At 71.0% G+C, this 56,753-nt stretch carries 54 protein-coding genes, 1 tRNA gene, 1 pseudogene and 1 riboswitch (2 of these 57 running past the window's edge); of the genes and pseudogenes, 21 read left to right on the top strand and 35 right to left on the bottom strand.

Going from position 1 to position 56,753, the window contains the following annotated elements; all coding sequences use genetic code 11:
* The 11 genes from JOD51_RS02240 to JOD51_RS02190 form a co-directional block, all read right to left on the bottom strand.
* Positions 1–2,233: the 5' portion of a hypothetical protein gene (locus JOD51_RS02240; RefSeq protein ID WP_204606853.1), read on the bottom strand. Its footprint begins 566 nt before the window's first position; 2,233 of the gene's 2,799 nt are visible here — the first part of the coding sequence; its start codon is at positions 2,231–2,233; its stop codon lies off the left edge, out of view.
* Positions 2,234–2,409: 176 nt separating this feature from the next.
* On the bottom strand, positions 2,410–2,766 hold the full coding sequence (locus JOD51_RS02235; protein WP_204606852.1) for a hypothetical protein: 357 nt from the start codon (positions 2,764–2,766) through the stop codon (positions 2,410–2,412).
* 123 nt (positions 2,767–2,889) lie between these two features.
* A complete protein-coding gene (locus tag JOD51_RS02230; RefSeq protein WP_204606851.1) occupies positions 2,890–3,291 on the bottom strand; it encodes a hypothetical protein in 402 nt (133 codons plus the stop codon).
* Positions 3,292–3,317: 26 nt separating this feature from the next.
* On the bottom strand, positions 3,318–3,686 hold the full coding sequence (locus JOD51_RS02225) for a hypothetical protein (protein WP_204606850.1): 369 nt from the start codon (positions 3,684–3,686) through the stop codon (positions 3,318–3,320).
* Positions 3,670–4,167 (bottom strand): hypothetical protein, encoded by a 498-nt coding sequence (locus tag JOD51_RS02220; protein ID WP_204606849.1) that lies wholly within the window; start codon positions 4,165–4,167, stop codon positions 3,670–3,672. The genes JOD51_RS02225 and JOD51_RS02220 overlap by 17 nt, the downstream gene beginning before the upstream one ends.
* Positions 4,168–4,226: 59 nt before the next feature.
* Complete coding sequence (locus JOD51_RS02215) at positions 4,227–4,646, bottom strand: hypothetical protein (protein WP_204606848.1); 420 nt, start codon at positions 4,644–4,646, stop codon at positions 4,227–4,229.
* Between the two features lie 66 nt (positions 4,647–4,712).
* Positions 4,713–5,162 (bottom strand): hypothetical protein, encoded by a 450-nt coding sequence (locus JOD51_RS02210; protein ID WP_204606847.1) that lies wholly within the window; start codon positions 5,160–5,162, stop codon positions 4,713–4,715.
* 224 nt (positions 5,163–5,386) lie between these two features.
* Entirely contained in the window at positions 5,387–6,142 is a 756-nt protein-coding gene (locus JOD51_RS02205; RefSeq protein WP_204606846.1) for a hypothetical protein, read from the bottom strand.
* Between the two features lie 31 nt (positions 6,143–6,173).
* On the bottom strand, positions 6,174–6,644 hold the full coding sequence (locus JOD51_RS02200; RefSeq protein WP_204606845.1) for a hypothetical protein: 471 nt from the start codon (positions 6,642–6,644) through the stop codon (positions 6,174–6,176).
* A gap of 241 nt (positions 6,645–6,885) precedes the next feature.
* The gene (locus JOD51_RS02195; protein ID WP_204606844.1) at positions 6,886–7,323 is read right to left on the bottom strand and encodes a hypothetical protein; all 438 of its coding nucleotides are present in this window, start codon (positions 7,321–7,323) and stop codon (positions 6,886–6,888) included.
* A gap of 3 nt (positions 7,324–7,326) precedes the next feature.
* Complete coding sequence (locus JOD51_RS02190; RefSeq protein WP_204606843.1) at positions 7,327–12,699, bottom strand: DUF6531 domain-containing protein; 5,373 nt, start codon at positions 12,697–12,699, stop codon at positions 7,327–7,329.
* Positions 12,700–12,929: 230 nt separating this feature from the next.
* Between JOD51_RS02190 and JOD51_RS02185 the strand changes: the two genes are divergently transcribed.
* The 6 genes from JOD51_RS02185 to pstB all read left to right on the top strand — a co-directional run bounded on the left by JOD51_RS02185 (position 12,930) and on the right by pstB (position 20,514).
* Positions 12,930–15,095, top strand: coding sequence for an RNA degradosome polyphosphate kinase (locus tag JOD51_RS02185; protein WP_204606842.1), 2,166 nt, complete (start codon positions 12,930–12,932; stop codon positions 15,093–15,095).
* A complete protein-coding gene (locus JOD51_RS17275) occupies positions 15,092–16,039 on the top strand; it encodes an NUDIX hydrolase (RefSeq protein ID WP_204606841.1) in 948 nt (315 codons plus the stop codon). Before JOD51_RS02185 ends, JOD51_RS17275 begins: the two co-directional genes overlap by 4 nt.
* A 252-nt stretch (positions 16,040–16,291) precedes the next feature.
* Positions 16,292–17,407, top strand: coding sequence for a phosphate ABC transporter substrate-binding protein PstS (locus JOD51_RS02175; protein ID WP_204606840.1), 1,116 nt, complete (start codon positions 16,292–16,294; stop codon positions 17,405–17,407).
* Positions 17,408–17,594: 187 nt separating this feature from the next.
* Positions 17,595–18,545: a phosphate ABC transporter permease subunit PstC gene (gene pstC / locus JOD51_RS02170; RefSeq protein WP_204606839.1), complete on the top strand. Its 951-nt coding sequence runs from the start codon at positions 17,595–17,597 to the stop codon at positions 18,543–18,545.
* Between the two features lie 18 nt (positions 18,546–18,563).
* Positions 18,564–19,643, top strand: coding sequence for a phosphate ABC transporter permease PstA (pstA, locus tag JOD51_RS02165; protein WP_204606838.1), 1,080 nt, complete (start codon positions 18,564–18,566; stop codon positions 19,641–19,643).
* A gap of 91 nt (positions 19,644–19,734) precedes the next feature.
* The gene (gene pstB / locus JOD51_RS02160) at positions 19,735–20,514 is read left to right on the top strand and encodes a phosphate ABC transporter ATP-binding protein PstB (RefSeq protein WP_204606837.1); all 780 of its coding nucleotides are present in this window, start codon (positions 19,735–19,737) and stop codon (positions 20,512–20,514) included.
* A 195-nt stretch (positions 20,515–20,709) separates the two neighbouring features.
* Here pstB and JOD51_RS02155 read toward each other — a convergent pair whose 3' ends face one another.
* The 3 genes from JOD51_RS02155 to JOD51_RS02145 form a co-directional block, all read right to left on the bottom strand.
* Complete coding sequence (locus JOD51_RS02155; RefSeq protein ID WP_204606836.1) at positions 20,710–21,582, bottom strand: anti-sigma factor; 873 nt, start codon at positions 21,580–21,582, stop codon at positions 20,710–20,712.
* On the bottom strand, positions 21,579–22,178 hold the full coding sequence (gene sigK, locus JOD51_RS02150; protein ID WP_204606835.1) for an ECF RNA polymerase sigma factor SigK: 600 nt from the start codon (positions 22,176–22,178) through the stop codon (positions 21,579–21,581). The genes JOD51_RS02155 and sigK overlap by 4 nt, the downstream gene beginning before the upstream one ends.
* Positions 22,179–22,798: 620 nt before the next feature.
* Positions 22,799–23,428, bottom strand: a complete 630-nt coding sequence (locus JOD51_RS02145) for a DNA-directed RNA polymerase subunit beta (protein ID WP_204606834.1) — start codon at positions 23,426–23,428, stop codon at positions 22,799–22,801.
* A 43-nt stretch (positions 23,429–23,471) separates the two neighbouring features.
* Between JOD51_RS02145 and JOD51_RS02140 the strand changes: the two genes are divergently transcribed.
* The 3 genes from JOD51_RS02140 (at position 23,472) to JOD51_RS02130 (ending at position 24,841) form a co-directional block, all read left to right on the top strand.
* Positions 23,472–23,544, top strand: a tRNA-Lys gene (locus tag JOD51_RS02140).
* A gap of 175 nt (positions 23,545–23,719) precedes the next feature.
* Entirely contained in the window at positions 23,720–24,358 is a 639-nt protein-coding gene (locus JOD51_RS02135; protein WP_204606833.1) for a TetR/AcrR family transcriptional regulator, read from the top strand.
* Between the two features lie 162 nt (positions 24,359–24,520).
* Positions 24,521–24,841, top strand: coding sequence for a hypothetical protein (locus JOD51_RS02130; protein ID WP_204606832.1), 321 nt, complete (start codon positions 24,521–24,523; stop codon positions 24,839–24,841).
* Positions 24,842–24,878: 37 nt separating this feature from the next.
* On the opposite strand, the gene JOD51_RS02125 is transcribed toward JOD51_RS02130, so the two are convergent.
* A complete protein-coding gene (locus JOD51_RS02125) occupies positions 24,879–25,826 on the bottom strand; it encodes an aldose 1-epimerase family protein (protein WP_204606831.1) in 948 nt (315 codons plus the stop codon).
* Positions 25,823–26,668: a DeoR/GlpR family DNA-binding transcription regulator gene (locus tag JOD51_RS02120; RefSeq protein ID WP_259559397.1), complete on the bottom strand. Its 846-nt coding sequence runs from the start codon at positions 26,666–26,668 to the stop codon at positions 25,823–25,825. The genes JOD51_RS02125 and JOD51_RS02120 overlap by 4 nt, the downstream gene beginning before the upstream one ends.
* Before the next feature lie 63 nt (positions 26,669–26,731).
* Here JOD51_RS02120 and galT point away from each other — a divergent pair, with 63 nt between their 5' ends.
* Complete coding sequence (gene galT / locus JOD51_RS02115; protein ID WP_204606830.1) at positions 26,732–27,829, top strand: galactose-1-phosphate uridylyltransferase; 1,098 nt, start codon at positions 26,732–26,734, stop codon at positions 27,827–27,829.
* Positions 27,826–28,968: a galactokinase gene (galK, locus tag JOD51_RS02110; RefSeq protein ID WP_204606829.1), complete on the top strand. Its 1,143-nt coding sequence runs from the start codon at positions 27,826–27,828 to the stop codon at positions 28,966–28,968. The genes galT and galK overlap by 4 nt, the downstream gene beginning before the upstream one ends.
* A gap of 358 nt (positions 28,969–29,326) precedes the next feature.
* Here galK and JOD51_RS02105 read toward each other — a convergent pair whose 3' ends face one another.
* Positions 29,327–30,256, bottom strand: coding sequence for a bifunctional 5,10-methylenetetrahydrofolate dehydrogenase/5,10-methenyltetrahydrofolate cyclohydrolase (locus tag JOD51_RS02105; RefSeq protein ID WP_204606828.1), 930 nt, complete (start codon positions 30,254–30,256; stop codon positions 29,327–29,329).
* On the bottom strand, positions 30,253–31,542 hold the full coding sequence (gene glyA / locus JOD51_RS02100; protein ID WP_372377515.1) for a serine hydroxymethyltransferase: 1,290 nt from the start codon (positions 31,540–31,542) through the stop codon (positions 30,253–30,255). Before glyA ends, JOD51_RS02105 begins: the two co-directional genes overlap by 4 nt.
* A 69-nt stretch (positions 31,543–31,611) precedes the next feature.
* A riboswitch (ZMP/ZTP riboswitch) is annotated at positions 31,612–31,697 on the bottom strand.
* 38 nt (positions 31,698–31,735) lie between these two features.
* On the opposite strand from glyA, the gene clpS reads away from it, so the two are divergent.
* A complete protein-coding gene (gene clpS, locus JOD51_RS02095; protein ID WP_111052343.1) occupies positions 31,736–32,023 on the top strand; it encodes an ATP-dependent Clp protease adapter ClpS in 288 nt (95 codons plus the stop codon).
* On the top strand, positions 32,020–32,496 hold the full coding sequence (locus tag JOD51_RS02090) for a DUF2017 family protein (RefSeq protein ID WP_204606827.1): 477 nt from the start codon (positions 32,020–32,022) through the stop codon (positions 32,494–32,496). Before clpS ends, JOD51_RS02090 begins: the two co-directional genes overlap by 4 nt.
* Before the next feature lie 96 nt (positions 32,497–32,592).
* On the opposite strand, the gene JOD51_RS02085 is transcribed toward JOD51_RS02090, so the two are convergent.
* A complete protein-coding gene (locus tag JOD51_RS02085; RefSeq protein WP_204606826.1) occupies positions 32,593–33,468 on the bottom strand; it encodes an NmrA family NAD(P)-binding protein in 876 nt (291 codons plus the stop codon).
* 109 nt (positions 33,469–33,577) lie between these two features.
* On the opposite strand from JOD51_RS02085, the gene JOD51_RS02080 reads away from it, so the two are divergent.
* The 4 genes from JOD51_RS02080 to nagA are packed head-to-tail and all read left to right on the top strand — an operon-like array spanning position 33,578 to position 36,528.
* The gene (locus tag JOD51_RS02080) at positions 33,578–34,039 is read left to right on the top strand and encodes a MarR family winged helix-turn-helix transcriptional regulator (RefSeq protein ID WP_204606825.1); all 462 of its coding nucleotides are present in this window, start codon (positions 33,578–33,580) and stop codon (positions 34,037–34,039) included.
* Positions 34,023–34,913: a formyltetrahydrofolate deformylase gene (gene purU / locus JOD51_RS02075; protein ID WP_204606824.1), complete on the top strand. Its 891-nt coding sequence runs from the start codon at positions 34,023–34,025 to the stop codon at positions 34,911–34,913. Before JOD51_RS02080 ends, purU begins: the two co-directional genes overlap by 17 nt.
* An 8-nt stretch (positions 34,914–34,921) precedes the next feature.
* On the top strand, positions 34,922–35,329 hold the full coding sequence (locus JOD51_RS02070; RefSeq protein ID WP_204606823.1) for a YrdB family protein: 408 nt from the start codon (positions 34,922–34,924) through the stop codon (positions 35,327–35,329).
* Entirely contained in the window at positions 35,326–36,528 is a 1,203-nt protein-coding gene (gene nagA / locus JOD51_RS02065) for an N-acetylglucosamine-6-phosphate deacetylase (protein ID WP_204606822.1), read from the top strand. The genes JOD51_RS02070 and nagA overlap by 4 nt, the downstream gene beginning before the upstream one ends.
* Here nagA and JOD51_RS02060 read toward each other — a convergent pair.
* From JOD51_RS02060 to JOD51_RS17475, 6 genes and pseudogenes are all read right to left on the bottom strand, one after another.
* Positions 36,522–37,334, bottom strand: a complete 813-nt coding sequence (locus JOD51_RS02060) for an L-threonylcarbamoyladenylate synthase (RefSeq protein ID WP_204606821.1) — start codon at positions 37,332–37,334, stop codon at positions 36,522–36,524. The two genes, nagA and JOD51_RS02060, sit on opposite strands and share 7 nt — an antisense overlap.
* A 155-nt stretch (positions 37,335–37,489) precedes the next feature.
* Positions 37,490–37,720, bottom strand: a complete 231-nt coding sequence (locus tag JOD51_RS02055; RefSeq protein WP_204606820.1) for a hypothetical protein — start codon at positions 37,718–37,720, stop codon at positions 37,490–37,492.
* A 47-nt stretch (positions 37,721–37,767) separates the two neighbouring features.
* Positions 37,768–38,169 carry an SRPBCC family protein gene (locus JOD51_RS02050; RefSeq protein WP_204606819.1) on the bottom strand — a complete coding sequence of 134 codons (402 nt, stop codon included), beginning with the start codon at positions 38,167–38,169 and terminating at the stop codon, positions 37,768–37,770.
* A gap of 223 nt (positions 38,170–38,392) precedes the next feature.
* Entirely contained in the window at positions 38,393–38,623 is a 231-nt protein-coding gene (locus tag JOD51_RS02045; RefSeq protein ID WP_204606818.1) for a DUF3761 domain-containing protein, read from the bottom strand.
* 60 nt (positions 38,624–38,683) lie between these two features.
* Positions 38,684–39,112 carry an MmyB family transcriptional regulator gene (locus tag JOD51_RS16835; protein ID WP_239539747.1) on the bottom strand — a complete coding sequence of 143 codons (429 nt, stop codon included), beginning with the start codon at positions 39,110–39,112 and terminating at the stop codon, positions 38,684–38,686.
* A gap of 79 nt (positions 39,113–39,191) precedes the next feature.
* Positions 39,192–39,443, bottom strand: a pseudogene (locus JOD51_RS17475) (helix-turn-helix domain-containing protein); the annotation flags it as partial.
* A 101-nt stretch (positions 39,444–39,544) separates the two neighbouring features.
* Between JOD51_RS17475 and JOD51_RS02035 the strand changes: the two are divergent.
* On the top strand, positions 39,545–40,513 hold the full coding sequence (locus tag JOD51_RS02035) for an SDR family NAD(P)-dependent oxidoreductase (RefSeq protein ID WP_204606817.1): 969 nt from the start codon (positions 39,545–39,547) through the stop codon (positions 40,511–40,513).
* 9 nt (positions 40,514–40,522) lie between these two features.
* On the opposite strand, the gene JOD51_RS02030 is transcribed toward JOD51_RS02035, so the two are convergent.
* Complete coding sequence (locus tag JOD51_RS02030) at positions 40,523–43,003, bottom strand: GH92 family glycosyl hydrolase (RefSeq protein ID WP_259559383.1); 2,481 nt, start codon at positions 43,001–43,003, stop codon at positions 40,523–40,525.
* A gap of 159 nt (positions 43,004–43,162) precedes the next feature.
* On the opposite strand from JOD51_RS02030, the gene JOD51_RS02025 reads away from it, so the two are divergent.
* A complete protein-coding gene (locus JOD51_RS02025; RefSeq protein ID WP_204606816.1) occupies positions 43,163–44,332 on the top strand; it encodes a MalY/PatB family protein in 1,170 nt (389 codons plus the stop codon).
* Positions 44,333–44,413: 81 nt separating this feature from the next.
* On the opposite strand, the gene nagB is transcribed toward JOD51_RS02025, so the two are convergent.
* Entirely contained in the window at positions 44,414–45,199 is a 786-nt protein-coding gene (gene nagB / locus JOD51_RS02020) for a glucosamine-6-phosphate deaminase (protein WP_204606815.1), read from the bottom strand.
* 73 nt (positions 45,200–45,272) lie between these two features.
* On the opposite strand from nagB, the gene JOD51_RS02015 reads away from it, so the two are divergent.
* Positions 45,273–45,752 carry an NUDIX hydrolase gene (locus tag JOD51_RS02015; RefSeq protein WP_204606814.1) on the top strand — a complete coding sequence of 160 codons (480 nt, stop codon included), beginning with the start codon at positions 45,273–45,275 and terminating at the stop codon, positions 45,750–45,752.
* 117 nt (positions 45,753–45,869) lie between these two features.
* On the opposite strand, the gene JOD51_RS02010 is transcribed toward JOD51_RS02015, so the two are convergent.
* The 4 genes from JOD51_RS02010 to JOD51_RS01995 are packed head-to-tail and all read right to left on the bottom strand — an operon-like array spanning position 45,870 to position 49,973.
* Positions 45,870–46,940: an ABC transporter ATP-binding protein gene (locus tag JOD51_RS02010; RefSeq protein WP_204606813.1), complete on the bottom strand. Its 1,071-nt coding sequence runs from the start codon at positions 46,938–46,940 to the stop codon at positions 45,870–45,872.
* The gene (locus tag JOD51_RS02005; RefSeq protein WP_204606812.1) at positions 46,937–47,848 is read right to left on the bottom strand and encodes an ABC transporter permease subunit; all 912 of its coding nucleotides are present in this window, start codon (positions 47,846–47,848) and stop codon (positions 46,937–46,939) included. The genes JOD51_RS02010 and JOD51_RS02005 overlap by 4 nt, the downstream gene beginning before the upstream one ends.
* Complete coding sequence (locus JOD51_RS02000) at positions 47,845–48,825, bottom strand: ABC transporter permease (protein WP_204606811.1); 981 nt, start codon at positions 48,823–48,825, stop codon at positions 47,845–47,847. The genes JOD51_RS02005 and JOD51_RS02000 overlap by 4 nt, the downstream gene beginning before the upstream one ends.
* A gap of 5 nt (positions 48,826–48,830) precedes the next feature.
* Complete coding sequence (locus tag JOD51_RS01995) at positions 48,831–49,973, bottom strand: ABC transporter substrate-binding protein (protein WP_204606810.1); 1,143 nt, start codon at positions 49,971–49,973, stop codon at positions 48,831–48,833.
* 207 nt (positions 49,974–50,180) lie between these two features.
* On the opposite strand from JOD51_RS01995, the gene JOD51_RS01990 reads away from it, so the two are divergent.
* Complete coding sequence (locus JOD51_RS01990; RefSeq protein WP_204606809.1) at positions 50,181–50,618, top strand: YdeI/OmpD-associated family protein; 438 nt, start codon at positions 50,181–50,183, stop codon at positions 50,616–50,618.
* Between the two features lie 12 nt (positions 50,619–50,630).
* On the opposite strand, the gene JOD51_RS01985 is transcribed toward JOD51_RS01990, so the two are convergent.
* From JOD51_RS01985 to JOD51_RS01970, 4 genes are all read right to left on the bottom strand, one after another.
* Entirely contained in the window at positions 50,631–51,494 is an 864-nt protein-coding gene (locus JOD51_RS01985) for an NAD(P)H-hydrate dehydratase (protein WP_204606808.1), read from the bottom strand.
* Positions 51,487–52,233, bottom strand: coding sequence for a histidine phosphatase family protein (locus tag JOD51_RS01980; protein WP_204606807.1), 747 nt, complete (start codon positions 52,231–52,233; stop codon positions 51,487–51,489). The genes JOD51_RS01985 and JOD51_RS01980 overlap by 8 nt, the downstream gene beginning before the upstream one ends.
* A 170-nt stretch (positions 52,234–52,403) precedes the next feature.
* Positions 52,404–53,687 (bottom strand): ice-binding family protein, encoded by a 1,284-nt coding sequence (locus tag JOD51_RS01975; RefSeq protein ID WP_204606806.1) that lies wholly within the window; start codon positions 53,685–53,687, stop codon positions 52,404–52,406.
* A gap of 289 nt (positions 53,688–53,976) precedes the next feature.
* Positions 53,977–56,753: the 3' portion of an alpha-mannosidase gene (locus JOD51_RS01970; RefSeq protein ID WP_204606805.1), read on the bottom strand. 277 nt of this gene lie beyond the right edge of the window; 2,777 of the gene's 3,054 nt are visible here — the last part of the coding sequence; its start codon lies off the right edge, out of view — the gene reads right to left on this strand; its stop codon occupies positions 53,977–53,979.

Raw genomic sequence — 56,753 nt, 5'->3', positions numbered from 1 at the left:
CGCGGACCTGCTGGTCGATGAGGGCGTCGATCTTCTTGGCGGTCTCGTTGTTGGCGTTCGCGAAGGCGTCCTTGACCTTCTGTGCGAGGGCGTCCTGCTCGGTCTTGAGCATGTCGAGCTTGGCCTTGATGTCGTCGCCAGCCGTGTTCGCTGCGGCCGATGCAGCACGCAGTTCGTCGAGGGTCCCGCTCGTGCTCTTGTCGTTGTCGTCGATCTTGCCGACGGCGTCCACGCGAGCGCTCTCTGCACGGTTGAGGGCGTCCTGCAGGTTGGCGATGACCGAGCTGATGCCGTTCTCCGGCTTCTTGAGATCAGTGCTGTCGATCACGGCGTCCCAGTCACTCGCCTGCGCATCGAGGCGCTCGTCCATCGGGGCCGAGTACCCCAGCGGCGGGTTCAAGGTCTTCCCGTCGCCGTCATCGACGCACGGCTTCCGCGTCAGGTAGGACCGGAGTTCGTCGGCCTGCTGTTCGGTGAGCCCGGGCAGCTTGGGCAGCAAGCCGGTCGGATCGGTGGGCGCGATCATCTGGCAGATGCGCTGGGCAAGAGCGGCGTTCTGCCCCTGCAGTGACCGGTCGCCTGCGGAGGCATCGAGCTCGCCGATGACGCCCCGAGCGCCGACTGCACGGTCATGGACTGCGCCGACTGCCTGGACGAGTGGATCGACGGTCTTGAGGGCATCCTGGATGCGCTCACGGAGTGCGGTCAGGGCCACCTCGCGGTCGTCGACCCCGCCCGATGATTCGGACGCGAGATCGGCGAGGACCTGGTCGATCCCGGCGAGCTTCGAGTCGAGCGTGCCGTAGCTGTCGATCGCCTGCTGCGCGAGCTCCGGCTGCAGGCTGGCGGCCAGGTCGTCCCCAGTCGAGACGAGCTTGGTGAGCGCGGACGTGATGGTCGTCGACGAGGCGAAGAGCGCGCACGTGAGGGACGACTTCGCGTCATCGGCGGCGCACTTCTCCGCTGTCGGCTCAGTCGGTCCGACCGATGCTGCGAGCTGCGTGCTGACCTGCTGCTTGCAGGCTTCGCTGGCTTCGGCGTACCCGGCGAGCTGTGCGGACACGCGGAGCAGGTTGCCGTAGACGCTGGCCCCGCCCGCAGCCGGCTGCGGCTCCGCGGCGCATCCCTGACCGTCGAGGGCCGGGGCCGGAGCAGTCGCGGAGGTGTCACCGAGCAACGCATCGAGGCTGGTCGTCGTCTCCTGCAGCTGCTGGAGGACCGTGGACTGGGTCCCGCTCACCGTCGACCCGAGGTCGCCCTTGAGGGAGCTGAGCTGACCCGAGAGCGACTGCATCGTGCTGGCGAGCGACGAACTGCTCTCCTTGAGCCGCTCGGCCGTCCGGACACCGAGGGTGGCGGAGGTCGTCTCGAGGTTCGACCGGACCTCGGTGATCGTGCTGCCGGCGCGCGCCAGGACCTCGTTGACCTGGGAGATGAGGTCGATCGTACGGCGCTGCAGTGCCAGCTCGGAGTCGGTGTCGGACCCGAAGGCCGCGTTCACCACACCGGTCGAGGACAGGTCCGTCGAGATGCCGGGCTGAGCGGCCATGTCGAACGACGGTGCCGCGAAGTCGTCGACGTTCGCGACGAGGTGCAGGGTGGTGCTGGCGCCCGAGGTCGGCGGGGCGAGCAGTCGTCCCCACTGCACGACCGCGTCACCGTCGCCGTTGGCGCTGACGACACCGTCCGTCGCGGTGGCGTCGTCGGACGTGTCGGTGACGATCTTGCTCGGCTTCGTCCCGGGCAGGACGGTCGACGCCGCGATGCTGAAGGGAGCGCCGACGAGGGCAGGGGTCGTCCGGGAGGCGCCCGCCACGTCGTACGTGAGGTTGCGGGACCGCACGGTCAGGTTCTCGACGGTCAGGTCGATCTCGACCCGGCCGGAGTAGCCCGCGAGGTCTGCGAGGTCGGTACCGCTCTTCTTGGCGGTCGTGTACTGGGTCGTCACGCGCAGCGGTAGGTCGGTGGCGGCCTTCGCGGCGTCGTGCTCGGTGACCGACGAGGACGAGCCGTCCTTGCCGACCGAGATCGCGGTGTCGGAGATCGCGGTGATCGACCCGTCCGCCGCCAGCTTCGTGTCGACCGTCTGCAGCACGCGCGACGGCTTCTCGACCGTCTGGTCCGACGAGGTGCACCCCGAGAGCACCAGAGCAGCAGCACCCGCCATCGCGACCACGGCGAGCGCGCGGCCGCTCTTCGTTCGTACCCCTGGATGCAGCATGCGCAACGACATTGACGACCGTCCCCCTCAAGAACCGACAAGCGATTCGATCTTAGCCGGGTAGCGCACCTCCCGGGTTCCGTTCTCCACAGGCTCGGGACTCCCCCGTTCGGGCCACGTGGGGCGCTAGCCACGCTCCGGGGTCCCTCAGCGTTGCCTGCGGCGTCCCAGATGGGAGGCACCCTGGTTCACCGCTGCTGCCTGAACCCGAAGACGACCACTCGCTCACGCACGCTGACGAGGAGTTCGCGGAAACGGAACGAAGCCGCGCCGATCTCGAAACGGGTCCGGCCTCCTGCTTCGAGCCGACCAGCGATCGCTTCCTTGTTCTCAGCCGTGACCCCCCGCCGGAGCACGAGAGGTCCGCACTCCCTCGTCGAGATCTCGACCTGCTCGAACGACGATCCGATCCCCTTGCCCGAGGAGCTCGATCCGACGTCTCCCTCAGCGGCTGTGACGGTGCACGTGACGGAGATCACGTGGGACCGGTCGTAGGCATGCAACGCGTACGACCCGCCGAGGACCAGCACCGTGATGAGAGCCATCGCGATCAGTATCAAGACGACGAGGACGCCGCCTCGCCGTCGCCCGGGCTCCGCGTCAGATCCGGCTGCGGTACTCATGAGGCGCTCAGCCATTCCACACCTTCCGTGATGACCATCGACAGCTCATGCGGGCCGGTACCCGAGCAGCTCCGGAGATGCGCCGAACACTCGCAGCAGAGTCCGCGTCGTCAAGGATCCGTCGCCGACCTCGAGTTCGTACGTGGTTCCGCTCTTGAAACTCGATGCGACGTCACGGCTGTTGTCCGTCGTGACTCCCTCACGTAAGACGAACTTGCCACACTCGCGTGACTCGATGACGACCTGCGGTGTCGATGCGCCGACGCCCTTCGCCGAGCGCGAAGATCCGGTGCTGGCTTCCGCGGAAGAGACCACGCACACCAATTGCACGCGGTGTGCGTCGTCGTAGGACCGGAGCACCGTGGGCCCGGCGAGGAAGAACGAACTCACGAAGACGATGACGAAGGCACACAGCACGAACAACACCCGCGCCGTGGTCTTCGACATCTTGCGCTTCGCAACAGGCATCATGATCACCGACCTCGCGCAGCTCGCAAGCGGAGGAAACGCAAGTGACCGCCGAGCACCGCACTTCCGAAGGCGCTCGCGATGAAACTCGGGATGAGGATGAGCCATGTCCCACCGATCTGACGACTGGTGAAGATCACGGCGAGCATCAGTATCACGAGCACCGGCGACCCGACGCTCGCCGGGCAGAAATAGAAGACTCCGCCGATGAGCAACAGCCCACCAGCGGTGCCGATGAGAGCGATGGGCAGAACCCCCGCAACTCGGTCTCCGACAGAGACGACGGGGAAGACGACTCCCATGATCACCCCTGCGACGGCGACCACCAGGGCGATCGGTTGCTGATCCGTACCTCGATCAGTTGTCGACTTCATCGACCACCTCCTGTTTCGGACTGGCATCGGGCTTCGATGGCTCCACGGTCCTCACCCTCGTCCTCAGATGGAAGAACTCGAGCAGGCCACGAATAGCGATGGAACCCTTGCCCACTGAGAAGGTCTGAACAGACCCACTCGGGAAGCAATCCGCGACCTGGTCACCATTCGCGAGAGTGACCCCGTCAACGTAGACGAATCTTCCACAGCTGGTGTCGAGCAGCACTTCAGCGCCGGATGCACCAATCCCACCCGCGGATCGGGACGATGTCTTGTTCATCTCCGATGATTGAATGGTGCACCGCAACTCGACCACGTGCGCAGCATCGTAGGACTTCAACAGAGCCGGTCCACCCACGAAGAAGCCGACCGGAAGGACGATGAAGGCGAACAGCATGAGCACGGCCACGAAGCGATCGAAGAGTGTTCGACGGCGGCTGCGCAGAGCACCACCGAGCGATTCCGCAACTGGCTTGTTCATGCTTCTCCCCTTGCGATCGTCCGACGCGTCTGCGGCGTTCGTGCGGGTATCAGATCGGTTCAGTTCCCGCCGTCAGCACGTACACCGGTCACATCGGGAGCCACGCCAAAAGCTTGGAACAACCCGCGGAGGCGTGCGGAACCTCCACCTATCCGGAAGTCGTAACGCTCACCTCGGACGATCTCAGCAGCTCTCTTTTCCGCGAGCGCCACAGTGAGCCCTCGGCTCAACACGAGATTGCCGCAATCCGGCGACCGGTACTCCACCTGGGGCAACGATGTACCTCCCCCCTTCAGCGACCGAGTTGAAGCCGAGCCAGCGTAGGCGGCGGTCACCTCGCAACTGATCGTCGTCATGTGCGCCTTGTCGTACCTGGTGAGGATCTCGGGCCCGATCAGGAAGACGAACAGCACGATCGCGAAGAGCGCCAACACCAGCAGCGACGCCACCCACTGCACAGGCCTCGAGTACTTTCGCACGCTGTCACCGTTCTGGTCCAAGGGGTTCACATTTCCTCGTTTCGTCATCCCGCTTCCAACTCGACCTCACGCGCGTCGAGGCTCCCTGACGAAGACCGCCTGCCGAATGGTGTCCAAGAAGGGATGCAGCTTGTACGAGCCTGCCCCGACCTCGAACTTCCACGTCGTGCCGGCAGCGAAGCCGTCAGCGATGGATTCCTTGTTCTCCGACGTCACGCCCCAGCGCAGCGTCAACGTCCCGCAGTCCGACGTCACGATCACGACCTGGTTACTGGACGAACCCACACCGTTGACCGAGCGCGACGTCCCCACACCGGTGTGGGCAGATCGCACCTCGCAGGTCACCTCGGTGCGGTGGGATGCGTCGTACGCCTTCAGCGTGATCGGGCCGACGAAGATCACGAGCACCGGCACCAACACGACCAGGACGAGGATCCCGATCGCGACGAGACGATCACGGCGCTTCGAGCGCCTCCGTCCAGTGATGACTCCGGTCGTGGATGAGGCCACGATCACTCCCTGTCTCTTCGTTCCAGCAACGCCGAACAGATTCCCGCTCTACGTGAGCACTGACACGAGAAAAGTGAAGGACCCGGACGTCCGATCTGCTGTCGGCTCCTCCGCTCGAGAGCAAGACCCCTGAGTCTGATGCTCTTCACACTGCTCATCTGTGGGCTCGGGCTGCCGAGGTGCGACGTTCGGCTAGTCAGCCTCGTGACCAGACCAGGCAGCGATCTGTTTCAGATGAACGAGGGCCGAACTGTCAGCACCTGCGTGCCCTCCCACCAGTCGGGTTCAGGTTGCACCGTCTGGCCGAGCTCGAACGCCATTGCGATGGCGACCGCCGATTCGAGGTCGATCACGAGTCCGCGGTCCACCGGAGCAGTGACGTCTCCGAGTCGGACCTCGACCTCACCGGCCTGGGAAGGTCTCGCTGGCATGCGCCAGGAGTTGTCGTCCCGGACGTCCGCCGCTTCGAAGACGACAAACTGACTTTTCGTTCCGTTGCACACATCCAGACGAGCATGATCGCGAACGATGGAGACCATGGCCCTTTGCTGGCCATCGAGAGCTCGGACCTTCGCTTCAACCTGCGCGGCAGTCGGAGACCACTCGCGGAATGTTTTGCCCTTGAGGTCCCAGTCGAGGTAGTGCCGGGACTCTCCGGCCCTCGCTCGCCGTTCGCCCCGTCGCCGTCCGATCATCGCGCCCGTGAACCAACCGGCGAAGATGGAGAAGAACCATGCCACCCGCGCAAGCGGCACTCCCGTCAAACCGGCCAACTGCAGCAGAGGGACCCCGACCGCCAGGACCATCAAGACGCCCAAGAGCCATTCCCGCGCGAACGAGGCGAGTACGAATCCAACGACGAACGGCAGCAGAACGCTCGCAAGCACGAGAACCACCGGCTGGGAACCTTGGATCGCGGAAGTCAAGGCAATCGTGAGCAGCACGACGACGATCCCTGAGTTCCAGATGATCGTCGCGCGGGTCATCGGCCGGGGCGCACGCCTCCGTGGCACAGAATCAGCCATGGAACATCTGCCATAGCGCGTCGCCGGTACCGCCGACAGCAGCATCTGAGGCGGCCGAACCCCACAGAGCGACACTGTTCGGCTGGTTGCTGAACAGTCCGCTTCCGGTCTGCGGCTGCGTGTACGGCATCTTCCTCAGGGCCTCCATGTTCGAAGATTCGAACCGGTGATTGACTGCGGGAAGGTGAACAGCGACACCACCGGATACAGAGCTGAACGCCAGGTCCTGCCATGTGAGGTCGTGGCCCCCGATCATGGAGGACATTCCAGATCCGCCTGCGGCGCTCGCCGATCCGATCAAGGTGCTCGCTCCCTTCGCCACCAGCCCCTCAACCGGACGCCCCAACGTCTCCGCGATGGTACCGCCAGCCGGACCGCTGAGCCCTCCGAGTGAGCCGCTGACGAAGCCGCCGACCGAGGATGCCACCAGGCCTCGGCCGGTGATCTGCTCGCCCTTCGCCACGGAGGCCCCCAGGTAGACCGCTCCGGACGTTCCAGATGAGATCGTCCCATAGTTCCTGGTCGTGATATCGATCTGGAGAAGGGCAACTCATCTTTGGGGAATGGCAAGCATCGATCCCCGCGGACCCTTGGTCCCCAAGATAAAATCCACGACGAAGGTGGCTGCAGCGTAGTGAGAGCTTCCTTCTCAGTATACGAGGCGGCTTTGGCTGAACAATCGTAAGATGATGAGCGGGAATGCATCAATCGACAATCTTGTAACTCGACACCTCTGGCACAACTCGAAACAGACCCAGGAAAGCACGCATCTGGAAGGAACCAGCTCCCACCACAAACTGGCAAGTCCGACCATCGATTTTTTCAGCGATCCGGTCCCTGTTCTCGACGGTCACTCCCCGCTGGACGGCGAGAGCACCGCACCCTTTGGTCTTGACCGCTACCCGCGGGATTCTCGTACTGGACAAGTTCGTGGACTGCACATTCACCGACGTTGCTTCCGCCCGCAACACGTCGCATTTGATGACTTGTGGGTGCGCGCGGTCGTAAGCATGGAGCGCCAGCGGGCCGAACACAAAGATCGCGAACACCCCGAGAAGGGCGATCATCGATGCGGAGAAAGACAGCCAGGCTTTGCGACGTGAGATCTTCTTGCCGCCAGGTCGGTCGAGGCTATGAGTCATAGTTCATCCTTGTGGCGCGGCGTGCATCGAAACCCGGGGGCCCCTGGTGCCGGACACGAATCCTCCAACGAAAGTGGTCAGCGGGTGAGCGAATGTTCCTCCGTTATCGTCCGGCTTCAAGCCTTGGTTCGCTACAGCGCGTATCCCGCTCACGGCGTGGTCGGCCAACAAAGAGACGACTGTCCTGGCCCCGGGTAGAGCTTCACCAGAAAGTCTACCCATTGCCGGACTCACGACCGTCGAAACGGAACTCGCCACTGCTCCCGTGGCGAAACCCGCGCCGGTCGCTTGCACCAACCCGCCAAGGTTCTTGTGGCCGTTGTCCGGATCCGTCACGTACCCCAGAGCATTGGAAAACGCGCCCTGCACTCCGGTTGCCACTGCTGCTCTGCCTTGACCGCCAATGGCTCGAACAGCTGCTTTCCTCAGGAGAGGGGAGGCAACGCGCGCTACCTGTGGCCCGATGACGCCTTCGAGCTTCGGAGCGAACTGCTTCAGCACACCCGCCACGCCGCCTCCGACTGCTCCGGTGGCTCCACCAATGAGCGCAGCCAGGCCAACCCTCCCCCAGTCGACCTTCCCGTCGTTCCGCTTCTGCTGCCAAGCGGACACTCCTCCACTCAGGAGGGCACCCCCGGCGATGAGGGCGAGCGGCCCAAGCGGTGTGAACATCGTTGCGACGGTCAACCCCACGCCCAATGCGACTGCAACTCCCGCGATGAGATCGGAGTGGTCATCTGCGATGGACTTGAGCGTCCCGATCGCCCCCTGGTGCGCATCCCGGTACGCCTGCAGGTCCTTGTCCGTCGCCGGCCGCAGCCCCAGCGGGTCGATCGCGTGCAGCGGGTCGTTCCCCGCGTACGAGTACGGGTTCCCCGACCAGCCGGCCCCGACGATCGGCGCCAGCGGGTCGGTCGACAGGAACCCCTTGGCCACCGGGTCGTACACCCGGGCCCCGAGCCACTCCATGCCGCCGATGCTGAGGCTCCCACCGGGGGTCAGCCCGACGCCCGCCGGCAGGTCCGCTCGACCGGCAGCTCCGACCGTCGACTCCAGGAGCGCCCACGGATCAGCCGCGTCGGTGGCCCGTTCTCCGCGCCATCCCGACGCCGTCCAGTCACCGTCGAGGGCGACGACGCCGCCCGGCAACTCCAGGACAGGCGTCGCTCCGACGGAGGTCAGGGACGGCACGCCCGCGGCGGTGTCCCACCAGACCTCGGCCCCGCCCGCCTCGGCGACCTCGCCCAGGGCGTCGGTCCAGACCTCGATCCGGCCGGTCTCGCTGTACGACGCGTCCCGCTCGACGACGCCGGCCAGGAAGCCGAGGTCCGACCACGCGTACTCGGTGGTGGACCCGTCTCGAGCAGTCCTCCGGACGCGCCGCCCCAGCCCGTCGTGGACGTACTCGGTCCGGGAACCGTCGGCGGTGGTGGTGACGAGCAGCTGACCGGCAGCGTCGTACTCGTGCCGCTGCTCGGCGCCGTCGACGGTCTCGGCGACGAGACGCCCGGCCGCGTCGTACTGCCAGGTGCGTCCGGAGCCGCTGCCGTCGAGGGCACTGACGTCGAGGGCACTGACGAGTTGCGCGGCCGCGTCGTGACCGTAGACGACGCGACCGTCCGCACCGGCGATCGCGCTGATGCGGTCGTCCTCGTCGCGCTCGACCCGGGTCGTCGTGCTGCCGACCGGCGTGGTCACGGTGTGCTCGACGAGCGAGCCGCGCTCGTACGACCACGACTGGATGACGTCCCCGGTCGACGCCTGCACGATGCGGCCCAGCGCGTCGGAGGTGAAGACGGCCGGGGTGAGGCCGTCCCGCTCCACGGCGACGATCCGGCCCAGGGCATCCCAGCGCCACGTCGTGCGCCGCCCGTCGGGGTCCGTGCGCGCCGTGCGTAGGCCGTCGGCGTCGTACTCCCACGACGTCGCTCGTCCGCCGCGGCTCCGCCGGACGAGCAGACCGCGCCGGTCGAAGCAGAGTTCGTGCTCGGTGTCCCGGCCGGGGCCACGCGTGTGGTCGGTGACGACGACCGCGCGGCGAGCACTGTCGTACGTGGTGTCCGCGATGACGGTCCCGTCGACCGAGAGCTGCTCTTCACGCCCCGCCGCGTCGTACTCCCACCGGAGCACGCGGCCGTCCGGGTCGGTCTGCTCGGTCCGGCGGCCGGCGGCGTCGTACCGCGCGGTCGTGCTCCGGCCGAGCGGGTCGGTGATCCCGGTCAACCGGCCGGACCGGTCGTACGCGTACCGGGTGACCGCGCCGAGCGGGTCGGTCGCGCCGACCAGGTGCCCGTCGGCGTCGTACGTGTAGGTCGTGACCCCGCCCAGGCCGTTCTCGGCCTCGACGAGCTGACCGGCTGCGTCGTAGCGGAACCGACGTCGGCCGTGACGGGTGTCGTGGACGGAGACGAGCCTCCCGGCCGCGTCCCAGCGCCAGCGGGACGTGCCCTCGCCCGGCGTGGTGCGCGCGACGACGCGCCCGACGACGTCGTACTCGGTGCGCTCGACGTCGCCCGTTGGCAGGGTCCGTGCGATGACGCGCGACTCGGCGTCGTAGGTGACCGTCGTGCGGTTCCCGTGCGCGTCGGTGGCGGCTGACGGACGGCCGCAGGCGTCGTACTCGTAGGTGGTCCGCTGACCGCTCGGTGTGACGATCGCGACGATCCGACCAGCCAGGTCACGCTCGAGGCGGGTGAGCCCGCCCTCGCCGTCGACGAGCTCGACGGGCCGACCGCAGGCGTCGTAGGTGACGAGCTCGGATCCGGTCTCGTCCGAGGTGACCTCGACGGGGCGTCCGAACTCGTCCGAACGGACGGTCGTCGTCGCGAACGCGTCCGCGAGGGTGGCGATGCCCGTCGCCGGGTCGTCGGAGAACTCGCGCCGGACGCCGGTGGGGTCGGTCACCGCGCGCAGGTCGCCGTTGACCCCGTACTCCCGCCGCCAGACGGCGCCGGTCGGGTCGACGACGGACTGGAGGCGCGACAAGGCGTCGTGCGCGAAGGTCCAGGACGCGCCGCTCGGCAGGGTGACCTGCAGCGGGTTGCCCTGGTCGTCGTACGTCCGGCGCGTCGTCCGGCCGAGCGCGTCGGTCGTGGCCGCGAGTTCGCCGTCCGCGCCCCAGGCGAGGGCGGTCCGCGCGCCGGTCGGGTCGGTGACGGCGCTGACGCGCCCGCCGACGGTGTACTCGGCCGTCCAGGTCGCACCGTCCGGGTCCCGGCGGGCGACGACCTGCCCTGCCGCGTCGTGGCGGTACTCGGTGCGGGCGCCGGTCGGACTGATCGAGGCGACGGCGCGGCCGGCGCTGTCCCGCTCGATCCGTGCGGTGTCGCCGACCGCGTTGGTGACCGCGACGAGCTCGCCGGCCGCGTCGTGGTCGAGGTCGAGGGTGACGCCCGTGGGGTCGACGGCCCGGACGAGCAGGCCGTGCTGCCAGTGCAGCTCGGTGCGGCCGCCCATCGGGTCGATGATGACAGCCGGGTCGCGCTCGTCGCCGTCGTACTCGTACGTGACGACGCTGCCGCTCTCGGCGACGACCGTGGTGACCCGGTCGGCGTCGTCGTACCCGTAGGTCAGGTCACCGCCGGTCGGCGTCACCGTCCGGATGCGTCGCCCCCGCCCGTCGTAGGCGTGCACGGTCACCGAACCGTCGCGTTCCGTCGCGGACACGAGGTTGCCGTGCGGGTCGTAGCTCATCGTCTGCCGACGGTCGTCGGAGTCGATGACCCCGACCAGGCGTCCCTTCGGGTCGGCGATCCAGCTGTTCGACCGCGTGCCGTCGTGGTCGGACACCACCGTGACCCGACCGGGCAGGTAGGCGAAGCGGACCCGTCGCCCGTGGGGGCTGATCTGCTCGACGACGCGACGGTGCGCGTCGTAGGTGTTGTCGACCTCGAGCACGCCGTCCGCACTCGTGACCGTCACGACGAGGTCGTCGTCGTCCCAGCCGTACGTCCGCGTCCCGAGCGCCGTCGTCGCCGACAGCAGTCGGCCGCGGTCGTCGTACCCGTACTCGACCCGGCGTCCGTCGGAGGCACGCAGCACGGCCACACGCCCGTCGACGTACTCGACGTCCACGAAGCGTCCGCGTTCGTGCCGCAGCCGGAGGACGGTGTCGTCGCCGTCCCGTTCCACGTGGACGGCGGTACCCGGTCCGGTGCTCTCGCCGAGCCAGAGTCCGGCCGGGGTGAAGTCGATGCGGCCGCCCTCGTTGTCCCGCACGACCAGCAGGTCGTCCTCTGCCGCGAGCCACCGGTTCTCGCCGACGCCGCGGGCCCAGCCGCTGCCGGCGCGGGGGAAGCGGACGAGTCGACCGTCGGCGCCGACGAAGGACGCGCCCTCGTCGTCGAGGAGCAGGCGGGTGTCGAGGACGGACGCCCAACCGGGGCCGAAGAGCCCGACCCGCCGGTCGAGTGAGTTGTACATGCGCGTGAACCGGAGCGACGCGGACGCACCGTCGTGCGCGAGGTCGAGCTCGGGCTCGAGGAAGTTGCCGGTCGTCGTGTTCACCGGGTCCATCGAGTACCCCGTCGTCGGCTGTGCGCCGTACGCCGTGGGCGGATCGATCTGCAGGTCGCTCCGGGTGGCCGACACGCCCGCGGCCTGCAGCGCTGCCCCGAGCGCGGCGTCCGAGAGCGTGGAGACCGAGCCCTCGCCTCCGGCAGCGGCGAAGGCGTCGGCGATGGTCGTCGCCCACGCGACGTCCTGGTCGTTGGCGGCGAGCCACCGTTCGAACCCGGCGACCAGCCCGTCGGCGTTGATCGTGCCCCACGAGCACCGGGATGCGAAGTCGGCCAGCTTGCCGCGGAGCAGCGCGGGCCTGCCCGCCAGCTCGGTGTTCAGCGTCGTCGAACCGCTCGCGAACGACCGGAGGTCCTCGGGCTTGGCCGACGACGTGCCGGCTCCCCCGCCTCCGGCACCCGGCGACGGCGTCTGCCGCGGCTTCGGTTGGACGTCGGCCGGACCGAAGGGAGGCGCGGGCTTGTTCTCGATGTCGGGCGGGTTCCCGGTGCCGAAGGTGTCGTCCCACCACTTCTCGAAGCCGTTGCGGTCGGCCTGCTGTTCCTGCCACTCGCGCGCCTTGCGGCGGCGCTCGCGCTCTTCCGCGGCGGCCGTCTTCATCTCGTCGACCCAGCCCGCAACCGTGCGCATCATGTCCGAGATGGTCGAGCCGTCGCTCTTCGCGATGCTGGCGTTCTCGGTGAACAGGTCGGAGAAGTGTCCGCGGAACTCCTGCGATGCCGTCGACACGTACGACTGACGGCTGCCGACCTGCCCGTCGATCGCACTGGCTGCGCTGCGCATGGCGCTGCCGAGTGCGTCAGCGGTCGCGTCGTCGAACTCGATCGGATCGGTGTTGGCGTGCAGCTGGTCAGCCATGCTGGATCGTCCCCCGGAGAAGTGGTGCTGGTCGTGATGGTCGGTGAGCCCCGCGCGTTGGATCCCCCCGGGGGACTCTGACGCGCATCACGATACCGATTGGTCTACCCACCCGGCGCCCACCTGTGGAGACCCACACCGTCGTCCACAGCACCGCCCGTTCACCCGCTGTCTCCACAGGCGCTACCCGAGCAGCCCCCGGCGCATGGTGCTGGTGGCAGGATGTCGCCATGGACACCGAACCGCAGCTCGACGGCGACTCCGTCGCGAACGACCTCGACGACTTCGACGAGGTCGTGGAGATCGAGCACGAATCGCTGCCCTCCGATCGCTACTTCGACCGCGAGCTGAGCTGGCTCCGCTTCAACCAGCGCGTGCTCGAACTGGGTGAGGACCGGACGCAGCCCCTGCTCGAGCGAGCGAACTTCCTGGCGATCTTCGCCTCGAACCTCGACGAGTTCTTCATGGTGCGTGTCGCCGGCCTGAAGCGCCGCATCGACACCGGCATCGCGGTCCCGACGAACGTCGGCCGTGCGCCCAGCGACGTCCTGCGCGACATCGCGATGAAGGCCCACGAGCTGCAGGAACGCCACGCCAAGGCGTTCATCGGATCGCTGAAGCCCGACCTCGACGCCGCCGGCATCCACGTGGAGCACTGGTCCGACCTCGGAGAGGACGACCGGCTCCGGATGCGCGAGTACTTCTCGGAGCAGATCTTCCCGGTGCTCATGCCCCTGGCGGTCGACCCGGCGCACCCGTTCCCGTACATCTCCGGCCTGTCGCTCAACCTGGCCGTCCGGGTGCGGAACCCGAAGTCCCAGCGCCAGGAGTTCGCGCGCCTCAAGGTGCCGCAGAACTACCCGCGCTTCATCAAGCTGCCGGACGACAACTCCGGGCGCCTGCGGTTCATCCCGCTCGAGGACCTGATCGCGAACCACCTCCCCGACCTGTTCCCGGGGATGGAGGTGCTCGAGCACCACGTGTTCCGCATCACCCGCAACGAAGACGTCGAGATCGAAGAGGACGAGGCCGAGAACCTCATCCAGGCGCTCGAGCGTGAGCTCCTCCGCCGTCGCTTCGGACCGCCGATCCGTCTCGAGATCACCGAGGACATGGACCCGGTGACGCTCGACCTGCTGGTCCGTGAGCTCGACATCACCCAGCAGGAGGTCTACCGTCTGCCGTCGCCGCTCGACCTCGGCGGGCTGTTCGAACTCGCCAAGCTCCCGCGGCCGGACCTGCACTACCCGCGCCACGTGCCGACGACCCCGGTGCAGTTCCAGCCGGGCGAGCCGAACACGAAGCCCGACCTGTTCCGCGCGATCGCCGCTCGGGACGTCCTGGTCCACCACCCGTACGAGTCCTTCGCGACGAGCGTGCAGGCCTTCCTCGAGCAGGCCGCTGCCGACCCGAACGTGCTGGCGATCAAGCAGACGCTGTACCGCACCTCCGGTGACTCCCCCATCGTGGAGGCGCTGATCGACGCGGCCGCCGCCGGCAAGCAGGTGCTCGCCCTCGTCGAGATCAAGGCGCGCTTCGACGAGCAGAACAACATCACCTGGGCGCGCAAGCTCGAGAAGGCCGGCGTGCACGTCGTGTACGGCCTGGTCGGGCTGAAGACGCACTCGAAGCTGGTGCTCGTCATCCGGCAGGAGGGCGGGACGCTCAAGCACTACAGCCACATCGGCACGGGCAACTACAACCCGAAGACCTCGCGCATCTACGAGGACATGGGGCTGTTCACCTCGGACGACATCGTCGGCAAGGACCTGACGCGCCTGTTCAACGAGCTCTCCGGGTACGCGATCGAGAAGAAGTTCAAGCGTCTCCTGGTGGCGCCGCTGCACCTCCGCAAGGGCCTGGTGAAGCGGATCCAGACCGAGGCGGAGAACGCCCGTGCCGGCAAGCCCTCGGGCATCCGCATCAAGGTCAACTCGATGGTCGACGAACAGATCATCGACGCCCTGTACCTGGCGAGCCAGGCCGGGGTGCCGGTCGACATCTGGGTCCGCGGCATCTGCTCGTTGAAGCCGGGCCTCGAAGGCGTCAGCGAGACGATCCGGGTCCGCAGTGTGGTCGGGCGGTACCTCGAGCACTCCCGCACGTTCGCGTTCCACAACGACGGCGACCCCGCGGTCTTCATCGGCAGCGCGGACATGATGCACCGCAACCTGGACCGCCGCGTCGAAGCCCTCGTCCGCCTCACCACACCGGCGCACATCACCGAGGTGCAGGAGATGTTCGACCTGGCGATGGCCGAGACGACCAGCTCGTGGCACCTCGAGTCCGACGGTGAGTGGAGCCGTCACTCGACCGACGACGACGGGCGCCCGCTCGACGACCTGCAGAACGTCCTCATGCGGACCATCTCGGCACGGAAGCGTTCCACTCGGTGAGCGGTGGGCAAACCGGCCCGGTCGTCGCGGCCGGCGCAGTGGTGTGGCGTGACCACGACGGCGGGCCGCTCGTCCTCCTGATCCACCGCGAGCACCACAGGGACGTCTCCTTCCCCAAGGGCAAGGTGGACCCGGGCGAGAGCGTGCCCGAGGCTGCCGTCCGTGAGATCGACGAGGAGACCGGGTACCGCGTCCACCTCGGCGCTCCCCTCGGCCGGGCCGAGTACGTGCTGCCGAGCGGTCGCGACAAGGTCGTGCACTACTGGTCGGCCCGGGTCTCCCGCAAGGAAGCCGAACGCGCCGGCCGGTTCCGTCCGAACGACGAGGTCGCCGCCGTCGAGTGGGTCTCCATCGACGACGCACGCAAGCGGCTGACCTACGAACGTGACGTCGCGATCCTCGACCGGTTCGCCGAACGTGCCGCCGCGAACGAGCACGACACCTTCGCCCTGATCGCCCTGCGGCACGCGAAGACCGTGCCCGGGTCCGACTGGGACGGGCCCGACGCAACGCGGCCGCTCCTCCCCCTCGGCCGCGCGCAGGCGAAGGCCGCCGCGGCCCCGGTCGCGGCGTTCGGCCCGAAGAAGATCGTCAGCAGCACGGCGGCCCGGTGCCTGGCGACGGTGGAACCCCTGTCGGCGCGGACGAAGGTCGGGGTGTCCGACACCGCGGACATCAGCCAGGACGCCCACGAGCGTGGGATCGCCGACGTCAGGGGTGTCGTGCGGAAGCGCCTGGACAAGGCGAAGAGCGCGGTGCTCTGCTCGCACGGCCCGGTCCTGCCCGAGATCGTGGCGCGGATCGCGACCGACACCGCCGACGACGCGTCGGAGTTCGACCTGCGCCGCGCCGCGATGCTCTCGGTCGGTGAGTTCTCGGTGCTGCACATCGCCGGGCGCAAGCTCGTCGCCGTCGAGACGCACCGCAACTCCGTCAGCGCCTGAAGCTCCGGCAGACCAGCACCGCCAGACCAGCACCGCCAGAGCAGCACCGCACGGTGGGCAGCGTGCCCCGATCCTGCTCCCGCGCCCTGGCCGCTGTCCGGCGACCCGCACCGGATGAACCCCGCGTTCACCTCCCGTTCACCGGGGAGCGTCATCCCGGTCACCTCTCGTCCCTACAGTCACTCCCGGGTCAGCACCGGCCCGGGGACCACACAGCGGTCCCACTGCACTTACATTCCCGAAGGGACCCCTGTGAACATCAAGCGAATCGGCTCGATCGCGGCAATCGCGATCGCCGGCGCCGTCGTGCTCTCCTCCTGCGCGGCGAACGAGGATGCTGGCAACGGCGGCTCATCGTCGCCCGCCGCCTCCTCGGGTGTCGACTACTCGAAGCTCTCCGGCACGCTCACCGGCTCCGGCTCCTCCGCACAGCAGACCGCCGAGGCGACCTGGGCCTCCGGCTTCCAGGGTCAGGCCTCCGGCGTCACCGTGAACTACTCGCCCGACGGTTCGGGCGCTGGCCGCAAGAACTTCATCTCGGGTGCCGCGGACTTCGCCGGCTCCGACGCGGCCCTGTCCGAGGACGAGCTCGGCGGCAAGTTCGCCGCGTGCGCCGCGGACTCGAAGGCCATCGACATCCCGGTCTACATCTCCCCGATCGCGATCGCGTACAAGGTCGACGGCGTCTCGGACCTGACGCTCGACGCGAAGTCCATCGCGGGCATCTTCTCCGGCAAGATCACGAAGTGGAACGACTCCGAGATCGCGTCGCTCAACGACGGCGTGAAGCTGCCGGACGCGAACATCACCGTCGTGCACCGCTCCGACGACTCCGGCACGACCGAGAACTTCTCCGAGTACCTGTCGCAGAACGCGGGCGACGCCTGGGGCAAGGAGCCGAGCCAGACCTTCCCGTTCCAGGTCGGTGACGCGGCAGCGAAGACCTCCGGTGTGGCCTCGGCCATGCAGGGCGCCTCGAACGCCATCACCTACATCGACGACTCCGGCGCCGGTGACCTCGACAAGGCCAAGCTCATGGTCGGCGACAAGGCCACCACGATCTCGGCCGAGGGTGCTGCGAAGGTCGTCGCCGACTCCGACGTCGCCTCGGGCCGCGAGAGCAACGACCTCGCCATCGAGATCGACCGCAAGGACACGGCCGAGAACGCCTGGCCGCTCGTGCTCGTCTCCTACGCCATCGCGTGCCAGGAGTACAAGGACAGCGCCAAGGCCGACCTCGTGAAGGCGTACCTCGGGTACGTCGTCTCGGCGGACGCGCAGAAGGCCGCAGCGACGGAGGCCAAGTCGGCCGCCCTGTCGTCCGACCTGGGCGAGAAGGCCGCCGCGGCGGTCAAGTCCATCAAGTAAGTTCCGCAAGCGCCCGGACGCCGGTCCCACCCACCTGACCGGCGTCCGGGCTCTCGCCCGTCGTGACGCGAGCCGCCGATGCGCGCTGCCGACCCTGGTTGCCGCCCGCGCCCGTCACGACCCTGACGCTCCACCTCTCCCCCGAACCCCTCGCGCTCACCCGGCGCGATCCTCCGACAGGAGCCCCATGACGACCGCACCGGTCCGCGACCAGGACATCGCCACCCCGTCCAAGCCGAAGGCCGTCGTCCGCATCGGCGACCGGGTGTTCTCCGCCGCCTCCGTCGCTGCGGGCAGTCTGATCCTCTTCGTCCTCGTCCTCGTCGCGGCGTTCCTCGTCTGGCAGAGCATCCCGGCATTCAACGCCGAAGCCGGCACACTGCCGAACAGCGCCGCGAACTTCTGGACCTACGTCGGCCCCCTGGTCTTCGGAACGATCTGGTCGGCCTTCCTCGCGCTGATCATGGCCGTCCCGCTCGCGATCGGCATCGCGCTCTTCATCTCGCACTACGCACCGCGCCGCCTGGCACCCGTCCTGGGCTACGTCATCGACCTGCTGGCCGCGGTGCCGTCGGTCGTCTACGGCCTCTGGGGCATCGTCGTCCTTGCCCGCCTGGTGAAGCCGTTCTACGCGTTCCTCAACGAGCACTTCGGCTGGATCCCGCTGTTCTCCGGCCCGCTGTCCGGCACGGGGCGCACGATCCTCACCGCGTCGATCGTCCTCGCCGTGATGGCCATCCCGATCATGACCGCGGTCATGCGCGAGATCTTCCTGCAGGCGCCGACGCTCAACGAGGAAGCGGCCCTGGCCCTCGGCGCCACGCGTTGGGAGATGATCCGGATGTCGGTCCTGCCGTTCGCCAAGTCCGGCATCGTGTCGGCGATCATGCTCGGCCTCGGTCGTGCGCTCGGCGAGACCATGGCGATCGCCCTGGTGCTCTCGGTCTCGACCAACGTCACGTTCCAGCTCCTCACCCCGCTGAACCCGTCGACCATCGCGGCGAACATCGCCCTGCAGTTCGCCGAGGCCTCCGGGACGGCCCTCAACGCGCTCATCGCGTCGGGCCTGATCCTCTTCGTCATCACCCTGGTCATCAACATGCTCGCGCGGTACATCGTCCGCAAGCGAGTCTCCTGACGGGAAAGGTCGCACCCGATGTCCCTTGCAGTCCGTCAGCCCGCCGGCAACGTCTTCGCCAACGGCAAGCTCCACAAGTCCGTCCCGTGGCTGCTGCTCCTCGGCAGCTGGGTCGCCCTGGCCCTCGTCTTCGCCCTGCTGAACGCGGGTGGTGCGACGAAGGACTTCAACGTCGTCGCCGCCCTGTTCCTCGGCACGGTCCTGTTCGACGTCCTCATCGTCGTGGTCTCGCGCATCGTCGAGGGTGGCCGCAAGGCCGTCGACCGCCTGATCACGTCCCTGGTCATCACGGCCTTCGTGATCGCGGTCCTGCCGCTGGTGTCGCTCCTCTGGACGGTGCTGGCGGACGGCCTCGCCCGCTTCGACGCGCAGTTCTTCTCGTACTCGATGCGCGGCGTCATCTCCGAGGGCGGCGGCGCCGTCCACGCGCTGATCGGCACGCTCGAGATCACCCTGTTCGCGGCGCTGATCAGCGTCCCGATCGGACTGCTGACCTCGATCTACCTGGTCGAGTACGGCACGGGTGTCCTCGCCCGCGGCATCACCTTCTTCGTCGACGTGATGACGGGCATCCCCTCGATCGTCGCCGGTCTGTTCGCCTACTCGCTCTTCGCGCTGTTCCTCGGCCCGGGTGCCCGCTTCGGCCTGGTCGGTTCGGTCGCCCTCGCGGTGCTGATGATCCCGATCGTGGTGCGCTCCACCGAAGAGGTGCTGAAGATCGTGCCGATGGAGCTCCGCGAGGCCTCGTACGCACTGGGGGTGCCGAAGTGGCTGACGATCATGAAGGTCGTCCTGCCGACCAGCCTCGCCGGCATCACGACGGGCGTCATGCTCTCGATCGCCCGCGTCATCGGTGAGACCGCCCCGCTGCTGGTCACCGCCGGGTTCACCTCGAGCATGAACTACGACCTGTTCAAGGACCCGATGATGACGCTGCCGGTGTTCGCGTACACGCAGTACTCGCAGCAGGGCGCCAACCCGGTGCCGTTCGTCGACCGGGCCTGGACCGCAGCACTGCTCCTCATCCTGATCGTGATGCTGCTGAACCTGCTCGCCCGCTTCATCACCCGACTCTTCGCACCGAAGCTGTCCCGCTAGCCACAGGCGCTGCCCCCCCCCCCCCCCAGCGCAGACGACCAGCACCCCGCCCGACAGCAACCCGACGACCACCCAACCCAGAAGGATCCACGTGTCCAAGCGCATCGAGGTCGACGGCCTCAACGTCTTCTACTCGAAGTTCAAGGCGGTCGAGGGCGTCGACATGACGATCGAGCCCCGCACCGTCACCGCCTTCATCGGTCCGTCCGGCTGCGGCAAGTCGACGTTCCTCCGCACGCTGAACCGCATGCACGAGGTCATCCCCGGCGCCTACGTCGAAGGGTCCGTCAAGATCGACGGCGACGACCTGTACGCCCCGGGCGTCGACCCGGTCATCGTCCGCCGCCAGGTCGGCATGGTCTTCCAGCGCCCCAACCCGTTCCCGACGATGTCCATCAAGGACAACGTGCTGGCGGGCGTGAAGCTCAACAACAAGCGCGTCTCGCGGTCCGAGGCCGACGACATCGTCGAGCGGTCGCTGCAGGGCGCGAACCTGTGGAACGAGGTCAAGGACCGTCTGGACAAGCCCGGCATGGGCCTGTCCGGCGGCCAGCAGCAGCGGCTCTGCATCGCCCGCGCGATCGCGGTGCAGCCGGACGTGCTGCTCATGGACGAGCCGTGCTCCGCGCTCGACCCGATCTCGACCCTCGCCATCGAGGACCTGATCGGCGAGCTCAAGAAGGAGTTCACGATCGTCATCGTGACCCACAACATGCAGCAGGCCTCGCGCGTCAGCGACCGGACGGCGTTCTTCAACATCGCCGGCACCGGGCAGCCGGGTCACCTCATCGAGTACGACGACACCGCGACGATCTTCTCGAACCCGTCCGTCAAGTCGACCGAGGACTACGTCTCGGGTCGCTTCGGGTGATCAGCGTCACGACCGTCTGCTGACGGTCCGGCCGGGAGGCCCGGTGCACGTCCGCAACGGACGGCACCGGGCCTCCCGCGTTGCGTCCCGACCCCGCGCAACGACGCCCTCGCACGCAGCGACGCCCCCGCACACGACGACGCCCCCGTGACCGATGTGGTCACGGGGGCGTCGTCCTGAACCGTCAGGAGCCGGTCACGCCTCAGCGGTGGGGACCGCGACGACCGGCTTCGACGTGGGCTGCTGGGAACCGCCGGCGGGCTCGACCGTGATGCCGATCGTGTCACCGGCGCCCATGGTGCCGCGGAGGACGGCCGAGCGGACGCCACCGTCGACGTCGTCCATCAGGCCGGCTGCGCTGATGGTGCCGCCGGACTCCGGCGAACCGATGTACCAGAGCTCGTACGTCTTGTCCTTCGGCGCCGCGCGGACGCCGTCCAGGATCACCGCGGACCGCTGGAGCTGCCCGGACCACACGACCGTGGCCGTGCCGCCGCCCTTGACCTTCGCGCTGCTGCGCTGGAAGTCCGGGGCCGCGTAGATCTGGTCGAGGCCGGAGGCCGCCTGCGTGGTCGCCGGCGCTCCGCCGTCGTCCTGCAGCAGCGTGCCGCCGACACCGAAGCCGACGCTGAGGAGCACGACGGCTCCGGCTGCGGCGACGCCGAGCATCGCGGCGGGACGTCGGAACCAGCGGGCCCGGGCGGTCGACGCGGCACGGCCGGAGCCGGACTGCAGGTCCGTGACCGAGGCGTCGGACGTGACGTCCGGGGCGGACGTGTGGCGGGCCTCCCGGACGGGTTCCGGCGTGGCGCCGGAGTCGTCGAGGGCGGGCAGCTGCGGGGTCGTCTGGATCTTCGCCAGCAGCGACGTCCTCAGGGACGCGGACGGCTCGATCGGGGACACCGCGAAGGCGAGGGCCAGTGCGGTCTCACGGAGGGAGTCGGACTCGCGTCGCAGCTCCGGGGAGTCGGACAGCGCCCGCTCGACCGCGGCGCGCTCGTCGTCGGTCAGCGCGTCCAGCGCGTGCGAGCCGGTCATCAGCTCGGGGTCGTCGTGACGATCGGTCATGACGTCACCCCCATCTCGTCGCGGAGTCGGATCATCCCGTCACGGAGACGGGTCTTGACGGTGCCGATCGGCACCCCGAGCTTCTCAGCCATCTCGCTGTGCGAGAACCCGCCGTAGTAGGCGAGCTGCACAGCCTGACGCTGGAACTCGGTGAGTCGGGACAGTGCCCGGCTGACGCGTTCGTGTTCGAGTCGGATCTCGACGGATTCGGAGACCGAGTCGAAGTCGGTCTCGAAGTCGCGGATGCCGATCTTCGTGTCGCGGTCACGGGAGGACTGCGACGCCCGCACCCGGTCGACCGCTCGGCGGTGCGCCATCGTGAGGACCCAGCTGGCGGCGCTGCCGCGGGACTGGTCGAAGCGGGTGGCCTGCTGCCAGACCTCCAGGAAGACCTCCTGCGTGACCTCTTCCGACTGGGCGCGGTCCTTGAGGAGTCGCGTCACGAGTCCGAGGACCCGACCGGAGAGTTCGTCGTACAGGTCAGCGAACGCAGCCTGGTCGCCGGTCGCGACCCGACTGAGCAGGTCGTCCGCTGACACCGGCTCCGGCGCGGCGGGAGTCCAACCATCCATGTCGCCTTCCACGAGAGTGAGCATTGCAGGTTTTCCTCCTTCCCGTGTGTACGGCGTCCACCGCGCGCTCTGGACAGAGCGCTCGGCGACGGCGGTCGCGGTGGTCATCAGCTGGGTCCCGTTCGGGTCGGGTCACGGCAGCGGTCGCTGCGCGGGTGGTTCCGGTGCATGTGACGAGGCCCCGGACGACCCACAGGGAATTGACCCGCGAGCGGGCCCGGGTCGTCCGGGGACCTCGTGTGGGATGTCTTGCGACTCCCACGCTGATGATTCGGTACCGTCGCCCGGTCGGATTGGGTCAGGGCGCGAATGCGTCTGGTGCGCTCCGGCCCGAGGCGGGCCGACGTCGGGTGGTGGGGCGGGCCTCCCGACCGGGGTCGTCCGCCGAGCGGCGCGCCCGGCGCCGGATCTGTCCACCGAGAGTGAACACCTGGGTGCGACGCGGCAAGCGTCTCGTACACTGGTGATCGCCGGGCCGCAGCAAGCCCCGGGCTCCAATATTCGCCGCTTCGAGCGGCCTCGCGCCGAGAGGCGCTTCTGCGGCCCGGTCTTCTCGTGTCCGGGTGCGGACGCTCCCCGTGACGACAGCCGGGAGGCGCGTCAGCCCTCCGACCGTCGGCTCACCGTCGTGCGTGGCTGCGCGGTCAGTCCAGGCTCTCGCGGCGCCACAGGGCGGCCGCGGCCGACAGGTCCTCGGCCAGCTCCGCCAGTCGGAAGGCGCGCGTCGTCAACGCCGAGGCACGTTCCGCGGCCGAGACGTCGGCGTCGTCCGCCACCGAGGTCGCACCCGCAGCGGTCAGCCGGGCGAACGCCGCACCACGCTCGAGCGCCACCGCGAAGTCGCCCGTGTAGAGGCCGTGCAGGATCCGGTCCGACAGCGTCAGGATCTCGGCCGGGCCCGTCGGCTCCTCGGCACCCGCGACCGCCTGGTCGATCGTGCCGATCAGCTGCGTGCCCCGCTCGAAGAGGTACGCGACCTCCTCCGGGTTCTGCCGGATGACCGTGCGGACCAGGTAGATGCGCCAGAGGGCCCCCGGCAGGGTGTGCGGACCCACGCGGGCCCAGAGCTCCGCGATCGCCTCGATGCCGTGCACGTCCGTGTAGGTGACCAGGCGCTCCACGACAGCCGGGTCCGGGTCCTCGCGCACCCGGTGCAGCAGCGCGTTGGCGGTGTCGTGCGCGACGCGGTTCACCAGGGCCGGGTCCTCACCACCCTGCAGGGCAGCGAACTCGGCATCGGTGAACTGGACGGGACGGTGGTGTTCGCGCGGCACCGCGACAGTGTAGGCGCTGCTCTGCCGATACCCTTGTGCGTGAGGGCCTCTAGCTCAGTTGGTAGAGCACCGGACTTTTAATCCGAGGGTCGTGGGTTCGAGCCCCACGGGGCCCACCCCGGTCGGACCGCCCACCCGACTTTTCATCCGAGGGTCGTGGGTTCGAGCCCCACGGGGCCCACCTCTCTCGTCCCGCCGCCTGTCGTGGGGGTGACGCGTCGTCGCGCGCCCCGGACAGGATGCTCGTTGTGGGGGTACCCCGCCGCGCTCCCCGTGTGGTGTGGTGCTGAGATGCCCAGCCCCACCACGGACTCCGCACCGCACGACGACGTCTCCACCCGGACACAGATCGTCGACGCGATGATCCGCGTCCTCCACGAACTGCCCCTGCACGAAGTCACCCCCGAGCGCGTCGCCACCGAGGCCGACACCACCACCGCGACCCTCGACGTGTCGTTCCCCAGCTGGGACGGCCTGCTGCTGGCGACGATCGACCGGTGGAACGACCGCCGGACGACCCCGCTGATGCCGATCGCCACCGAGATGGGGACGATGCGGTTCCTCCGCGCGATCGTCACCGCGAACATCGCCGACCCGTCGCTGATGCGCTTCCTGACCTCCACGCTGAACATCGCCGCAGCGCCCCGGCACCCGCTCGCGCCGATGCTGCACGCCCGCTGGCGCAGGTTCCACGGCTTCGTGCAGCAGAGCCTGGTGCAGGACATCGCCGCCGGTCGGGAGCCGCGCACGATGGAGCCGTCGCGCGGCGCCGAGCAGCTCCTGGCCACGTACGAGGGGCTGCAGCTGCAGTCGATGGTCCGTCCGGAGATGGACCTGCTCGAGTCGTTCGACCGCGCCGTCACGCGCCTGCGCGAGGGCTGGTCCCGCGAGTACGTCCCGCCGGTGTGGGACCTGGGCCGCGCGAGCTGACCGCTCGGGGTACAAGTCGTCCCCAGCCGATCCATGGCCGGCGCTCTGTCCACATGAGTGCAGCGCACAGCGGGCTGGTGGATTCACCTCGATATGGTCGTTCCTGGTTCCGCTCTCCGCGGGACTCCAGCACTGAACGAACCACACCGAACGGGGTACATCGTGATCGAGCCCATCGACGCCACGCAGACCAGCTCCACCGGTGACGCGCGCCGCCTCGTGGAGCTCGCCGCCGCCACCGGGACCGCCATGAGTGACGAGCTCCTGCTCGAGGCACTCCGGCGGAGCGCCGAGGTCACCGTCCGGCACATCCGCAAGGACTTCACCGAGGTCGCGACCGCCACGGCCGTGCTCGGCTACGTCGTCCGCCAGCGCAAGGACTTCCTCGCGCTGCGCGGCGACGACCCGGCGTGGGCGCAGGAGATCGGCCGCTACCCCAGCGAGTCACTGGCGGTCGAAGCCCTGCGGATGCGCCGGGCCTGACCCGACCGGGCTCGACCAGGACCGGAGCCCACCGGTGTCAGGACCAGACGCGGCGGATCCCCCACGAGCCCGTCCAGGACTCGTCGGCCGCCAGCCACCGCAGCCCCTCGCCCGAGTTCAGCGCGTCGGCGGGTGCCGTCATCGGCTCGACGGCGACCGCCAGGCCCGTGCCGTCGCCACGCGGGAACTCGCGCGACGTGAAGACCTGCACGTAGGGGAACGAGGCGTCCTGCCACAGTTCGACGCCGTCACCCTCCGGGCCGTGCAGCGTGGTGCGGCGGATCCCCTCGGCGTCGGGCGTCACGTCGGTGTACGCAGTGTCCAGGTCGGAGTCGCCGGCACGACGACCGGCGCGGAGGTCCAGGTCGGTGCCGTCGACGGACTGCGTGCCGTTCGGGATCTTCCGCTCGTCGACCGTGAACGCCGTCGCCGCGTCGAGCCGGATGACCAGGTCCTCGGCGGGGGTGTCCCCGGCGCGCAGGTACGGGTGCGACCCGATGGCGAACGGTGCCGGGCGACCCGAGCGGTTCGTGACCGTGTGGGTGATCCGGATGCCGTCCTCGACGAGTTCGTGGTGCACGCGGGTCTCGAGCGTGAAGGGCCAGCCGTGCTGCGGGTGGATCGTGGCCTGCTGCTCGATCGACGACTCGGTCTGGTCCACCACGCGGTACGGCGCGAACCGGAGCAGCCCGTGCGAGGCGTTGCCGTACTTCGGCTCCGAGATGTCCAGCTGCTGGGTCCTCCCGTCGAGCTGCCACGCACCGCCGGCGACCCGGTTCGGCCAGGGTGCGAGCACGATGCCGTTCGCGCCGGCCGGAGCCTGGCTGGCGGGGAACGGCTCGGTGAGGTCGAAGCCCGCGACCCGGAGTTCGCGGATGCCGGCGGCAACCTCGGTGACGACGGCCTCGACGACACCGTCCGGTCCGGCGTGCCGCAGGTGGTACTGACCGCCGGTGGGTGCCGCTGTGCTGGCCGCTGTGCTCATGGTGTCTGCTTCCTCTCCGGTGCGCGGGTCGTGCCCGCTGGTGCATCCGCGACGACCACGTGGACCCCGGCCGCCCGGATCGGGTCGACCGCGTCCGCGCTGACACCCGCGGTGACGACGACGTCGATGTCCTGCAGCGTGCTCACCACGCCGATGTCGGCCCGGCCGAACTTCGAGCCGTCCGCGACCACGACGGTACGCCTGCCCGCCGCCGCGAGGACCCGCTTCGCCTCGGTCTCGGGCAGGTTCACGTTGGTCAGGCCGTGCGCGACGTCGAGCCCGGTCCCGCCCAGGAACACCAGGTCCGCGGACAGCATCGGCAGCACGGTCGCGTTGAAGGGTGCGACGAGCGAGTGCTGCAGCGGCCGGAGCGTCCCACCGGTGACGACGACGGTGAACCGCGGGACGGCTCGTTCGAGCGCGAGTGCGGTGGTGAGCGAGTTCGTGACGACGGTGACGTCGACCAGGTCCTCCCGCGCGACCAGCGCCTCGGCGACGGCGGCCGGGGTGGTGCCGACGTCGAGGACGATGCACTGGCCGGAGCGCACCAGGTCCGCCGCCGCCCGGCCGATCGCCGCCTTGGCGGTGCTGTTCTCGACGGCGGTCTCCTCGAGCGGCCGCTCGCGCGACCCGGCCCCGAGGCGGACGGCACCACCGTGCACCCGGCGGATCCGGGCCTCCCGGTCGAGGGCGGCCAGGTCCTGGCGGACCGTCACCTCGCTCGTCCCGACCGCGGCGGCCAACGCGGCGGTCCGGACCATGCCCGGTGCGCCGTCCAGGAGCGCCACGATGCGGTCCTGGCGCAGCAGCGCCGGCAGGACGGGAGGCTCGTCAGACGTCACAACACGAGTTTCGTCTGCTTCCACTTGCTTTCGCAACCCTTCGCGCGAGGGTAGAGTGCAGCGGTGATCACGAAACGTGCGACGACGCTCGCGGACGGCCGCGACCTGTTCTACTTCGACGACGCCGACTCGACGCTGCCCGCGGAGCGCAGCATCGACGAGCGCGTCCTGGACCCGCGGCCCGTCACGGCCCGGATGCGCCAGGACGTCCTGACCGGCGAGTGGGTGTCGATCGCCAGCGCACGGCAGAACCGGGTGTTCCTGCCGCCCGCCGACCAGGACCCGCTCGCGCCGCAGTCGGCCGCCAACCCGTCCGAGATCCCGAGCCGCTACGACGTCGCCGTGTTCGAGAACCGCTCGCCGTCCTTCGGGCCGGACCTGGTCGGCGACGACGCACCGTCGTCCCTCGAGTCGCTGTCGGACGTCGGCCTGAACCGGCAGCTCCGCTCGGTCGGCCGCTGCGAGGTCGTCTGCTTCGCCCCCGAGACCAGCGGATCGTTCGCGTCCATCTCGGAGTCCCGGGCCCGCACCGTCGTCGAGGCCTGGGCCGACCGCACCGCCGCGCTGTCCGCGATGCCCGGCATCCAGCAGGTGTTCCCGTTCGAGAACCGGGGCGAGGCGATCGGCGTCACCCTGCACCACCCGCACGGCCAGATCTACGCCTACCCGTACGTGACCCCGCGCACGCAGCGGCTGCTGGCGTCGATCGAGCGCTTCGGCCCGGACCTGTTCGAGCAGATCCTGGCGAACGAGCGCGGCTCCGAGCGGGTCGTCCTCGACGGCGAGCACTTCACGGCCTTCGTGCCGTTCGCTGCACGCTGGCCGATCGAGATCCACCTGCTGCCGCACCGGCACGTGCCGGACTTCGCCGCGCTGACCGACGCCGAGAAGGACGAGCTCGCGCACATGCACCTGCGGCTCACCCGTGGTCTCGACGCCCTGTACGGCGACCCGACCCCGTACATCGCCGCGTGGCACCAGGCACCGGTGCACACGGGTCGCGACACCGTGCGGCTGATGCTGCAGATCACGTCCCCGCGTCGGTCGGCGGACAAGTTGAAGTTCCTGGCCGGCAGTGAGGCCGCGATGGGCGCCTGGATCGGGGACCTCGTCCCGGAGAAGGCCGCCGAGTTCATCCGAGGAGGGATCGAACGAGCATGACGTTCCAGCAGGTGTTCGGGTACGAGCCGACGGTGCGGTACTCCGCTCCCGGCCGCGTCAACCTGATCGGCGAACACACCGACTACAACGACGGGTACGTGCTGCCCTTCGCGATCGACCGGCGGACCACGTCGGACATCGCGCCGCGCGAGGACCGGGTCATCCGCGTCGCGTCGTCGTTCGACCCGGAGGGCGGCCCGGTGTCGCTGTCCCTCGACGACCTCGACCCCGCCCGGATGGACGGCTGGTCGGCGTACGTCTTCGGCATCGCCTGGGCACTCCGCGAGCAGGCGGGCGTGGACCTGTCCGACCGCACCGGCTTCGACGTCTTCATCGACTCGCAGGTACCGGTCGGCGCCGGACTGTCGTCGAGTGCCGCGATCGAGTGCGGTGTCGCGCTGGCCTTCTCCGACCTGTGGGAGCTCGGCCTCGACCGGAAGTCCCTGGCCCGGGTCGGTCAGTACTCCGAGAACCACGCCGTCGGTGCCCCCACCGGGATCATGGACCAGTCCGCGTCGCTCCTCGGCGAGCAGGACGCCGTCGTGTTCCTCGACTGCCGCACCCTCGACACCGCCGTGGTGGACCTGGCGCTCGAGGCGAACGGCCTCGAGGTCCTCGTCGTCGACACCCGCGTCGAGCACGCCCACGCGACCGGCGGCTACAAGGCCCGACGGGACTCGTGCGAGCACGGCGCCGAGGTGCTCGGTGTGCCGGCCCTCCGCGACGTGACGGTCGACGACCTGCCCCGCGCCCAGGAGCTGCTGGACGACGAGACCTTCCGCCGGGTTCGCCACATCGTGACCGAGGACCAGCGCGTCCTCGACACCGTCCGGACGCTCCGCGAGCAGGGACCCCGGGCGATCGGCGAACTGCTGCTGGCGTCGCACGCGTCGATGCGCGACGACTTCGAGATCTCGGTGCCGGAGCTCGACCTGGCGGTGTCGACCGCCGTCGAGCACGGTGCCGTCGGGGCCCGCATGACCGGCGGCGGGTTCGGTGGCGCGGCCATCGCGCTCGTCGACCGGGAGGCCCGTGACCGCATCGCCGCGGCCGTCACCGCAGCCTTCGCCTCGGCCGGGTACCGCGAGCCGACCGTGTTCACCGTGCACGCGGCGCAGGGCGCCCGCCGCGACGCGTAGCGCGCGGGCCGGCCTGCGGCCACGGCCGCTGCGCGCGCCTGCGGCGCCTGCGCACAACAGCAACCGCCTCGCACCACGGGAAACCGTGGTGCGAGGCGGTTACCGTTGTGCGGGTGCGGACGGCACCACGGGCCGGGCCGGTGGCGCCGTCGGCGGCGTGCGCCGCGCCTCCCGGCCGCGCCCCGCGCCCAGCGGCTACGCCCCGCGCCCCGCCCCGCCCCGCCCCGCGGCTGCGCCGCGCACGCCGAGCCTCGGCCTGGCGGACGCAACTCGGCGCGCGTGCGCCGCATCCTGTCCGCAGGGCCGAGGCTCGGCGCAGCGGCGGCGGCCGCAGCGGCGGCAGCGGCCGCGGCCGCCGCTAGTGCAAGCGGCGCTCGGCGGCCTCGACCACGTTCTTCATGAGCATCGCGCGGGTCATCGGGCCGACGCCGCCGGGGACCGGCGACAGGAAGCCCGCGACCGATGCGACCGCCGGGTCGACGTCGCCGCGGAGCTTCGCCTTGCCGGTCTCCTCGTTGACGACCCGGGTGATGCCGACGTCGATCACGGCCGCACCGGGCTGCACCCAGTCCGGCTTGACGAGTCCGGCGACCCCGGCAGCCGCGATCACGATGTCCGCACGGCGGCACTCGGCCGCGACGTCGGCGGTCAGGGAGTGCGTCAGCGTGGCCGTCGCCTCCAGTCGGGTCAGGAGCAGCCCGAGCGGCCGACCGACCGTCAGACCCTGACCGATGATCGTCACGTGCTTGCCCCGGATCGGGATGTCGTACGCACGCAGCATCTCGACGATGCCGCGCGGGGTGCACGGGAGGGGCGCGTCGATCGTGCCCGCGCCTCCCGGGACGGCGAGCACCAGCTCACCGAGGTTCGTCGGGTGCAGGCCGTCGGCGTCCTTCGACGGGTCCATCAGCTCGAGCATCGGGGTCGGGTCGATGCCCTCCGGCAGCGGCAGCTGCACGATGAACGCGGTGACCCGGGGGTCGTCGTTCATCTGCAGGATCGCGGCGCGGATGTCGGCGGCCGACGCGGTGGCGGGCAGGTCCAGGCGGATCGACTCGATGCCGATCTGCGCGGAGTCCCGGTGCTTGCCGGCGACGTACGACAGCGAGCCGGCGTTCTCGCCGACCAGGATCGTGCCGAGGCCCGGTCGGATGTCGTGCTCGTGCAGGCGGTCGACGCGGAGTCGGAGCTCCTCGAGCGTGCGAGCGGCGAGGGCGGTGCCGTCGATGCGGACGGCACTGCCCTCACCCGCCCAGCGCTCGGTCGGGAGCGGGGCGGCGAGGCTCACGCGTACAGCGGGAACGCGTCGGTCAGGGTCTTCACCCGGGCCGAGAGTGCTGCCACGTCGGGGTTCGGCATCAGCGTCAGCGCGATGATGTCCGCGACCTCGGCGAACTCGGCGTCGCCGAACCCGCGGGTGGCGAGCGCCGACGTGCCGATGCGGACACCCGAGGTGACCATCGGCGGACGCGGGTCGAACGGCACGGAGTTGCGGTTCACGGTGATGCCGACGTCGTGCAGGAGGTCCTCGGCCTGCTTGCCGTCCACCTCGGACTCGCGCAGGTCGACGAGCACCAGGTGCACGTCGGTGCCGCCGGTGAGGACGTCGATGCCGGCAGCCTTCGCGTCCGGCTGCGTCAGACGGGCCGCGAGGGCCTGGGCGCCGCGGATCGTGCGCTCCTGGCGGTCCTTGAACTCCGGGGTGCCGGCGAGCAGGAACGCGGTGGCCTTCGCCGCGATGACGTGCATCAGCGGACCGCCCTGCTGCCCCGGGAACACGGCCGAGTTCAGCTTCTTGAACAGCGTCTCGTCGTTGGACAGGATGATGCCCGAGCGGGGGCCGGCGAGGGTCTTGTGCACCGTCGAGGAGACGACGTGCGCGTGCGGGACCGGCGACGGGTGCAGGCCCGCGGCGACGAGACCCGCGAAGTGGGCCATGTCGACCCAGAGCTTGGCGCCGACCTCGTCCGCGATCTCGCGGAACTTCGCGAAGTCGAGCTGGCGCGGGTACGCCGACCAACCGGCGATGAGGACCTTCGGCTGGTGCTCGATGGCCTTGGCGCGGATGTCGTCGTAGTCGACCTCGAAGGTCTCCGGGTCGACGCCGTACGAGACGGCGTTGTAGATCCGGCCGGAGAAGTTGAGCTTCATGCCGTGGGTGAGGTGACCACCGTGCGCGAGCTCGAGCCCGAGGATGGTGTCCCCGGCCGAGGCGATCGCGTGCAGCACCGCGGCGTTCGCCGTCGCGCCGGAGTGCGGCTGGACGTTGGCGTACGCGGCACCGAAGAGCGCCTTGGCACGGTCGATGGCGAGCTGCTCGGCGACGTCGACGTACTCGCAGCCGCCGTAGTAGCGCTTGCCGGGGTAGCCCTCGGCGTACTTGTTCGTCAGGACGGAGCCCTGGGACTCGAGGATCGCGCGCGGCACGAAGTTCTCGGACGCGATCATCTCGAGGAAGTCACGCTGACGCCCGAGCTCCTGCTGCAGGACGGCGGCGATCTCCGGGTCGACCTCGGACAGGGGGGCGTTGAAGGATGACTGCGTCGCTGCGGGCGACAGGTCGGTGATGGACACGGGACTCCTCGTTGTCTGGCGCGCCGGAGCGCGACACCGCCGAGCAGACGCACGACGGGGTGGACGATTGGTTGCGGCCCAGGCGTACGGCCGCGCACCGTGTCAGGTGTCGCTCCCCGATGGTGACCCATCCAACGCCAGTCGCGACCCCTCGATCGTACCGAGGCCACCGGTTCGTGTCACCCTTGACTCCATGACCATGCTGAGTCCGGACGTCGACGAGCGGACCTCGGTGCGCGCGGACGTCCCGTGGACGACCGTCGTGTGGGACGACCCGGTCAACCTGATGTCGTACGTCACCTACGTCTTCGAGTCCTACTTCGGCTTCCCACGGGCGAAGGCGGAGCGGCTGATGCACCAGGTCGACTCCGACGGCCGGGCGGTCGTCGCGACCGGGCACCGCGAGGAGATGGAACGCCACGTGGAGGCCATGCACGGCTACGGCCTGCAGGCGACCGTCGACCGGGCCCCCGCCGCGTGATCCCCTTCGTCCGCCGTGCCGACGGCGTGCACCTCGGGCTGGCCGCCGGCGAGCGCGCCGTCCTCACCTCGCTGGTCGAGCAGCTGCGCCAGGTCCTGGACCACGACCTGGCGACGGACCCGGTGGCGGTCCGGATGTTCCCGGACGCGTACCCCGAGGACGACGAGGCCAGCGCCGAGTTCCGCCGCTTCACGCAGGAGGACCTGCGGAGCGCCAAGTCCGCGAACGCGGCCGTCGTCCACGAGTGGCTGACCGGCGCCCGCGAGGGCGCGCTCACCCGGACGGACGAGCAGGCGTGGCTCCGGTCGCTGACGGACCTGCGGCTGACGATCGCGGACCGCCTGGGCATCGTCGACCGCGCGACGGCCGACAACGGACTGGACGGGGACGACGGCGGCGTCGGGCTGCGCGACGTCTACGACTGGCTCGGGTACGTGCAGGAGCACCTGGTCGTCACGATCTCCGCGCGCTGACGGCGCTGCTCGCCGGTGCGTCTGCCGGACGGGAGGCGCGGGGCGCGGCCGCCACGGGCCTCCCGTCCGATGCGGCGCGGGCGCGCACCCCGCGCGTCACCGCCCCAGCAACTCCCGCCGGTGCGCCCGCGCCCACCCGGAGAGGGGCGTCGCCGGGGTGCCGGTGATCCGCTCGACCTCGTGGGTGAGCACGTCGACGCCGTCGAGGCCGCGCCGGGCGACCACGCCGAACTGCTGTCGCAGCCCCTCGGCCTGCCACCGGGGCATGCCGGTCAGCCGGAGCACGCCGCCGAAGACCCGGCTCGGCAGGTGCAGGTAGCGCACGGGGCGGCCGAGTCCGGCGCTGAGCTCTCGGGCGACACCGCGGCCGTCGAGCAGTGCCGGTCCGGTCAGGACGGGTTCGTCGCCGTGGTGGACGCCGCCCTGCAGCACGGTGCTGGCGACACGGGCGATGTCGAGCGTGTCGATCCAGCCGATGACCCCGTCGCCCATCGTCTGCGGGAAGACGCCGCGGCGGATCGCGGGTCCCGAGGGCACCAGGTTCGTCGCGAAGCCGGACGGGTGCAGGATCGTGCGTTCCAGGCCGCTCGCCCGGACGGCCCGGTCGATCCGCCAGATGGCGCTGGCCCAGGGCATCGGCGAGTGTTCCGCCGCGTCGCCGCCGGAGAGCTGGACGACCGCGCGGACCCCGGCGGCCCGGGCGGCGTGGACGGCGGTGATGCCGTGCTCGGCCTGGCGTTCGGTGGCGGCGGTGACGAGGAACAGCTGGTCGACGCCCTGGAGCGCGGTGGTCAGGGCCTCGCCGTCGTCCAGGTCGGCGAGGCGGGCGTCGATGCCGCGGTCGCGGAAGGCCCGGACCTGGTCGGGGCGGCGGACGACGGCGCGGACGTCGGCGCCGGCGGCGTGCAGCAGCTCGATGGTCTTGCCGCCGACGTCGCCGGTCGCGCCGGTGACTGCGATGGTTTCGCTCATGGTTCCTCCTGGTCGTGCGGTCGGCACGCGTGGTCTGCGCACGCGGTCGGCGCATGTGGTCCGTGGTATCAGCTTTCTGATACTGAACGGTACGCCGTACGATCGACCTGTGCACCGGGAGTTCTCAGCGACGCGGGACGACGTCGACGCCATCGCCGCGTGGACCGTGATCCGGGCCGCGCGCGAACTCGCCCGACGCCTGGCGACGGAGCTGGACCCGCTCGACCTGACCCCGGTCGAGTTCGGTGTCCTGGTGCAGCTCGCCGCCGCCGACGGCCTGAGCCAGGCGGACCTCGCCCGGGCCGTGGGCGTCCGACCGCAGAGCATGACGCCGCTCGTCACCGGACTCGGCGAGCGCGGGCTGCTCGACCGGGGGACGGAGCGGGGACGCGGCCGGCTCTCGCGGATCCGGCTGACCCCGGCGGGCCGCGAGCTGCTGGCGCAGGCGTACCCGGTCGTGCGCGCGAGCAACCGGTGGTTCGGCGACGATGCGGACACCAGCGCCCTGGTCACGACGCTCCGCCCCCTGCTCGGCGACGCCAGCGACCCGGTCGATGCCCCGGTACCCTGAACCGGTGACCGACCCGCTGCCCGAGAACCCCACGCACTGGACCCTCACGCTGGTCTGCGACGACCAGCCGGGGATCGTGCACGCCGTGTCCGGAGCCGTGGTCGCGGCCGAGGGCAACATCACCGAGTCGCAGCAGTTCTCGAGCGCCGACACGAACACGTTCTTCATGCGCCTGCAGGTGATGGCGCCGGTCGACCGCCAGACCTTCCAGCAGGCGCTGGCGCCGGTCGTCGAGCGCTACGGCATGCGCGTCCAGCTCGACGTCGTCGGCCGTCCGATGCGCACCCTCGTGCTCGTGTCGAAGGCCGGGCACTGCCTGAACGACCTGCTCTACCGGCAGCGCGGCGGCCAGCTGCCGATCGACGTGCCCCTGGTGCTGGCGAACCACCCGGACCTCGCCGAGCTCGCGTCGTTCTACTCGGTACCGTTCGAGCACCGGCCCGTCACCGACGCCGAGTCGAAGGGCGCCATGGAGCGCCGGATCCTCGAGGCGGTGGACGAGCACGACATCGAACTCGTCGTCCTCGCCCGGTACATGCAGATCCTCTCCCCCGAGCTCTGCGCGGCGCTCGCCGGTCGGGCCGTGAACATCCACCACTCGTTCCTGCCCGGCTTCAAGGGCGCGAACCCGTACCGGCAGGCGCACGCCCGCGGCGTCAAGCTCATCGGCGCCACCGCCCACTTCGTCACGAGCGACCTGGACGAGGGCCCGATCATCGAGCAGAACGTCGTCCGCGTGGACCACACGAAGGAGCCGGCCGAGCTCGTGTCGATCGGGCAGGACGAGGAGTCCCGCACCCTGACCCAGGCCGTGCGCTGGATCGCCGAGGACCGTGTGCTCCTCGACGGTGCCCGCACGATCATCTTCAAGTAGGGCCGGTCATGCGCGACGCACCCCGCAGCCCGATCGACCCCGGTGACGACCACGTCCCGGTGCCGCCCGCGACCGCACCGCGACGGGTGGACGTGTGGAGCGTCGTCCGCGTCGTGGTCTGCGCCTTCGGGCTGCTGTCCCTGGCGTACTGGGGCTACCTGACCTGGCCGTACCCGTTCCCGGCGCTGTTCTTCATCGTCGGCGCCCCGCTGTTCGCCGCGGTGGTCTGGTACTTCTTCCGCTCCCCGCACTCGCCGATCGAGACGGACGTGGTCGGCAAGACCATCGTCGAGGTCGCCCTCGTCGTCGCGGCCGGCGCCACCTGGATCTCGCTCGGTCACCCGGCCGTCGGACTCGTCTTCGTCGTCGTGGCCGCCGCGAGCGGGATCGTCGCAGCCCGACGGGAGACCGCATGAGCGACACGAGCCTCCCGTCCGACGGCGGGCGTCCGTCCGAGGCGGGTCGCCCCTCCGGCCTGGAGGCGCGCACCACCCTGGTCCGCGCCGCCCGCCTGGTCGACGGGGCCGGCCCCGTGACGGACGGGTGGGTGCTCGTCGGAGGGGACACGATCCTCCAGGCCGGCACCGGAGCCGCACCCGGGGCCGACGCGGTCGTCGACCTCGGCGACGCGATCCTGGTGCCCGGGTCCATCGACCTGCACGGACACGGCGGCGCGACCCAGGCGTACGAGGACGACGACTTCAGCGCAGCACTGGCGGCGCACCGGGCACACGGGACCACCCGGTCGGTCGTGAGCCTGGTGGCGAACCCGGTGCCCGAACTCGTCCGTTCGCTCGGCCGGATCCGCGACGTGATGGCGACCGACCCGCTGTTGCTTGGTGCGCACCTCGAGGGGCCGTTCCTGTCGCCGGACAACAAGGGCGCCCACAACGAGGACTTCCTCGTCGCCCCGACACCCGCCGCCGTCGACGCGTTGCTTGCCGCAGGTGCGGGCGTGATCCGCCAGGTGACCATCGCGCCCGAGCTGCCCGGTGCGCTCGACGCCGTCCGCCGGTTCGTCGACGCCGGGGTGACCGTCGCTGTCGGGCACACCGTCGGGACGTACGAGCAGGCGCGCGCGGCGTTCGATGCCGGCGCGACCGTCCTGACGCACGCGTTCAACGCGATGCCGGGGTTGCACCACCGACGCCCCGGGCCGATCGGTGCCGCCGTCGAGGACGAGCGGGTGACCCTCGAACTCATCCTCGACGGCGTGCACGTGCACCCGGCCGCCGCCCGCACGCTGTTCCGCGCAGCCCCCGGTCGGATCGCCCTCATCACCGACGCGATGGGCGCCGCCGGTGCTGCCGACGGCCCCTACCGCCTCGGGTCGCTCGACGTCACCGTGACGGACAGCGTCGCGCACGTCACCGGGACGGACACGATCGCCGGCTCGACACTGACGCAGGACGTCGCGCTGCGGAACGCCGTACGGCTCACCGGGCAGTCGCTGCCCGACGCCGTGGCGGCCCTGACCAGCGTGCCGGCCCGGGCGATCGGACTCGGGGACCGGTTCGGACGGCTCGCGCCGGGGTTCGCGGCGGACCTGGTCGCGCTGTCACCGGCACTCGAGGTGCTCCGGGTGTGGGGCGCCGGGCAGCCGCTCGATCAGTAGTACTCGCCCTGCCGGTAGTCCCAGCTCGTGAACGTGTCGGCGAGCAGTCCCATGATCCGGTCGACGGCCAGGCCCTTCCGGATCAGCGTCGGCGCCGGGGTCACCGAGCGCTGGCCGTCCTGCTGCGGCACGAGCACGCCGGCCGCGTCCACCATCGAGACCATCACGCCCTGCTCGTACCGGGTCTCGGCGGTCGCGTCCGGCTGGATCGAGGCCACGTAGTCGTCGGCCTCGATGACGACGTCGGCGGAGGTCGCGATGCGCTCGCCGATGCCGGCGACGACACCGCGGTTGCCCGTCCCGGACGGGTTGGCGGAGCTGGCGAACGCGAAGCGGCCGTGCTGCGTCCAGAGCTCCCGTGCGGCGAGCTCACCGGGGACACCGAACTTGATCACGAAGCAGGACGTGCCCCGGGTGTCCATCATGAGTTCGTCCGACCCGTCCTCGGGCAGCGCGGCCCGGCCGGCGTCGCTCCACGGCAGGATGCACCCGAGCAGGATGTCCTCGTCCCAGCACCGCTGGTACAGGGCGTCGATCTCCGGGGTGAGCTGGGCGATGGACCGGAGCATCTCGAGCGAGCTCACGAGCACGACGCCCGGCTTGTTGCGGTTGCGCTGCTTCGCGTCGAACTTGCGCTCGAGGCCGGCGCGGTCGGCGGTCATCAGGATGTAGCCAACCTTGGTCGGGACGACCGCCAGGCCGCCCGGACGGAGCAGCGCGTCGACGGCGGTGCGCGGCACGCCCTCGGTCCAGTGCTCGGTGGTCGTGGTGGGGATCGCGGGGGTCACGGGGGTCTCAGCGCTCATCGGGTCCTCGTCGGCTCGTCGTCCTTCGTCAGACGGTCGTCTGACAGCGGGAGCCTAGGGAGCGTTCGGACCCGGCGGAGCACTCCTGTGGGAAGTCTCCGGAGCCTCGGACCCGGCGGTCGGCGACGGCGCGCGGTCGGTCGGTCGCCGAACCGCTAGTGCTCCTGGTTGCGGGCAGCCCGGCGCTGCGCGAGGACGCCCTGGATCGCCCAGACGACGAGGCCGACCAACACGACGACCATCCCGCCGACGAGCCACGCGCCGGCACCGATGTTCGCGTCCCCCGCGGGGCTGTTCGCGTTGCTGACGCCGCCGACGACGACCATCACGACCCCGCACGCGACGAGGATCATCCCGATCAGGGCGGTGGGGCGGCGACGCTGCATGGCACGAACACTAGTGCTCGGCGCAGGACCAGCGCGCGGACCGCACTTCAGCTGCCGGGCTTGCGGCTGACGCACTGTGCGAGTCGCTCGAGGTCGGCGGCGACCGCCTCGAGGTCCCGCGCGAACGCGGCGTCGTCGAGTTCGATCTGCCGGACGGTGAAGACAACCTCGGCACCGTCGGGATGTCCGATGACGCGGACGGCGTTCCGCACCACGGTCCCGGACGGGAGCGTCACGTCGTGGTCGAGGACGCCGAAGTGGTTCCGCTCGACGAACCGGACCGCGACCCACCCCATCGGGGAGTCGACCAGGAGCTCGTCCCCGTCTCGGACGACAGCGCTCTGGGCGAGGCCGGCCGCCCACTCCGGCAGGTTGTCCACGTTCGACGCGTACTCGTAGACGACCTCCGGCGTCACCGGGATGACGTGACTGACGTGGCGGCTCCTCATGGCGGCATGGTCGCACACGGTACCGGGTGCCCCCTACGGATCCTGCGGCCGGTCCCGCGGCGCGGTCGCCCACTCGGTGTCGGGGTCGCCCCGGCCCGGCCCAGCCCGGCCCGGCCCGGAGCGGAGCGTGCCACCCCGGTTGCCGAACGAGCCCGGAAGCCACGACTTCGTCAGCGTCCGGCCGTCGAGCCGCGCACCCTGCACGTGCCGGCGATCCGATCCATCAGAGCCGCACAGAGACACCGCCGTGCCGTGAGCACGTGCCCCGGCGCGACTGACTGGAGCTGTATGTGCCGTCGCCGCACTTCGCGGTCGCGCCGCTCGGCGCGCTCGACGAGACCTCCGGCCGGCAGACGGTGGCGCCGGCGCTGTTGACGTACGTCCCGTTCGTACAGGTCGCGGCGGGAGCCGGCGCCGGGGCAGGAGGCGCGACGTACGTGCCGACGGTCGTCACCTCCCGCAGGCCGTGGCGGAACGCACCAGCATCCCGGCCGCGGCGCTCGGGACAGGGACGCTACCGCCGCGCCGGGGTGCTCGCCGTCATGCCGACGGAGAGCAACAGAAGTGCTCGTGCGGTTGCCGACCCCGGTTCGACCCCGTAGACGACGAGCTGCAGGCCCGGCGCGCCCTGGACGGCGAAGGAGTGCGCATCGAACTCCAACCGTCCGACCTCGTCGTGCAGGAACTGCTTGACGGTGACCGTCTTGCGCTGGACACGCTGCGCCCGCCACCGCTCCTCGAACTCCGGACTCCGCTCGCGCACCGACTCCACCACACGCAGCAGCCGGGGGTCTGCCTCGAACCCCGTCGTCGCAGCCCGGAGGCTCGCAACGGTCGAATCGGCGGTGCGTGCCCAGTCGACGTGGAAGCGCCGGGCCGCCGGCTCGAGGAAGGTCATCCGGACGAGGTTGTCGAGCTCGCCGAAGGTCCAGGAGTTGCGCAAGCGCCGGTGTCACGGAGGTCGCCGCAGCGTGCACCCGTGACGGCGCGGTCAGTCCGGCCAAGGTGAACAGGTGGTCACGCTCGTCCCCCTCGAGCTCCAGCCCGGTCGCGATGCCCTCGAGCACCGCCGCACCCGGGCTCAGCTCGCGTCCCTGCTCGAGACGCGTGTAGTAGTCGACGCTGAGGCCGCCCAGCACGGCCACCTCTTCACGCCGGAGACCCGCGACACGGCGGACGCCGCCGCCGGGCAACCCGAGCCCCTCCGGGGAGAGGCGCCCACGGACGGCGCGGAGGTAGGCGGCGAGGCTGCGGTCGTGATCGGGCGTGGACACACGTCCACGGTAGGCGCAGAGCGCGGGGCCTCCCTGGCCCTCGCGCACCCCGGGACGATGCGGCCTGGGTCCGGGTCCGCACCGGCTCCAGGGTGGTGGACATGAACGAGGACACGACCACCACCACACATCCGTACGTCGGGCTCTGGGTCACACCGGACGGACGGATCCGCCACGAGCTCCGCGCCGACGGGCGCTACGTCGAGGCACGCGGCGACCGCGAAGCGGCGTACGTCGGGCGCTACGAAGTGTCCGGGGACCATGTCGAGTACGTCGACGACACCGGATTCACCGCGGACGGCGGCTTCCGAGACGACGTCCTGCACCACGCCGGCATGGTGCTGCACCGCCGCAAGGTCGTCCTGGTCACCGGGGCCTCGAGTGGGATCGGGCGGGCCACGGCGCTCCGCCTCGCGGCCGCCGGACACCCTGTCGTGTTGGGAGCCCGACGGACCGATCGCCTCGACACCCTCGTGGCCGAGATCGAGGTGGCCGGAGGGCAGGCGCTCGCAGTCCCTCTCGACGTGACCGACGCCGCCTCGGCCCGGCAGTTCGCCGAGGCCGCACTCGCGCGGTTCGGACGGATCGACGTCCTGGTCGCCAACGCCGGCGTCATGCCCCTGTCCCCGCTGGCAGCGGGCTTGGTCGAGGAGTGGGACCGCATGATCGACGTCAACGTGCGCGGTCTCCTGCACAGCATCGCCGCCACCCTGCCCACCATGCTCGCCCAGGGCACCGGTCACGTCGTCACCATCGCGTCCGTCGGCGCGTTCGAGGTCTCGCCGACGGCCGCCGTCTACTGCGGCACGAAGTACGCGGCCCGGGCCATCACGGAGGGGCTCCGCCAGGAGTCCCCCCGCTCTGTCCGTGTGACCACCGTCTCCCCCGGTGTGACGGACTCGGAGCTCGCATCGACGATCACCGACGCATCGGCCGCTGCCGCGATGGTGGCGTACCGGGCCGATTCCGTCCCGGCCGACGCGATCGCCCGTGCGGTCGCCTACGCGGTGGACGAGCGACCCGACGTCGACGTGAACGAGGTCGTCGTGCGTCCGGTGGGACAACGCTGAACCCGGCGCCTACCGGTCCTGCGGCCGGTCCCGCGGCGCGGTCGCCCACGCGGTGTCCGGCGTCGCCCCGACCCGGAGCGACAGCGTGCCACCGCGGTTCACGAAGGACGCGGGCACCCACGACCTGGTCAGCGTCCGCCCGTCGAGCCGCGCACCCTGCACGTACTGGTCGGTGCCGGAGGACCGGATGACGATCCGCTGCCCGGTCGCCCGCCGGATGTCGACCGTGCTGAAGGTCGGGCTCCCGATGAGCATCTCGGCCCGCCCCGGCGTCTGCGGGTACAGCCCGATCGAGGCGAAGACGTACCAGGCGCTCATCGTGCCCAGGTCGTCGTTGCCGGGCAGTCCGCTCGGCCCGGTGCCGTAGGCGTCGTCGACGACACGGCGGACGGTCTCCTGCGTCTTCCACGGCTGTCCGAGCGCGTTGTACATCCACGGCGTGTGGATGTCGGGCTCGTTCGTCGGGTCGAACTTCGTGGCGTCACCACCGGTGACCGCGAAGGCGCCGGACGCGTCGTGGAAGAAGGCGTCCAGGCGTGCCACCGCAGCCGCGTCACCGCCGAGGGCAGCGGACAGGCCGCTGACGTCCTGCGGCACGAGCCAGGTGTACTGGGCGCTGGTCCCCTGCGCGAAGCCGACGCCGGTGGACGGCGCCCACCCGGGCGTCCACGTGCCGTCGGCCTGCCGTGCCGCCTGGTACCCGACGGCCGGGTTGAAGGTGTTCTTCCAGTAGGTACCGCGGGCGGCGAACATCCGGGCGTCGGACCGCAGTCCGAGCGAGGACGCCCACGAGCCGAGGGCGCTGTCGGAGATCGAGTCCTCGAGCGTCTCCGCGGCGCCGCCCCAGCAGTGGCAGTCGTCGTTCGCCGCGTACTGCCGCTGCAGGTACTGGTCGAGTCCGGGCCGCTGCGCGAGGCACTGCCCCGGGCACCCGATGTCGCTGAGGGCGTCGGCGTTCTGCACGGTCGCCTGGTGCCGCAGCGACTGGTACGCGGCACGGACGTCGAAGTTCCGGACACCCATGGCGTACCAGGTGGCGAGCGTCGCCGCGGAGGGGTCACCGGTCATCACGTGGGTCGGCGCTCCGAGGTGCAGCCACCGGTCCCAGACGCCGCCGTTCTGCTGGGCGGACCGCAGCATCGACTGGGCCATGTCCCCGGCGACGTCCGGCCGCAGCAGGGCGAGCAGCTGGATCTGGGCCCGGTACTGGTCCCAGCCGGAGTAGGTGCCGTAGACGGCCCGGTGGCCGCGGTCGATGCGGTGCACCCGCAGGTCCGGCCCGAGGTACCGGCCGTCGCGGTCGTTCAGCGTGTTCGGCTGCATGAGCGCGTGGTAGACGGACGTGTAGAGCTGCGTGGTCCGGTCCGTGGTGCCGCCTCCGACCCGGATGCGCGACAGTTCGCGGTTCCAGGAGGCCCGGGTCGCCGCCGCCACGCTGCTGACGCTCGCGTGCTTCCGCACCTCGGCGTCGCGGTTCGCGACCGCGCCCGCTGCGCTGACGTACGAGATGCCGATCCGGGCGTGCACGGTGGCACCGTGACGCGCGTCGAAGCCCACCCATGCGCCGGAGCCGCGTCCGGCACGGTCGGCGCCGGTGAGGTACCCCTCCCCACCGGAGGCGCGCGTGCCTCCCGGCTGGACGGTCCCGTCCTTCCACGTGCCGGTCGTCGTGAAGTCGCGGTCGAAGGTGGCCGTGAAGTACAGGCGGTAGTAGCTGCGGCGGTCGGGGTTGGTGGCGCCGCCGCCGTTCGCGCGGCGGCTGCAGAAGCCGCCGGTCAGGACGCTGCCGCTCACCGTGCGGGTGCGGGCGTCGACGCGGGTGTCGGCGGCCTCGCTGCCGTTGATCGAGTTCGAGGTGCGGAACAGCAGGTTCGCGGCCTGCCCGGCCGGGAAGGCGAACTCGCCGATGCCGGCGCGGGTCGTGACCGCCAGGTCGGTGCGGACGCCGTTGTCGAGCTGGACGGAGTAGCGGCCGGGGCTCGCGGACTCCTGGTCGTGCGAGTAGCCGGCGGCGTAGACCGCGTCGGTGGTGTCGGCGGACGGCGAGGTGGTCACGGCCGTGGTGACCGGCATGATCGGGACGTCGCCCGCGGCTCCCGGCGCGCAGCCGGCGCCGTTGAGGTGGGTGAGGCTGAAGCCGCGCAGGCGGTCGACGTCGTACGAGTAGCCGTTGGCGACCGGGGTCGAGGTCTGGTCGCCCGTCGTGCCGGTCGGGCTCCACTGCATCATCCCGAAGGGCGCGGTCGCGCCGGGCCAGGTGTTGCCGTCGTGGCTGGTGCCGATGAACGGGTCGACGGCGGCGGCGGGGTCGGCGACCGGCCGGGAGGCCGTGGTCGCCTCGGTCGCAGGGGCTGCGGACGCGGGGGCCGCGACCAGCCCGGTGCCGAGCAGCGCGGCGATCGTGGCCGCTGCGGCGAGCGGGACCGGCCACTGGGCGGGCCGGGAGGCGGACGAGCGGAGCGGGCGACGGTGCACGCGGGAGCGGTTCACGAGGGCGACGGTAGCCCCCTCGCACGGGGGACGCACGCGGTGTCACGGAGCGGTCCGGTGGTGTTCACGTGGTGGTCGCCCGCACGCCTGGCCAGCGCGGCGAGTCGGGTGTGCCGCTGCCCCTGGTCGGCGGCCGTCCGGACTGCGAGGATGACCCGCATGAGCGTCATGGTCTCGCTGTTCGATGCCCGCCGGACCCGCACGAGCGAGAAGTACACCGTGTACGACGCGGACGTGCTGCCGATGTTCGTCGCGGAGATGGACTGCGCCCTCGCCGAACCCGTGCGGGACGCCCTGCTCCGCGCGGTCACCGACGGGGACACCGGCTACGTCGGACACGGCCGAGCGCTGCCCGAAGCCTTCGCCGACTTCGCCGCCGACCGGTGGGACTGGGCGGTCGACCCGGACCTGGTGCGGACCACGACGGACGTCTCGGTCGCGGCGGTCGAGACGCTCCGCCGGGTGATCGAGCCCGGCGACCAGGTCGTCGTCATGCCGCCCGTGTACGCGCCGTTCTGGGACTACGTGACCGAGGCGGGCGGGTCCGTGACCGAGGTGCCGCTCCTGGCCCCCGCGGGCACCGCCGACCCGTACGACACGACGGCCGGGTGGCGGATGGACCTGGACGGCGTCCGGCAGGCCTTCGCCGAGGGTGCCCGCACGGTGCTGCTCTGCAACCCGCACAACCCCCTCGGCCTGGTGCACGACCGGGAGTCGCTGGTGGCACTCGCCCGGCTCGCAGCGGAGTGGGACGCGGTCGTGGTGTCGGACGAGATCCACGCGCCGCTCGTGCACGCCGACGCGACCTTCACGCCGTTCCTCGACTGCTGCCCGGAGGCCGCCGCACTCGGGGTCGCCCTGACGAGTGCGAGCAAGGCGTGGAACACGGCCGGGACGAAGTGCGCCCTGATGGTCGGTGCCTCGGACCGGGCTCGGGCGTGGTTCGACGGGATGCCGACCGAGGTCGTCGAACGCACCGGGATCCTCGGGTACACCGCGAGCGTGGCCGCGTTCTCCGAGGGTGGTCCCTGGCTGGCGTCGCTGCTCGCGGAACTCGCGGCGAACCGGCGGATCCTGGCCGAGGAGCTCGGGGCGGCGTTGCCGGGGGCGGGGTACCGGCAGCCGCAGGCGTCGTACCTGGCGTGGCTCGACCTCCGTGCCCTGCCGTGGGGTGACGACCCGGCGCTCCGGCTGGTCGACGAGGCGAGGGTGGCGCTGTCGAACGGGCGGGACTTCGGGCGGCAGGGCATCGGGCACGCCCGGCTCAACTTCGGCTGCTCCGAGGACACCCTCCGCGAGGGCTTGTCCCGTCTGGCCGCCGCCGTCTGACCCCGCGAAACGCAACGTCGACGGCTGCACGCAACGGAGTACCGCTGCGAGGAACCGCCGACGTTGCGTTTTGCGAAGGGGCTACTCGAAGCGCTGCCAGGTCGGCTTGTTCGCGTACGTGTAGCGGTAGTAGTCGGCGAGACGGAGGCCCGCAGCAGCCTCCTCGTCGATGACGACGGTGGCGTGCTCGTGCAGCTGCAGCGCGGAGCCCGGGACGAAGGACGACAGCGGCCCCTCGACCGCGGCGGCGACCGCGTCCGCCTTCGCCGAGCCCTGGGCGACGAGGACGAGCTCGCGGGCCTCGAGGATCGTGCCGAGCCCCTGCGTCATGCAGTGCGTCGGCACCTGGTCGGGCGAGTCGAAGAAGCGGGCGTTGGCCTCTCGCGTGGACGGCGCCAGGGTCTTGATGCGGGTGCGGGACGCGAACGAGGACGTCGGCTCGTTGAACCCGATGTGCCCGTTCGCCCCGATGCCGAGGATCTGCACGTCGACCCCGCCGGCAGCGCGGATCGCGGCGTCGTACTCCTTCGCGGCGAACGCCAGGTCCCCGGCGCGCCCGTCCGGCACGCGGACCCGGCTGGGGTCGAAGCCGAGCGGCCCGACGACGTCGCGGGCGATGACGCTGGCGTACGACTCCGGGTGCTCGAGCGGGATGCCGACGTACTCGTCGAGCGCGAACCCGCGAGCCTGCGCGAACGACAGCTCGCCGGCCTCGACGCGACGACGCAGGTCGGCGTAGATGCCCTCGGGGCTCGACCCCGTGGCGAGTCCGACGACCGCGGTGGGCTTCGTGGTGACGACCGACGCGATCTTGGCCGCGGCGACGCGACCGACCTCCGCCGGAGTGGGCAGGATGATGATCTCCACGCCACCAGCCTACTGGTCATGACCAGTCGACGACAGGGCCCCGGCCCCCGGGCGAGCCCGGTAGCGTGGCGGCATGCCCACCCCCGACTTCGTCCTGTCCCTGCGCGAGAAGGTCGGGAACGACCTGCTCTGGCTCACCGGCGTCACCGCGGTCGTCACCCGCGGCGAGGGCGACGACCGCGAGCTCCTCGTGGTCCGCCGTGCCGACAACGGCGCGCTGACCCCGGTCACCGGCATCGTCGACCCGGGCGAGGAACCCGCCGTCGCCGCCGAGCGCGAGGTGCTCGAGGAAGCCGACGTCGTCGCCGTCGCCGAACGCCTGGCGTGGGTGCAGACGCTCGAACCGATGACCTACCCGAACGGCGACCGCGCGCAGTACATGGACCTCGTCTTCGCCTGCCGCTGGGTCTCCGGGGACCCGTACCCGGCCGACGGCGAGAACACCGAGGCGTTCTGGGCGCCGGTCACGAGCCTCCCGGACATGCCGGAGAACATGCGCCGACGGGTCGACGCGGCCCTGGCGGGCGAGGTCGCGGCGCGCTTCGAGCGCTGACCGGACGGGAGGCCCGTCACACCCCCGCCCCGCCCCCTGCGGCCAGGAGACGGGACGGTCCGGAGACGGGACGGTCCGGAGACGGGACGGGACGGTCAGGCGACGTCGCGGTTCGGGTCAGGAGACGGGCGCGACGGCCACCGGGGCGCCGAGCAGCCGGACCGCCACGGGGTCGCCGGACGCCCGCCGGTCGCCGACCTCGTGCTGGACCGTGACGATGGTGTCGTCGTCGAGCCGGACGGTGGTGCGCCGGATCGACCCGAGGAAGCTCGAGGAGACGACGGTCCCGGTGACACCCTCGGGGGCGAACGCGATGTCCTCCGGTCGGACGTAGGCGAGCACGGGGCCGTCCGCCACGCTCGGGTCGATAGCGGGCACCCGGAACCCGTACACGAACACGTCGCCGCCGCGCAGGTCGCCGCCGAGTCGGTTCGACTGCCCGACGAAGTCCGCCGTGAACGCCGACGACGGCGAGCGGTAGAGCTCCTCGGGCGTGCCGATCTGCTCGATGTCGCCCGCGTTCATGACCGCGATCCGGTCGGAGACGGCGAGCGCCTCCTCCTGGTCGTGCGTGACGAAGACCGTCGTGATGCCCAGGTCGGTCTGGATGCGGCGGATCTCCTCACGCAGCGAGACCCGGACCTTCGCGTCGAGGGCGGAGAGCGGCTCGTCGAGGAGCAGCACGCGGGGGCGGGTGACGAGGGCACGGGCCAGGGCGACGCGCTGCTGCTGGCCGCCGGAGAGCTGGTGCGGGAACCGGTCCGCGAAGTCGCCGAGGTGCACCATGTCGAGCGCGTCGACGACCCGGGCCTTCCGCTCGGCCGACGGCACCTTGCGCATCTCGAGGCCGAACGCCACGTTCTGCCGCACGGTCATGTGCGGGAACAGCGAGTACTGCTGGAAGACCATCCCCATGTCGCGCTTGTTCGCGGGGGTGTTCGCCACGTCCTCGCCGTCGATGCGGATGGCGCCGGCGTCGATCGCCTCGAGCCCGGCGAGCGCCCGGAGTGCGGTGGTCTTGCCGCAGCCGGAGGGGCCGAGGAGCGACACGAACTCGCCCGGCTCGACGCGCAGGGAGAGTCCGGCGAGCGCGCGGTGGGTGCCGTAGCGCTTCTCGACGGCGTCGAGCTCGACGACGGCGCCGGTGCCGGACAGGGACGCGGGGGCGACGGGTGCGGTGGTGGTCATGCGGGGTCCTTGGGGTGGGGACGACGGACGCGCGTGCGGCGCTGCCCGATCCGGCCGATGGCGATGAGCAGGAGGAATCCGAACAGCAGTGCGCCGAGCGAGAAGATCGCTGCGACGTACGGGTCGGTGCCCTGCACGAGCAGCAGCGCGGTCTGGAAGGTGGTGCGGGAGAGGAACGACGCCAGGGTGTACTCGCCCAGGACGACCGTGATCGTGAGGAAGCAGGCGGCGAGGATCCCCCGGCGCAGGTTCGGCAGGAGCACGCGCCAGGTCACCGTCCACCACGAGGCGCCGAGGGAGCGGGCGGCCTCGGTCAGGGTGACGAGGTCCATCGCGGTGATCGCGGCGGAGATCGGACGGAAGGCGAACGGCAGCGCGATGATGCCGATGGCGAAGGACAGCGTCCACGCACCGGACCCGAACACCTGGGCGACGACCTGGTAGACGGGCACGAACCCGACGACGAGCACGACGACCGGCACCGTGATCGGCACCAGGCAGACGAACTCCAGGATGCGTCGGAGCCGCGGGTGGTGCAGTGCGGTGATGACCTGTGCGGGCAGCAGCACGAGCAGGACGATCGCGACCGCGATGACCGCGATGACCAGTGAGGCGCCGAGACCGTCGAACACCGGCTGGTAGGTGCTCGCGTTCGCCGGGTCGGCCAGGGCCGTGTAGTGCGCCGTCGTCAGGCTGCCGTCGGTGCCCTGACGGAACGTGAACTGCGCCAGTGCGATCAGCGGCACGGCGAAGAGGAGTCCGACGACGACCAGGACGATCGCGGCGGTGACCCGTGACGGGGCCGTGCCGAACTGCGGGACGCGGGACGGGCCTCCCGTCCGAGCGGAACGGACCGGACGGGCCGGACGGACCGGGCCCGCCGGACGGGCCGGCGCTCCCGCGCTCATCGCTGCCACCGGGCCGCGCGACGCTGCAGCAGCGAGTACGCCGTCATCACGACCGCCATCACGACGACCATGCCGAGCGCCAGGACGCCCGCGACGTTCTGCAGGCCGATGATCGTCTCGCTGGTGAGCTGCGCGCGGATCGTCAGCGGGACGATCCCGCCCTGCGAGATGAGCGCAGCGGCGGTCGCGAAGGACGAGAACCCGTTCGCGAACAGCAGCAGCAGCGATCCCCAGAACGCCGGCGCGAGCACCGGCAGGGCCACGCGACGCCAGTAGGTGAGGCGCGAGGCCCCGAGCGTGGCGGCGGCCTCGCCCCACTGGGTCTTGACGCCCTCGAGTGCGGGCATGAACGTCAGGACCATCAGCGGCACCTGGAAGTAGACGTAGGGGATCACCAGGCCGGGCACCGTGTACAGGAAGGCGCCGTCCGCGTTGAGGTCCCAGTGGAACGTGGACACGAGCCACGCCGTGACGAGTCCCTGCGTGCCGATCGTGGCGATGAACGCGAACGCGAGCATCACACCGCCGAACTGGGCCAGCACGCTGGCGGCGGAGTCGATCATCGACCGGACGATGCCGTCCGGCCGGAGTGCGGCGAGCGCCCAGCACACGAGCGCACCGACGACGGCGCCGATCACCGCGGAGGCCGCGGACAGCCCGAACGAGCCGCCGAAGGCCCGCAGCACACTGGGGTCGCCCAGCGCGGCGAGGTTCGCGAGCGTCGGGTGGCCCGACGCGTCGAAGAACCCGGACCCGACCGCGATGACCGCCGGGACGGCGAGGAAGAGCAGCACGTACGCCGCGAACGGGGTGAGGCCGAGCCACGCGACGCCGCCGCGGCGCCGGACACGGGGTCCGGCACCGCGGCGGGCGGTGGCATCGGCGGGCGCGCCCGTGCGGGTCGCGGTCGCCTGCTCGCTCGTGACGAGCGTGGCGGCCGGGACCCCGGCGGCGCCGGGAGCCGATGCGGTGGTCATGCTGCTCAGGAGCCCATCGTGGACGACCACTTGGCCGCCAGGACCTTCGCGGCCGCGGTCACCTGGTCGTCGGTCAGCTCGAGGTAGTCCTTCGGCGCGCCACCGGCGGCCTGCAGGGCGTCCTCGTCGACCTTGCCCGACTTCTCGAGCGCGGCGAGGGTGGACGGGAAGGCGCCGGCCTGCAGGTACAGGTTCTGCGCCGCCGGGCTGGCGATGTACTCCTGCCACAGGCGGGCGGCCGCGGGGTGCGGGGCGTCCTTGTTGATCGCCTGCGAGTAGTACGAGCCGAGCGCCTGCCCCTGGGGAACGACGGTCTTCCAGTTCTTGTTGCCCGACGCACCGGCTGCGGGGCCCCACGCCAGGTTGTTGTAGGACCACTGGATGACCACGGGGGTCTCACCCGAGGCGACCGTGGCCTGCGACGGCAGCACGTTCTGGAAGTTGCCGGCCTGCTTCAGCTTGCCGAAGTAGTCGACACCCTTGGTGATGTCGTCGGCCGAGCCACCGTTCTCGAGCGCGGCGAGGTAGACCGCGCTGGCGGCCTGGTTCGCCTGGGTGGGGTCACCGGCGATCGAGACCTTGCCCTTGTACTCGGAGCCGAGCAGGTCGCTCAGGTCCTTCGGGGCGTCCTTGATCTTGGTGGAGTCGTAGCCGATCGACATCAGGCCCGTGTAGTCGCGGGTCCAGGCGCCGTCCTTGTCCTTCAGGTTCGTGGGGATGTCGCTCCAGTTCGCGACCTTGTAGTCCGTCAGCAGCCCGAGGTTCTGCTGCAGCACCGCGTTGCCGAGGTCGAGGACGTCCGGAGCCGTCGACTGGCCCTTCTGCGACTTCACGGCGGCGACCTCGTCGGCGCTCGACCCGTTCGGGTTCGCAGAGGTGATCTTGATGCCGTACTTCTTCGTGAAGCCGTCGATGATCTTGCCGTAGTTCGCCCAGGTCGGCGGCAGCGCGATGACGTTGAGCTGCCCCTCCGCCTTGGCCGCCTTCACCAGGGCGTCCATGCCGCCGGCGCCCTGTGCGCTCGTGGCGGTCTTCCAGCTCGCGTCGCTGCTGCTCGTCGAGGCGGAGCTCGTGGCCGAGCAGCCGGCGAGGGTGACGACGGCCGCTGCGGCGAGGGCCAGTCCGGTGAGGGTGCGCTTGTACTGCACGGGGAGTGCCTTCCGTGTTCGGGTCCGACCCGAGGGCCGGTCCGGCTGGGAGCGCCGGTCGGGACGATCGTGGACGCGGCCGGTTTCCGGCCCGTGCTCGGACGGTGAACGGTGGCGGAACAGCGCGTGCGCCTGTACGGTTCCGCCAGGTCATGCACAGCCGGGTGATCGGGGCCAGTCGCATGGTCGAGCAGCCGGGAGGCCCGCATGGAGTTCACGACGACCGTCCTGCAGGCGCGGGTCACCGCCACCGGCCTGCCCGTCCCGCCCGCGGTGATCGAGGCGCTCGGCGCCGGCAAGCGGCCGGCCGTCGTGGTCACGATCGACGGCGGCTACACCTACCGGTCCACCGTCGGCGTGGTGGGCGGACAGTCCCTCGTCCCGCTCTCCGCCGAGCACCGGACCGCCTCGGGGCTCACCGCGGGGCAGACCGTGACGGTGTCGCTCGAGGTGGACGCACTCCCCCGCACGGTCGACGTGCCGGCGGACCTGGCGCAGGCGCTCGGCGACGCCGGGGTCCGGGCGGCGTTCGACGCGCTGTCGGCGTCACGGCAGCGGGCGGTCGTCGACCCGGTGGCGCAGGCGAAGGCGCCCGAGACGCGCGCGCGGCGGGTCGAGAAGGCAGTGGCGGCGCTCCGCGTGTGATCGTCCCGCGGGTCAGGCGCCGAACTCGACCAGGACGCGCGGGATCTCACCGAGCAGCTCGCTCGCCAGGTACCCCATCGGCCCGACCTGCACCGCCAGCCGGTCCCCCGCGGCGGCGTGCACCTGGGTCGCCCAGACGGTGGCCTGCGCGACGTCGGCCCCGCGGGCGAGCAGCCCGGTGATGGCGCCGGAGAGGACGTCCCCGCTGCCGCTGGTCCCGAGGCCGCCGGCGCCGGTGCCCTTCGCCCACGACCGGCCGTCCGGGGCGGCGACGACTCCGCCGAGGGACACGATGGCACCGTAGCGCTCGGCGATCTCCGCCGCGTCGGTGTGGTCGTCGGAGCAGTCCCGGCCGAGCAGTCGTTCAGCCTCGCCGGAGTTCGGGGTCATCACGAGTCGGCCGCGCAGCGGGGCGAGTTCGTCGACCAGGTCGGCGGCGACGCCGAGTGCGAAGGCGTCGAGCACGACGACCGTCTGGTCGCCCACGGCCGAGGCGAGTCCGGCGACGAGGTCGCGGCTGCCCTCGGGTTCGTCGAGCCCGGGTCCGACGAGCACCGCGTCCGCTGCACCGAGGTCGTCCGCCAGCCCCTGGACCGCGCCGACGGCGACGTGCCCGCCGTCGTCCTCGGGGAGCGGCTGCACGCCGGACTCGGGCAGGGCGACCGCGACGTGCGGGGCGACGCTCTCGGCGACCGCGAGGGTCAGACGCCCACCGCCGACGCGCAGGGCTGCGGTCGCCGAGAGCATCGCGGCACCCGGGGTCTTGGCGGCGCCACCGACGACGAGCACCTGGCCGCGGCCGTACTTGCTGCCGCCGACCTCGGGCAGCGCCCACTCGCGGAGCAGGTTCGGGGTGACGGGGATCGGCTCAGACACGGGTGTCGTCCTTCCGGCCGTCGTGTTCGGTGACGACGGCGGCGGGGTCCGCGTCGAGGTGTCCGGTGCCGGAGAACTCCTCGAGCGTCCAGGCGCCGCCGAGTGTGTCGCGGCGGAGTCGGGTGAGTGAGGCGTTCGCGACCGTGTGGTCCTCGGCGAACGCCATCAGCTCGGGCTCGTCGAGGTCCAGGCACACGGCGAGGGCGAGCATGACGACGGCGTCGTGGGCGGCGATGACGAGACGCTCGGCGTCCTGGATGCGGTCGACGTCGGCGAACAGGGTGCGGAGCCGGAGCTTCACGTCGGCCCAGGACTCGCCGCCCGCCGGTCGGTGGTAGTACTTGCCGAGCCACTGCCGACGCTGTTCCTCGTCGGGGTGCAGGTTCGCGGACCCGGTGCGGGTGAGTCGGTCGAGGACGCCGAGTTCGCGGTCGCGCAGGCGCTCGTCGACGCGCCGTGGGGGCTCGGCGAGTCCGCCGGCCTCGAGCGCGATGCCGATCGTCTGCTGCGCGCGACGGTACGGCGACACCCAGAGCACGACGGGGACGTCGTCGATCCCGCGCTCGGCGAGTTCGGTCCCGAGGGCCCGCGACTGCTCCTCGCCGAGGGGGCTCAGCGGCACGTCGGCGTCCCGGTGGTCCACCTCGATCACGTCGGCACCCGCGGCGTGGGCGCGGGCTGCTGCGACGTTCGCGGTGGACTCGCCGTGACGGACGAGCCAGATCTCGGTGACGGCCATGGCCGCGACGCTAGCCGGGAGGCGCTGGGCCGGTTCACGGGCGGGTGGCGGCCCGCCGCCACGCGCGACCACGGCCCAGAGACAACAGCACAGGCCCAGGGCACACAGCACGGCACCGCCCGTCCGGAGACGAGCGGTGCCGTGTGCTGTGCGACTGGTGCGACTCGGGGTCAGACCCGGGCTGCGCGACGACGTCGGGCGACGACGGTCAGGCCGATACCCGCGGCCAGCAGCACGCCGGCGATGCTCAGCGGGACGGTCGGGTCACTGCCGGTGAAGGCCAGCGTCCCGGTCGGGGTCCGCCCGTTGCCGGTACCCGCGCCGGCGGTCGGGCTGCCGGTCGGGGTCGTCCCGGCCGGCGTGGTGGCGGTCGGCGTCGGCGTGGTGGGCGTCGGCGACGGTGCCGGAGTGGTCGGCGTCGGGGTGGGGGTCGGCGTGGGGGTCACGACCCGGACGGTGACCACCTGGGTGTCGGCCGGTCCGGTGCCGTTCGAGGCGGTGATCGTCACGGTCGAGGAACCCGGGGCGGTCGGGGTGCCGGAGATGACGCCGGTGGTGCTGTTGATCGTCAGGCCGGCCGGCAGACCCGTGGCGGTGAAGGTCGGGGTCGGGGTGCTGGTGGCGGTCACGGTGTAGCTGTACGGCTGACCCGTGGTCGCGGCCGTCGGCGTGCCGGAGGTGATCGTCGGCGCGACGGTCGGCGTGGGGGTGGTGGGCGGCGGGCAGCTCTGCGCCGGGGTGATCGTGTTCGTGTCGAGCGTCACGGCGCCGTTCAGCGCGAGCAGGCGGCCCTGGACGGTCGCTCCGGTGGCAGCGGTCACGGAGGTGTTCGCGAGGACGGTGCCCTGGAACTGCGACGTGGTCTGGATGGTCGCGGAACTGCCGACCTGCCAGAAGACGTTGCACGAGCTCGCGCCACCGGTGATCAGGATGCGGGTGCCGCTCCCGATCGTCAGCGACGAGGCCGCCTGGAACACCCAGGTCGACTGCGCGTTGCCGTTCAGGGTGAGGGTGTTGTTGTCCGACAGGTTCAGCGCGCCACCGGAGTAGACACCCGGCACGAGCGGTGCGCGGTTGTCGAGGTCGGTGACGTCGACGCCGTTCGGCTGGAGCGCCGCGGCGGTGTTGTACGCGACCAGGGCGTCCTGCTGCGCCTGCGCCGCCTCGGTCCGGGTGCGGGTGGTGCCGTTGACGACGCCGTTCGGTGCCGCTCCGAACCCAGTGATCGAGGTTCCCGGGTACACGCCGAGGTCGCCGTTGACGACGGTCGGGCCGGTGTTGGTGACGGCGCTGCCGCCGAGGACGCCGTAGGTCGCCGCGGTCCCGAGCTTGACGGGGCCGTCGATCTCGGTGGCGGCGGAGGCGCCGGAGGACGCCATGAGGACGAGCGACGCTGCGAGGCCGAGCGCGGCACCGCCCGTCATGACTCTGCGGACGAACGGGGAGGTGGCCATGGTGGAACCTGACTGGTTGAGGGAGAAGCACAGTGCGACCGTCGACGACGCGCGCATGATCTCCGTCTCCGAAGTATGCGCCCGCTCGTCCCTGATCGGGGAAGAAGCCGGAAAGCGCGGTGCTGATCGGACACATTCCCAGGCTGTTGGTCCGCAGACGGCCGATCGGGGTGCATACTGCCCCCCTTCTTGGGGACACACCACGGTGGCGGCGCTGTACCCCGGCGCACGAGCGGCGCCGGACGGGTGCACCCAGAGCCCCGTCCGACGCCGCGGTCTCGCGTCCGCCCTAGGCCCGCCGGATGCGCAGGGTGACGAGCTCGAAGGGCCGCAGGGTCAGGACCACGGGTGTGCCGTCGTCCCAGGGACCGACCCCGTCCAGCGGGCGTTCGAGCAGGTCGACCCGGGTCACCCCGGCGACGGCGAACCCGAAGTCGACGCCCACGTCGGTCGCCCGGCCGCCGAGCGCCTCGTAGAGCCGGACGACGACGTCGCCGGAGCGGTCCTCGGCGAGCTTCACGGCCTCGACGAACACCTGCGGCGAGGACACCGTCACGAGCGGCTCGACGGCACGGTCCCCCGGCACGGCACGGACCGGCAGGTTGAGCCGGTACCCGGAGTCCGCCGCGTCGAGCACCGAGGCGCCGACCCGCAGGACGGTCCGGAACACGTGGTGGCCCTGGTCGGCCTCGGGGTCGGGGAACTTCGGCCCGCGCACCAGCGACTCCCGCACCTGCGTCGTGGTGCCGCCGTCCGCGCGCGTGCGTCGTGTGACGTCGTGCCCGTAGGTGGAGTCGTTCGCGACGGCGACCCCGAACCCCGGCTCGGCGACGTGCACCCAGCGGTGCGCGCTCGTCTCGAAGCGGGCGAAGTCCCACGAGGTGTTCTGGTGTGTCGGCCGATCGATGTGCCCGAACTGGATCTCGCTCGAGGCCTGGTCGGCCTTGAGGTCGAGCGGGAACGACAGCTTCAGCAGTTTCTGCTGCTCGTGCCAGTCGGCCTCGGTCTCGACGACGATCTCCGGCTGCCCCTGGGTCGCGGTGTACCGGGTGGTGACGGTGGAGCGGCCGAACGGGCGGACCACGACGAGTTCGTCCCCCTCGACGGTGACGCTCGTCGCCTGCAGCACCGATCCGTGCCGCTGGTAGGCACGGTCGATGTCCCACGCCTCCCACTGGTTCGGGGTGTCCCGGAACACGGTGTACTCGGCGGCGGCCTCGCCCGGCGCGACGGCGTCGCGGCCGGTCGCGTGGTCGACGAGCGAGACGACGTGCCCGGCCGCGTCGATGGTCGCCACGACCGCGCCCGTGTCGAGGACGAAGCGGTCGCCGTCCCGGACGGGAGGCACGGGTCGCGCCGCGTCGACGGGCTCGGCACCCAGCGCGCGGACGCCGTCGGCGGCGACCGGGGACGCGTTGAACCGGACGTGCGTGGCGGGGGCGGGCGTGCCTCCCGGCTCGTCTGCGGTGTCGGGGGCCGGACCGCCGGTGGCGAGGGCGGTCGTCGCGGTGCCGATCAGTTCCTCGAGGACCCCGGCGACGCGGGCGTACTCGGCCTCGGCGTTCTCGTAGACCCAGGCGATCGACGAGCCGGGCAGGATGTCGTGGAACTGCTGCAGCAGCACGGTGTGCCAGGCGGACTCGAGTGCGTCGTACGGGTACTCCTGGTCGAGCCGGACGGCCGCGGTCGTCGCCCAGAGCTCGGCCTCGCGGAGCAGGTGCTCGGAGCGGCGGTTGCCCTGCTTCGTGCGGATCTGCGACGTGTACGTGCCGCGGTGGAACTCGAGGTACATCTCGCCGGACCACACGCCGGGGGTGGGCAGCTGGCGCTCGAGCTCCGCGAACACCTCGGCCGGGGTGCCGAGCTCGACCCGGGGTGAGCCGTCCAGGTCGTGCTGCCGGCGGGCGGCGGCGACCATCTCGCGCGTGGGACCACCACCGCCGTCCCCGAAGCCGTAGAGCAGCATCGAGGTGTTCGCGACGCCGCGCTCCTTGTTGTTCCGTTCGCCGCGGTGCAGGTCGGCGGGCGAGACGTCCGAGTTGTACGTGTCCGCCGGCGGCAGGTGGGTGAGGACCCGGGAGCCGTCGATGCCCTCCCACAGGAACGAGGTGTGCGGGATGACGTTCGTCTCGTTCCACGACGGCTTCTGCGTGACGAACCACTTCGAGCCCGCGGCCCGGACGATCTGCGGCAGGGCGCCGGTGTAGCCGAACGAGTCGGGGAGCCAGGCCTCGGGGGTGTCGACGCCGAACTCCTCCAGGAAGAACCGCTTGCCGGCGACGAACTGGCGGGCCAGGGCCTCGCCGCCGGGCAGGTTCGTGTCGGACTCGACCCACATGCCGCCGACCGGGATCCACCGGCCCTCGGCGACGCGCTCCCTGATGCGGGCGAACACCTCGGGGTACTCGTCGCGGATCCAGGCGTACTGCTGCGCGGACGAGCAGGCGAAGGTGAAGTCGGGGTCGCGGTCCATCAGGTCGAGCACGTTCGAGAAGGTGCGGGCGCACTTGCGCTTCGTCTCGCGCACCGGCCACAGCCAGGCGGAGTCGATGTGCGCGTGCCCGACCGCGATCGCCCGGTGCGCCGACCCGCTGGCGGGGACGGCGAGCGCGTCGGCCAGCACGGCCCGGGCGTCGGCGGCGGTGCCGGCCACGTCGTCGGGGTCGAGCGCGTCCGCGGCCCGTTCGAGGACGCGGAGGACGTCGGCGCCGCGGGTGCCGTCGGTCGGCAGTTCCGCCATCAGACCGCGGAGCACCCAGAGGTCCTGCTGCAGCTCCCAGACGGTGTCGTCGCGCTCGACGACCTCGAGGGCGTGGAGCCGGTAGATGGGGGTGTCGCCGGCGGTGTGCTTCGATCCGAGCGGGGTCGCGCCCTGGAACGAGTCGCCGCCGATGTCCGGGTTCGCGCCGGCCTCGATGTAGAGCTCGAACGACTCCCCCGGACCGACCTGCAGCGGGACGCTGTCGTTGAGCGGCTCGATGGCCTTGATCGTGGAGCCGTCCGGACGCCAGGCGAGCCCCTCGGCCTGGAAGCCGGCCTGCCGCTTGGTGAACCCGAGGTCGACGT

Source organism: Curtobacterium herbarum (assembly GCF_016907335.1).
GTDB lineage: Bacteria > Actinomycetota > Actinomycetes > Actinomycetales > Microbacteriaceae > Curtobacterium > Curtobacterium herbarum.
This window is presented reverse-complemented; position numbering and strand designations above follow the sequence as displayed.

Bases quoted from the DNA above. Each gene is read 5' to 3' on its own strand.
- sigK (WP_204606835.1), bottom strand. From the start codon at position 22,178: ATGCTCACTCTCGTGGAAGGCGACATGGATGGTTGGACTCCCGCCGCG.
- JOD51_RS02055 (WP_204606820.1), bottom strand. From the start codon at position 37,720: ATGCAGCGTCGCCGCCCCACCGCCCTGATCGGGATGATCCTCGTCGCG.
- JOD51_RS02135 (WP_204606833.1), top strand. From the start codon at position 23,720: ATGCCCAGCCCCACCACGGACTCCGCACCGCACGACGACGTCTCCACC.
- JOD51_RS02025 (WP_204606816.1), top strand. From the start codon at position 43,163: ATGAGCGTCATGGTCTCGCTGTTCGATGCCCGCCGGACCCGCACGAGC.
- JOD51_RS02235 (WP_204606852.1), bottom strand. From the start codon at position 2,766: ATGGCTCTCATCACGGTGCTGGTCCTCGGCGGGTCGTACGCGTTGCAT.
- JOD51_RS02035 (WP_204606817.1), top strand. From the start codon at position 39,545: ATGAACGAGGACACGACCACCACCACACATCCGTACGTCGGGCTCTGG.
- JOD51_RS02195 (WP_204606844.1), bottom strand. From the start codon at position 7,323: ATGACTCATAGCCTCGACCGACCTGGCGGCAAGAAGATCTCACGTCGC.
- pstA (WP_204606838.1), top strand. From the start codon at position 18,564: ATGTCCCTTGCAGTCCGTCAGCCCGCCGGCAACGTCTTCGCCAACGGC.
- JOD51_RS02060 (WP_204606821.1), bottom strand. From the start codon at position 37,334: ATGAGCGCTGAGACCCCCGTGACCCCCGCGATCCCCACCACGACCACC.
- JOD51_RS02005 (WP_204606812.1), bottom strand. From the start codon at position 47,848: ATGAGCGCGGGAGCGCCGGCCCGTCCGGCGGGCCCGGTCCGTCCGGCC.
- JOD51_RS01990 (WP_204606809.1), top strand. From the start codon at position 50,181: ATGGAGTTCACGACGACCGTCCTGCAGGCGCGGGTCACCGCCACCGGC.
- JOD51_RS02190 (WP_204606843.1), bottom strand. From the start codon at position 12,699: ATGGCTGACCAGCTGCACGCCAACACCGATCCGATCGAGTTCGACGAC.
- JOD51_RS02205 (WP_204606846.1), bottom strand. From the start codon at position 6,142: ATGACCCGCGCGACGATCATCTGGAACTCAGGGATCGTCGTCGTGCTG.
- purU (WP_204606824.1), top strand. From the start codon at position 34,023: ATGCCCCGGTACCCTGAACCGGTGACCGACCCGCTGCCCGAGAACCCC.
- JOD51_RS02085 (WP_204606826.1), bottom strand. From the start codon at position 33,468: ATGAGCGAAACCATCGCAGTCACCGGCGCGACCGGCGACGTCGGCGGC.
- pstC (WP_204606839.1), top strand. From the start codon at position 17,595: ATGACGACCGCACCGGTCCGCGACCAGGACATCGCCACCCCGTCCAAG.
- JOD51_RS02125 (WP_204606831.1), bottom strand. From the start codon at position 25,826: ATGAGCACAGCGGCCAGCACAGCGGCACCCACCGGCGGTCAGTACCAC.
- JOD51_RS01980 (WP_204606807.1), bottom strand. From the start codon at position 52,233: ATGGCCGTCACCGAGATCTGGCTCGTCCGTCACGGCGAGTCCACCGCG.
- JOD51_RS02010 (WP_204606813.1), bottom strand. From the start codon at position 46,940: ATGACCACCACCGCACCCGTCGCCCCCGCGTCCCTGTCCGGCACCGGC.
- JOD51_RS02220 (WP_204606849.1), bottom strand. From the start codon at position 4,167: ATGAACAAGCCAGTTGCGGAATCGCTCGGTGGTGCTCTGCGCAGCCGC.
- JOD51_RS02225 (WP_204606850.1), bottom strand. From the start codon at position 3,686: ATGAAGTCGACAACTGATCGAGGTACGGATCAGCAACCGATCGCCCTG.
- JOD51_RS02230 (WP_204606851.1), bottom strand. From the start codon at position 3,291: ATGTCGAAGACCACGGCGCGGGTGTTGTTCGTGCTGTGTGCCTTCGTC.
- JOD51_RS02070 (WP_204606823.1), top strand. From the start codon at position 34,922: ATGCGCGACGCACCCCGCAGCCCGATCGACCCCGGTGACGACCACGTC.
- JOD51_RS02155 (WP_204606836.1), bottom strand. From the start codon at position 21,582: ATGACCGATCGTCACGACGACCCCGAGCTGATGACCGGCTCGCACGCG.
- JOD51_RS02015 (WP_204606814.1), top strand. From the start codon at position 45,273: ATGCCCACCCCCGACTTCGTCCTGTCCCTGCGCGAGAAGGTCGGGAAC.
- JOD51_RS02000 (WP_204606811.1), bottom strand. From the start codon at position 48,825: ATGACCACCGCATCGGCTCCCGGCGCCGCCGGGGTCCCGGCCGCCACG.
- clpS (WP_111052343.1), top strand. From the start codon at position 31,736: ATGACCATGCTGAGTCCGGACGTCGACGAGCGGACCTCGGTGCGCGCG.
- nagA (WP_204606822.1), top strand. From the start codon at position 35,326: ATGAGCGACACGAGCCTCCCGTCCGACGGCGGGCGTCCGTCCGAGGCG.
- JOD51_RS01975 (WP_204606806.1), bottom strand. From the start codon at position 53,687: ATGGCCACCTCCCCGTTCGTCCGCAGAGTCATGACGGGCGGTGCCGCG.
- galK (WP_204606829.1), top strand. From the start codon at position 27,826: ATGACGTTCCAGCAGGTGTTCGGGTACGAGCCGACGGTGCGGTACTCC.
- JOD51_RS02185 (WP_204606842.1), top strand. From the start codon at position 12,930: ATGGACACCGAACCGCAGCTCGACGGCGACTCCGTCGCGAACGACCTC.
- JOD51_RS02050 (WP_204606819.1), bottom strand. From the start codon at position 38,169: ATGAGGAGCCGCCACGTCAGTCACGTCATCCCGGTGACGCCGGAGGTC.